The organism is Mesorhizobium sp. M0862, assembly GCF_040319795.1.
Lineage (GTDB): Bacteria > Pseudomonadota > Alphaproteobacteria > Rhizobiales > Rhizobiaceae > Mesorhizobium.
This window is the reverse complement of sequence record NZ_JAMYOJ010000032.1, coordinates 1-57206: the sequence shown is the minus strand read 5'-3', so window position 1 is coordinate 57206 and position 57206 is coordinate 1. Positions and strand designations below refer to the sequence as shown.

49 protein-coding genes are annotated in these 57206 nt (G+C 63.5%); 23 read left to right on the top strand and 26 right to left on the bottom strand.

Annotated features, from left to right (window positions below):
* The first annotated feature begins 160 nt into the window (after positions 1 to 160).
* From NKI15_RS29705 to NKI15_RS29695, 3 genes are all read left to right on the top strand, one after another.
* Positions 161 to 442: a hypothetical protein gene (locus NKI15_RS29705; RefSeq protein ID WP_023671327.1), complete on the top strand. Its 282-nt coding sequence runs from the start codon at positions 161 to 163 to the stop codon at positions 440 to 442.
* Positions 443 to 639: 197 nt separating this feature from the next.
* A complete protein-coding gene (locus NKI15_RS29700) occupies positions 640 to 1092 on the top strand; it encodes a DoxX family protein (RefSeq protein WP_023742606.1) in 453 nt (150 codons plus the stop codon).
* Positions 1093 to 1196: 104 nt separating this feature from the next.
* Positions 1197 to 2177: a complex I NDUFA9 subunit family protein gene (locus tag NKI15_RS29695; RefSeq protein WP_023742605.1), complete on the top strand. Its 981-nt coding sequence runs from the start codon at positions 1197 to 1199 to the stop codon at positions 2175 to 2177.
* A gap of 15 nt (positions 2178 to 2192) precedes the next feature.
* Here the strand turns inward: NKI15_RS29695 and NKI15_RS29690 are convergent, their stop codons facing one another.
* Positions 2193 to 3563 (bottom strand): cytochrome P450, encoded by a 1371-nt coding sequence (locus NKI15_RS29690; protein ID WP_023742604.1) that lies wholly within the window; start codon positions 3561 to 3563, stop codon positions 2193 to 2195.
* 210 nt (positions 3564 to 3773) lie between these two features.
* Between NKI15_RS29690 and NKI15_RS29685 the strand changes: the two genes are divergently transcribed.
* The 3 genes from NKI15_RS29685 to gyrB all read left to right on the top strand — a co-directional run bounded on the left by NKI15_RS29685 (position 3774) and on the right by gyrB (position 9667).
* Complete coding sequence (locus NKI15_RS29685; protein WP_023742603.1) at positions 3774 to 4343, top strand: NADPH-dependent FMN reductase; 570 nt, start codon at positions 3774 to 3776, stop codon at positions 4341 to 4343.
* A gap of 76 nt (positions 4344 to 4419) precedes the next feature.
* Positions 4420 to 7050: a caspase family protein gene (locus tag NKI15_RS29680; RefSeq protein WP_023742602.1), complete on the top strand. Its 2631-nt coding sequence runs from the start codon at positions 4420 to 4422 to the stop codon at positions 7048 to 7050.
* Between the two features lie 145 nt (positions 7051 to 7195).
* Positions 7196 to 9667: a DNA topoisomerase (ATP-hydrolyzing) subunit B gene (gene gyrB / locus NKI15_RS29675; RefSeq protein ID WP_023732636.1), complete on the top strand. Its 2472-nt coding sequence runs from the start codon at positions 7196 to 7198 to the stop codon at positions 9665 to 9667.
* 36 nt (positions 9668 to 9703) lie between these two features.
* Here gyrB and NKI15_RS29670 read toward each other — a convergent pair whose 3' ends face one another.
* On the bottom strand, positions 9704 to 11152 hold the full coding sequence (locus NKI15_RS29670) for a hypothetical protein (protein ID WP_352514625.1): 1449 nt from the start codon (positions 11150 to 11152) through the stop codon (positions 9704 to 9706).
* A 331-nt stretch (positions 11153 to 11483) separates the two neighbouring features.
* Between NKI15_RS29670 and NKI15_RS29665 the strand changes: the two genes are divergently transcribed.
* The gene (locus NKI15_RS29665) at positions 11484 to 12401 is read left to right on the top strand and encodes a hypothetical protein (RefSeq protein WP_352673564.1); all 918 of its coding nucleotides are present in this window, start codon (positions 11484 to 11486) and stop codon (positions 12399 to 12401) included.
* Positions 12402 to 12491: 90 nt separating this feature from the next.
* Here NKI15_RS29665 and NKI15_RS29660 read toward each other — a convergent pair whose 3' ends face one another.
* From NKI15_RS29660 to NKI15_RS29615, 10 genes are all read right to left on the bottom strand, one after another.
* A complete protein-coding gene (locus NKI15_RS29660) occupies positions 12492 to 13889 on the bottom strand; it encodes an NAD(P)(+) transhydrogenase (Re/Si-specific) subunit beta (protein ID WP_352514623.1) in 1398 nt (465 codons plus the stop codon).
* Between the two features lie 6 nt (positions 13890 to 13895).
* The gene (locus tag NKI15_RS29655) at positions 13896 to 14321 is read right to left on the bottom strand and encodes an NAD(P) transhydrogenase subunit alpha part 2 (RefSeq protein WP_032891560.1); all 426 of its coding nucleotides are present in this window, start codon (positions 14319 to 14321) and stop codon (positions 13896 to 13898) included.
* Positions 14321 to 15598 (bottom strand): Re/Si-specific NAD(P)(+) transhydrogenase subunit alpha, encoded by a 1278-nt coding sequence (locus NKI15_RS29650; RefSeq protein WP_023746548.1) that lies wholly within the window; start codon positions 15596 to 15598, stop codon positions 14321 to 14323. Before NKI15_RS29650 ends, NKI15_RS29655 begins: the two co-directional genes overlap by 1 nt.
* A 101-nt stretch (positions 15599 to 15699) precedes the next feature.
* The gene (locus NKI15_RS29645) at positions 15700 to 15924 is read right to left on the bottom strand and encodes an aa3-type cytochrome c oxidase subunit IV (protein ID WP_023671340.1); all 225 of its coding nucleotides are present in this window, start codon (positions 15922 to 15924) and stop codon (positions 15700 to 15702) included.
* A gap of 164 nt (positions 15925 to 16088) precedes the next feature.
* A complete protein-coding gene (locus tag NKI15_RS29640; RefSeq protein ID WP_023671341.1) occupies positions 16089 to 16238 on the bottom strand; it encodes a DUF3096 domain-containing protein in 150 nt (49 codons plus the stop codon).
* A gap of 99 nt (positions 16239 to 16337) precedes the next feature.
* Positions 16338 to 17108 (bottom strand): N-acyl amino acid synthase FeeM domain-containing protein, encoded by a 771-nt coding sequence (locus NKI15_RS29635; RefSeq protein ID WP_023683521.1) that lies wholly within the window; start codon positions 17106 to 17108, stop codon positions 16338 to 16340.
* A 167-nt stretch (positions 17109 to 17275) separates the two neighbouring features.
* On the bottom strand, positions 17276 to 19591 hold the full coding sequence (locus NKI15_RS29630) for a putative bifunctional diguanylate cyclase/phosphodiesterase (protein ID WP_023714564.1): 2316 nt from the start codon (positions 19589 to 19591) through the stop codon (positions 17276 to 17278).
* Between the two features lie 91 nt (positions 19592 to 19682).
* Positions 19683 to 23153, bottom strand: coding sequence for an indolepyruvate ferredoxin oxidoreductase family protein (locus NKI15_RS29625; protein WP_023746549.1), 3471 nt, complete (start codon positions 23151 to 23153; stop codon positions 19683 to 19685).
* 221 nt (positions 23154 to 23374) lie between these two features.
* Entirely contained in the window at positions 23375 to 23905 is a 531-nt protein-coding gene (locus tag NKI15_RS29620; RefSeq protein WP_023746550.1) for a hypothetical protein, read from the bottom strand.
* Positions 23898 to 24506: a CGNR zinc finger domain-containing protein gene (locus tag NKI15_RS29615; RefSeq protein ID WP_023750421.1), complete on the bottom strand. Its 609-nt coding sequence runs from the start codon at positions 24504 to 24506 to the stop codon at positions 23898 to 23900. Before NKI15_RS29615 ends, NKI15_RS29620 begins: the two co-directional genes overlap by 8 nt.
* 148 nt (positions 24507 to 24654) lie before the next feature.
* On the opposite strand from NKI15_RS29615, the gene NKI15_RS29610 reads away from it, so the two are divergent.
* From NKI15_RS29610 to NKI15_RS29595, 4 genes are all read left to right on the top strand, one after another.
* Positions 24655 to 25560, top strand: a complete 906-nt coding sequence (locus NKI15_RS29610; RefSeq protein WP_023746552.1) for a branched-chain amino acid ABC transporter permease — start codon at positions 24655 to 24657, stop codon at positions 25558 to 25560.
* A 197-nt stretch (positions 25561 to 25757) separates the two neighbouring features.
* The gene (locus NKI15_RS29605; RefSeq protein ID WP_023683517.1) at positions 25758 to 26363 is read left to right on the top strand and encodes a TRAP transporter small permease subunit; all 606 of its coding nucleotides are present in this window, start codon (positions 25758 to 25760) and stop codon (positions 26361 to 26363) included.
* A complete protein-coding gene (locus NKI15_RS29600; protein WP_023683516.1) occupies positions 26360 to 28138 on the top strand; it encodes a TRAP transporter large permease in 1779 nt (592 codons plus the stop codon). The genes NKI15_RS29605 and NKI15_RS29600 overlap by 4 nt, the downstream gene beginning before the upstream one ends.
* A gap of 33 nt (positions 28139 to 28171) precedes the next feature.
* The gene (locus NKI15_RS29595; RefSeq protein WP_023683515.1) at positions 28172 to 29200 is read left to right on the top strand and encodes a zinc-dependent alcohol dehydrogenase family protein; all 1029 of its coding nucleotides are present in this window, start codon (positions 28172 to 28174) and stop codon (positions 29198 to 29200) included.
* A gap of 251 nt (positions 29201 to 29451) precedes the next feature.
* On the opposite strand, the gene NKI15_RS29590 is transcribed toward NKI15_RS29595, so the two are convergent.
* Positions 29452 to 30561: a TRAP transporter substrate-binding protein gene (locus tag NKI15_RS29590; RefSeq protein WP_023671351.1), complete on the bottom strand. Its 1110-nt coding sequence runs from the start codon at positions 30559 to 30561 to the stop codon at positions 29452 to 29454.
* A 294-nt stretch (positions 30562 to 30855) separates the two neighbouring features.
* On the opposite strand from NKI15_RS29590, the gene NKI15_RS29585 reads away from it, so the two are divergent.
* Positions 30856 to 31629, top strand: coding sequence for a gamma-glutamyl-gamma-aminobutyrate hydrolase family protein (locus NKI15_RS29585; RefSeq protein WP_023671352.1), 774 nt, complete (start codon positions 30856 to 30858; stop codon positions 31627 to 31629).
* Between the two features lie 10 nt (positions 31630 to 31639).
* On the opposite strand, the gene NKI15_RS29580 is transcribed toward NKI15_RS29585, so the two are convergent.
* The 5 genes from NKI15_RS29580 to NKI15_RS29560 form a co-directional block, all read right to left on the bottom strand.
* The gene (locus NKI15_RS29580; RefSeq protein WP_023683514.1) at positions 31640 to 32050 is read right to left on the bottom strand and encodes a hypothetical protein; all 411 of its coding nucleotides are present in this window, start codon (positions 32048 to 32050) and stop codon (positions 31640 to 31642) included.
* A gap of 82 nt (positions 32051 to 32132) precedes the next feature.
* Positions 32133 to 33116, bottom strand: a complete 984-nt coding sequence (locus NKI15_RS29575; protein ID WP_023671354.1) for a 2-hydroxyacid dehydrogenase — start codon at positions 33114 to 33116, stop codon at positions 32133 to 32135.
* Positions 33113 to 34135: a LacI family DNA-binding transcriptional regulator gene (locus NKI15_RS29570; protein WP_023671355.1), complete on the bottom strand. Its 1023-nt coding sequence runs from the start codon at positions 34133 to 34135 to the stop codon at positions 33113 to 33115. The genes NKI15_RS29575 and NKI15_RS29570 overlap by 4 nt, the downstream gene beginning before the upstream one ends.
* 67 nt (positions 34136 to 34202) lie before the next feature.
* Positions 34203 to 35087, bottom strand: a complete 885-nt coding sequence (locus NKI15_RS29565; protein WP_032886143.1) for a DMT family transporter — start codon at positions 35085 to 35087, stop codon at positions 34203 to 34205.
* A gap of 157 nt (positions 35088 to 35244) precedes the next feature.
* Positions 35245 to 36210, bottom strand: coding sequence for a LysR family transcriptional regulator (locus NKI15_RS29560; protein WP_023689239.1), 966 nt, complete (start codon positions 36208 to 36210; stop codon positions 35245 to 35247).
* 128 nt (positions 36211 to 36338) lie between these two features.
* Here NKI15_RS29560 and NKI15_RS29555 point away from each other — a divergent pair, with 128 nt between their 5' ends.
* A complete protein-coding gene (locus NKI15_RS29555; RefSeq protein ID WP_023725930.1) occupies positions 36339 to 37127 on the top strand; it encodes an alpha/beta fold hydrolase in 789 nt (262 codons plus the stop codon).
* On the opposite strand, the gene NKI15_RS29550 is transcribed toward NKI15_RS29555, so the two are convergent.
* Positions 37124 to 37531, bottom strand: a complete 408-nt coding sequence (locus NKI15_RS29550) for a DUF2000 family protein (protein ID WP_023694715.1) — start codon at positions 37529 to 37531, stop codon at positions 37124 to 37126. The genes NKI15_RS29555 and NKI15_RS29550 overlap by 4 nt on opposite strands.
* Before the next feature lie 47 nt (positions 37532 to 37578).
* Here NKI15_RS29550 and NKI15_RS29545 point away from each other — a divergent pair, with 47 nt between their 5' ends.
* On the top strand, positions 37579 to 38442 hold the full coding sequence (locus tag NKI15_RS29545; RefSeq protein ID WP_023694716.1) for an AraC family transcriptional regulator: 864 nt from the start codon (positions 37579 to 37581) through the stop codon (positions 38440 to 38442).
* Positions 38443 to 38468: 26 nt separating this feature from the next.
* Here NKI15_RS29545 and NKI15_RS29540 read toward each other — a convergent pair whose 3' ends face one another.
* Positions 38469 to 38939 carry a MarR family winged helix-turn-helix transcriptional regulator gene (locus NKI15_RS29540; protein ID WP_023694717.1) on the bottom strand — a complete coding sequence of 157 codons (471 nt, stop codon included), beginning with the start codon at positions 38937 to 38939 and terminating at the stop codon, positions 38469 to 38471.
* A 419-nt stretch (positions 38940 to 39358) separates the two neighbouring features.
* Here NKI15_RS29540 and NKI15_RS29535 point away from each other — a divergent pair, with 419 nt between their 5' ends.
* Positions 39359 to 40414, top strand: coding sequence for a CobW family GTP-binding protein (locus NKI15_RS29535; RefSeq protein ID WP_023694718.1), 1056 nt, complete (start codon positions 39359 to 39361; stop codon positions 40412 to 40414).
* 249 nt (positions 40415 to 40663) lie between these two features.
* Entirely contained in the window at positions 40664 to 41638 is a 975-nt protein-coding gene (locus NKI15_RS29530; RefSeq protein WP_023742591.1) for a WD40 repeat domain-containing protein, read from the top strand.
* A 1-nt stretch (position 41639) separates the two neighbouring features.
* Here NKI15_RS29530 and NKI15_RS29525 read toward each other — a convergent pair whose 3' ends face one another.
* Positions 41640 to 42092 carry a hypothetical protein gene (locus NKI15_RS29525; protein ID WP_023742590.1) on the bottom strand — a complete coding sequence of 151 codons (453 nt, stop codon included), beginning with the start codon at positions 42090 to 42092 and terminating at the stop codon, positions 41640 to 41642.
* Between the two features lie 155 nt (positions 42093 to 42247).
* On the opposite strand from NKI15_RS29525, the gene NKI15_RS29520 reads away from it, so the two are divergent.
* The 4 genes from NKI15_RS29520 (at position 42248) to NKI15_RS29505 (ending at position 47911) form a co-directional block, all read left to right on the top strand.
* Complete coding sequence (locus NKI15_RS29520) at positions 42248 to 43633, top strand: aspartate aminotransferase family protein (protein WP_352514622.1); 1386 nt, start codon at positions 42248 to 42250, stop codon at positions 43631 to 43633.
* A gap of 65 nt (positions 43634 to 43698) precedes the next feature.
* Positions 43699 to 45084, top strand: coding sequence for a glutamine synthetase family protein (locus NKI15_RS29515; RefSeq protein ID WP_352514621.1), 1386 nt, complete (start codon positions 43699 to 43701; stop codon positions 45082 to 45084).
* Between the two features lie 119 nt (positions 45085 to 45203).
* Positions 45204 to 46439 (top strand): putative DNA modification/repair radical SAM protein, encoded by a 1236-nt coding sequence (locus NKI15_RS29510; RefSeq protein WP_023831270.1) that lies wholly within the window; start codon positions 45204 to 45206, stop codon positions 46437 to 46439.
* A gap of 2 nt (positions 46440 to 46441) precedes the next feature.
* A complete protein-coding gene (locus NKI15_RS29505) occupies positions 46442 to 47911 on the top strand; it encodes a UdgX family uracil-DNA binding protein (protein ID WP_352887815.1) in 1470 nt (489 codons plus the stop codon).
* A 276-nt stretch (positions 47912 to 48187) separates the two neighbouring features.
* Here the strand turns inward: NKI15_RS29505 and NKI15_RS29500 are convergent, their stop codons facing one another.
* The 4 genes from NKI15_RS29500 to NKI15_RS29485 form a co-directional block, all read right to left on the bottom strand.
* A complete protein-coding gene (locus tag NKI15_RS29500; RefSeq protein ID WP_023822081.1) occupies positions 48188 to 49468 on the bottom strand; it encodes a glycerate kinase type-2 family protein in 1281 nt (426 codons plus the stop codon).
* A 167-nt stretch (positions 49469 to 49635) separates the two neighbouring features.
* A complete protein-coding gene (locus tag NKI15_RS29495; RefSeq protein ID WP_023711326.1) occupies positions 49636 to 50142 on the bottom strand; it encodes a heme-degrading domain-containing protein in 507 nt (168 codons plus the stop codon).
* Between the two features lie 311 nt (positions 50143 to 50453).
* Positions 50454 to 51770, bottom strand: coding sequence for a guanine deaminase (guaD, locus tag NKI15_RS29490; protein WP_023831269.1), 1317 nt, complete (start codon positions 51768 to 51770; stop codon positions 50454 to 50456).
* A gap of 2 nt (positions 51771 to 51772) precedes the next feature.
* The gene (locus tag NKI15_RS29485) at positions 51773 to 52990 is read right to left on the bottom strand and encodes a urate hydroxylase PuuD (protein WP_023671372.1); all 1218 of its coding nucleotides are present in this window, start codon (positions 52988 to 52990) and stop codon (positions 51773 to 51775) included.
* Between the two features lie 135 nt (positions 52991 to 53125).
* Between NKI15_RS29485 and NKI15_RS29480 the strand changes: the two genes are divergently transcribed.
* From NKI15_RS29480 to NKI15_RS29470, 3 genes are all read left to right on the top strand, one after another.
* A complete protein-coding gene (locus NKI15_RS29480) occupies positions 53126 to 54046 on the top strand; it encodes a LysR family transcriptional regulator (protein ID WP_023671373.1) in 921 nt (306 codons plus the stop codon).
* A gap of 107 nt (positions 54047 to 54153) precedes the next feature.
* The gene (locus NKI15_RS29475; RefSeq protein WP_023822084.1) at positions 54154 to 55095 is read left to right on the top strand and encodes an LLM class flavin-dependent oxidoreductase; all 942 of its coding nucleotides are present in this window, start codon (positions 54154 to 54156) and stop codon (positions 55093 to 55095) included.
* Entirely contained in the window at positions 55092 to 56351 is a 1260-nt protein-coding gene (locus NKI15_RS29470; RefSeq protein WP_023823874.1) for an LLM class flavin-dependent oxidoreductase, read from the top strand. Before NKI15_RS29475 ends, NKI15_RS29470 begins: the two co-directional genes overlap by 4 nt.
* Here the strand turns inward: NKI15_RS29470 and xdhC are convergent.
* The gene (gene xdhC, locus NKI15_RS29465; RefSeq protein WP_352460336.1) at positions 56348 to 56983 is read right to left on the bottom strand and encodes a xanthine dehydrogenase accessory protein XdhC; all 636 of its coding nucleotides are present in this window, start codon (positions 56981 to 56983) and stop codon (positions 56348 to 56350) included. The genes NKI15_RS29470 and xdhC overlap by 4 nt on opposite strands.
* Between the last annotated feature and the right edge of the window lie 223 nt (positions 56984 to 57206).

Sequence of the window (57206 nt, the reverse complement as noted above, 5' to 3'; positions counted from 1 at the left end):
GGACGACCTGCGCGAGCACAAGAAGCTCGCTCTGCGCCAAGCCGCATGACCAGCATCATGGCCGCCCCATTTTGCAGAACTTGACGCACACAACCTGCTTCACGCGAAGGGTGTGCCCTTTGCGCTCCGGAAACATCAACCGCAATCAAAGGAAATCATCATGACCAACACCAAGACCACCTTGCTGATAGCAGTCCTTCTGCTCGGTTCTTTCATGGGCGCCACCCAGGCGGCCTCCCTGAAGGCCGCGCCGGTCAAGCCATCTTCGGCCGGCGTCATCACGGCTCCGAGCGGCGGTGCAACCGAGGACCATTACTGCAAGAACGGCCACGCCAAATTTGCCAATTGCAGCGCCGACTTCATCGCGGCCTGCAAGCAGGTCGGCGGCACCATGTCGGATGTCCAGGGCTGGGGTGGGCGTACTTGCTTCACGCCCTCCTGATACCGTCTCAGGTCAGGCCGCTCCGTCGGCCCCTGGCTTCGTCATGATGCTGCCCGGAAAACCCCGCTTCGGCGGGGTTTTCTGCGTTTCATCCCTCCGTGAGCAATAAACATGACGGTGAAAGTTAACTTTTGTTAACTTGACTTGATGGGACCATCGGGCGTTTGCGAGAGGTCATCACAACAACAGGAGCTACGATGTCCGCAACCACCGACGCCTCCCGCGGCAGACTGATCATTCCGGTGTTTGGCCGCCTGTACTCGTCGCTGCATGACGGCGCCGAAACCCTTCTGCGCGTCGTCGCCGGCGGGTTTCTCACCATTCACGGCTCGCAGAAGATCACCAACCCTTTCGGCGCCGCCGAGATGGTCGAAGGCCTCGGCTTCTATCCCGGCGCGTTCTGGTCGTTGCTTTTGTCCTGCACCGAATTCTTCGGCGGCATTCTGATCGCCATCGGCCTGTTGACTCGGCCCGCCGCCTTTGCCGGCATGATCGTGCTGCTGGTCACCGTCTGGTTCCACTGGATCACTGTCGGCCAGGGCTTTTCCGGCGCTGAAAAGTCGCTTCTATGGGCGGCGATCCTGCTGTTCTTCGTTATCCGCGGCGGCAACCACCAGTCGGTCGACGCGCGCATCGGCAAGGCGTTCTGAAGGGTCTATAAGAGGGTGGCAGCGACGACGCGTCACCCTTTGCCTTTGGCCCAAAACGGACTATGAAACGGCTTCAGCCAAGCTTTCGAGCGCCGGAGCCAGCCATGACCGAAATCCTGCAGATCCCCAAGCTCGTGGTCGTCTTCGGCGGCTCCGGCTTCGTCGGCCGCCACATCGTGCGGGCGCTGGCCAAGCGCGGCTACCGCATCAGGGTGGCGGTGCGCCGGCCCGATCTGGCGGGACATCTGCAGCCGCTCGGCAATGTCGGCCAGATCCAGCCGGTGCAGGCCAATGTGCGCGTGCGCTGGTCGGTCGACCGCGCCGTGCAGGGCGCCGACCATGTCGTCAATCTGGTCGCCATCCCGCATGAAAGCGGCCGGCAGAAATTCAACACCGTGCACGAATTCGGCGCCCGCGCCGTCGCCGAAGCCGCACGCTCGGTCGGCGCAGGGCTCACCCACATCTCGGCGCTGGGCGCCGACCTCAACGCCGAATCCGACTATGCCCGCACCAAGGCGCTCGGCGAAAAGGCCGTCCTGGAGACGATCCCGGACGCCGTCATCTTCCGTCCGTCGATCAATTTCGGACCGGAGGACAGTTTCTTCAATCGCTTCGCCGACATGGCGCGCTATTCGCCGGTGCTGCCGCTGATCGGCGGCGGCCAGACCAAGTTCCAGCCGGTCTATGTCGGCGATGTCGCCGAAGCCGTGGCGCGTTCGGTCGAGGGCAAGGTCAAGGGCGGCCAGATCTATGAACTCGGCGGGCCGCAAGTGCTCACCTTCAAGCAGTGCATGGAAGAACTGCTCACTGTCATCGAGCGCAAGCGGCTCCTGGTACCGGTGCCGTGGTGGATGGCCAATCTGCAGGCCTCGATCCTCGGCCTGCTGCCCAACCCGTTGCTGACCAAGGACCAGGTGCTGCTGCTGCGCCAGCCCAACATCGTGTCGGAGGAAGCCAACAAGGCCAACCGGAACCTTGCCGGCCTCGACATCCAGCCGCAGTCTATCGGCACCATCCTGCCCAGCTATCTCTGGCGCTTCCGCGCCGCAGGCCAGTTCCAGCGCAAGCCCGCCGGTATCGCGTAACAAGGCGTTGCGCCGTTAAACGCGCCGCGTCACCTGCATCGGCAGGCCGCCTTGCGGCTGTGTCGTCAGTTTCTGCACCGGCCACGGCTTGGTCTCGGCGGTCACATCGAAGCGGAAGCGCGACAGCATGATGGCCAGCGCAATGATCGCCTCCTGCATGGCGAAGCTGGCGCCGATGCAGATGCGCGGACCGGCGCCGAACGGCAGATACTGGAAGCGGTCGATCTTCTCGCGGTTTCCCGGATGGAAGCGTTCGGGCATGAAGGCGTCGGGCATGTCCCACAGTTTTCTGTGGCGGTGGACGACCCAAGGCATCACCAGTACGGCCGCGCGCTTGGGGAGCACCAGATCGTTCCAGGTCTCCGTCTCGATCGGCTCGCGGTTGATCGACGGCGCCGGCGGATAAAGCCGCAGCGCCTCCTCGAAGGCGGCGCGGGTGAACGGCATTGCGTCGAGCCATTTCGTTGGGTCGGGTTCGCGCGCCAGCACGGCCTCGATCTCGCGCTCGACCTTTTCACGCTCCCACGGCGCTTCGGCGAGGCAGTAGATCGTCCAGCCCAGTGCCCGCGCGGTGGTCTCGTGGCCGGCGCCGATGAAGGTGATGATGTTGTCCTCGACTTCCGCCCGCGTCAGCCCGTCGGGGCCTTCGGCGCGCAGCAGAAGCGTCAGGAAATCCTGCGGCGCGGTGTCGGGGTCGCGCTTCAGCCGCTCCTCGCGCATCTTGACCGTATCGGTGACGATCTTGCGGAAATAGGCCATGGTCTTGCGGCCGCGGATGCGGGTCAGCCGCGGCAGCCATTCGGGCGCGCGCAACAGGTCGAGCGGATCGACACGGCCCATCGTTTCGAACAGGCGGTCGATCTCCTGCGCGAAACTGCCGGGCTCGCCCGCAATCTCGCCCGAAAACAGCGTCTCGGCCAGGATATCGTAGGTGAGCAGCGTCATGTCATGGGCGACATCGGTCATGCCGCCTTCGTCATAGCGGGCGACGAACTGCATCGTGCGGCGCAGCATCGGCTCGGCGAAGCCGAAGATATGCCGCGGCGTGAACACCGGCGCCATCGCCTTGCGCGAGCGCTTCCACACCTCGCCTTCGGCGGTCAACAGCCCGTCGCGCAAGATCGGTCGCAGGATCATCTGGCGCACCGTCGCCATCTTGTAGTTCTTGGCGTTGTCGATCAGCACGTGGCGGATAAGGCCGGGATCGTTGGCGACGATCAGATGCCCGCCGACGCCATTCGCCGAAATCCAGGGCTCGTTGTAGGTGTGCTCGCCCCACAGTTCGAGCGGATTGCGGTAGACGATCCGCATCATCTCCAGCGTCGAAGGCGGCGTCGTGCGCGGCCTGGGCGCCGGCGGCACGAAGGGGACGGGCTGCGTGTCCATGAGGTGCTCCGCTGATAGCTCAGATGTAGTGGCTGGCAATCCGGGCGTCCATGTGACCGAACGGCAAACTGAAACGCTGTAGCGAGAATGCCTCGACAGACAATCTGTTCATCGGATCGTGACCGCCTGTGAAACGCTCGCGCCTTGTCCAATAGGGCACTCTGCCGTAGGTGATAGTCACTAACAGATACTGCCACCAGGAGAGCCCGCTTGAAGCACCAGCTGAACATCATCATCGGCAGCACGCGGCCGGGCCGCGCCGGGCCGGTCTTCGCCCATTGGCTGGAGGATTTTGCCCGCGAGCACGGCAAATTCGAACCGGTGCTGACCGACATTGCCGCATTCCAGCTGCCGGTTCTGGACGAACCGCACCATCCGAAACTCGGCAAATACGAGAAGGACCATACGAAGGCCTGGTCGAAGGCAATCGACGCCGCCGACGCCTTTGTCTTCGTGGCGCCGGAATACAATTATTTCGTCGCTCCGGCGATCGTCAACGCGATCGATTATCTATCGCGCGAGTGGAAATACAAACCTGCCGCCATCTTCAGCTATGGCGGGGTTTCCGGAGGCCTGCGCGCCGCGCAGGCGCTGAAGCCGCTGCTGACCGCGGTGGGCGTCATGCCCATCTCGGAAGGCGTCGCGCTGCCGATGTATCAGAAACTGCTGGAGAGCGACGGCTCCTTCCAGGCTAGTGAGCAGGTAGAGGGTGGGACCAAGACCATGCTGGACGAGCTCTCGCGCTGGAGCGGGGCGCTGAAGCCGATGCGGGCTGCGTAACGCAGCCGGCCCCGGCTTGCTCATGCCATAAAGAGGTGGAATGGTCGGCAGGTGACTGAGCCGGGGGCGGTTCGATTTGCGCCTGTTGTTTGCCTTGCTGTTGATGCTTGCGACCACCGCCACGGCGGTGGCGGAGCGGCGCGTGGCGCTGGTCATTGCCGATAACGACTACCGGCTGGTGCGGAAGCTCGCCAATCCGGTCAATGACGGCGAGGCGATGGAAGCGGCGCTGAAGACGCTTGGATTCGAGGTCGTTCTCGAAACCAACCGTGATCTCAGGCGCATGCGCCGTGCGCTCGATGATTTTCGCGAGGATGCCAAGGGCGCCGACGTGGCGCTGGTGTATTTCTCCGGCCATGGCGTCGAAATCTCCGGCGACAACCGGCTGCTGCCGGTCGATGCCGATGCCTCCTCGCTCGATCGGCTGGAAAAGACCAGCCTGCCGTTGGAAGAGGTGCGCGACGCGGTGGCCGCCACGGCCAAGGTCGGGCTGATCGTGCTCGACGCCTGCCGCAGCGATCCGTTCACGGGCGGCAGCGGCGACGGACGCGGCGCGACATCGCTGATCAAGGGCCTTGTGGACAAGATCAAGCCGGGCCTCGGACGCGTCGGCAAGGCGGAAAACATCCTGTTCGCCTTTTCGGCGGCGCCCGGCGAGACGGCTGCCGACGGTACCGGTGCGAATTCGCCCTTTACAGCGGCGCTGACCAAATATCTCGGCACCGACGGGCTCGAAATCCGCTCGGTGCTGACGCTGGTGCAGCAGGAGGTCTACGACCTTTCGCGCGGGAAACAGCTGCCCTACGTCGAGAGCGGGCTGCCGAAGCTGTTCTTCGCCTCGGCGGCCAAGGAACAATTGCCGGAGCGCGAGCGGCTGCTGCTTGCCATGGCCGATGTGACGCCGGAAATGCGCGGCGCGGTCGAGCGTGTCGCCAGCGATGCCGACATGCCGCTGGCGCCGCTCTATGGCGCGCTGATCAGTTCCGACACCAGCCATCTCTCCGGCGAAAGCCTGGACGCCAAGCTGCGCGAGGCCGCCGACGCCTTCGTCAAGGTGCGCGGCGAGATGAAGACGCTGGCCGCCGACGACCCGCAGGTGACCGAACTGCGCCGCCAGGCCGAGGAACAGTTGGCGCTCGGCGCTTTCGATGGTGCACGCGTGATCCTCGCCAAGGCCGCCGACGTCGACAATGTCTCGCGCCAGGCGTTGAAGGCCAATTTCGTCAGCCGCACCCTGTCCGAAGCCGCGACGCTATTTCTCTCGGGCGCCGCGGCGCGCGCCACCCTCGACTATGCCACCGCCATCAAGGACTATGAAACGGTGCTGGCGCTCTATGGCGAAGCCGGACAGACCTCTCTCAGCCTGGAACAGGCCGACCGCCAAAGCCGCACGCTGGAAGAGCTCGGCATCCTCTACACAACGATTGGCAAAACCGACGCCGCCGGCCGCGCCTTTGCGGCGCTGGTCGCCAATCTTGAGCAGCGAGCGCGTCAAGAAACCGATCCGAGCGTCAAGCGGGACCTCGCCATCGGCCATATCAAGTTCGCCAACATCAAGATGGCGCAAGGCGATCTGCCGGCCTCCCTGCAAAACTATGAGGCGGCCAGGGACATGCTGCAGGATCTGACTGCAAGGGTCCCTGACAAAAAAGACTGGCTCGGCGATCTGGCCATGGCCAATGACAAGATCGGCAACGTACTGGCGACGCAAGGCGATGCGGGTGCGGCAGCCCAAGCCTATCGGCAAAGCCTGTCCATCAAGCAGCAATTGGCCGACGCCGAGCCGAACAGCGTCTATCTGCTGCGCGGCCTGACCATTACCTACGACGAAATCGGCGGTCTTGCCCGCACCGCCGGCCAGCTGGATGGCGCCCAGACTGCATTCGAAGAGAGCCTGAGAATTCGGCTGGCGCTGGCGCAGAACAACCCCGACGACCCCAGGCATCAGCGCGCCGTCTCCGTCAGCTACACAAGGATCGGCGACGTCCTGCGCGAGCGTGGCGACGCTGCGGGCGCGCTCGACGCCTACCACAAGAGCCAAATAATCGCCGAAGCGCTGGTGCGCCGCGACTCAAACGACACCGATTTGAAGCGCGACCTGTCGGTCGGTTACGCCAAGATCGGCAATGCTTACGGCGACCAGAAGGACTGGCCACTCGCGTTGGAGGCCTACCAGCAAGCGCTGGCCACGGCGCGAGACCTTGCCGCAAGCGACCCAGGCAACACCGACTGGCAGCGCGACCTATCGGTCTGTTTGGAAAAAATTGCCGGCGTGTTTGATGCCCAGGGCAATATCGCCGGTGCTTTGCAGAACTATCAGGACAGTCTCGTTATTGCCAACCGGTTGGCAAATCTCGACCCGGGCAATTCCGACTGGCAGCGCGACCTGTCGATCACGTTCGAGGAAATAGGCCTGCTGGAGACCAAGCAGCGCCACTATGATGGCTCGAAGAAGGCCTTCGAAGCCAGCCTGGCCATCCGCCAGCGGTTGGCCCTGTCCGATCCGGACAATGCGATCTGGCAATTCGATCTGGTACAGGCCTACATCAACTATGCCTATGTGGCGAAGAATCCGAAGGCTGTGTTGTCGCAGGCGCTAGACCTGACGCTGGAGCTTGACCGCACAGGCAAACTGGCGCCGAGGGACAAACCCACGATCAGATATCTGCGCCGACTTCTGGCCAAATTGAAAGCCGCGAAAAAATAGCCGGCTGCCAGCTCGGGATTCAGCCCTGAAATCCCCGCAAACCTTGGAAAAATCGCCTTTTGCGCCTATATCTAGGACATCAAAGCGGCGTGATTCGAAGCCATTTTTTCGCGCTGAGCATGCGGCATCAATCAGACAGGTTTTCATGAGCGATCAAAGCGACAACGCCAACGGCGCTGAGGCCGAATACGGCGCCGATTCCATCAAGGTTTTGAAGGGGTTGGACGCTGTCCGCAAGCGGCCGGGCATGTATATCGGCGACACCGATGACGGCTCGGGCCTGCATCACATGGTCTATGAGGTGGTCGACAACGCCATCGACGAGGCGCTGGCCGGCCATGCCGATCTGGTCACGGTGACGCTCAATCCCGACGGTTCGGTCACCGTTATCGACAATGGCCGCGGGATTCCGACCGATATTCACACTGGCGAAGGCATTTCGGCGGCCGAAGTGATCATGACGCAGCTGCATGCCGGCGGCAAATTCGACCAGAATTCCTACAAGGTGTCTGGCGGCCTGCACGGCGTCGGCGTCTCGGTGGTCAACGCGTTGTCGGCCTGGCTGAAGCTGAAAATCCGCCGCAACGGCCAGATTTTCGAGATGAGCTTCACGCATGGCAATGCCGATGCGCCGCTCAAGGCGACCGGCAGCTATGAGCAGAACAAGCAGCCCGGCACCTATGAGGGCCGCAGCGGTTCCGAGATCACCTTCTTTCCGTCGTCCGAAACCTTCACCATGGTCGAGTTCGACTTCGGCACGCTGGAGCACCGGCTGCGCGAGCTCGCCTTCCTGAATTCCGGCGTGCGCATCATTTTGACCGATGCCCGCCATGCCGATCTCGTGCGCCACGAGTTGCACTATGATGGCGGCCTGGAAGAGTTCGTCAAATATCTCGACCGGGTCAAGAAACCGCTGATCGACAAGCCGATCGCCATCAAGGCCGAGCGCGACGGCATCACCGTCGAAGTGGCGATGTGGTGGAACGACAGCTACCACGAGAACGTGCTGGCCTTCACCAACAACATCCCGCAGCGCGATGGCGGCACCCATCTGGCCGGCTTCCGTGGCGCGCTGACGCGCCAGATCACCGGCTATGGCGAATCGTCGGGCCTGACCAAGAAGGAAAAGGTGGCGCTGATCGGCGACGACTGCCGCGAAGGCCTGACGGCGGTGCTGTCGGTCAAGGTTCCCGATCCGAAATTCTCCTCGCAGACCAAGGACAAGCTGGTCTCGTCAGAGGTGCGGCCCGTGGTCGAAGGCCTGGTCAACGAGGCGCTTGGCACCTGGCTGGAAGAACACCCGACCGAGGGCAAGGTGGTCATCGACAAGGTGATCCAGGCGGCTGCGGCGCGCGAAGCCGCGCGCAAGGCCCGCGACATCACCCGCAAAAGCTCGCTCGGCGTCACCTCTCTGCCCGGCAAGCTTGCCGACTGCCAGGAACGCGACCCGGCGAAATCCGAAATCTTCATCGTCGAGGGTGACTCGGCCGGCGGCTCCGCCAAGGGCGGCCGTTCGCGCCAGAACCAGGCGATCCTGCCGCTGCGCGGCAAGATCCTCAATGTCGAGCGCGCCCGCTTCGACCGCATGCTCGGCTCCGAGATGATCGGCACGCTGATCACCGCGCTCGGCACCTCGATCGGCAAGGACGAGTTCAACGCCGACAAATTGCGCTACCACAAGATCATCCTGATGACCGACGCCGACGTCGACGGCGCCCATATCAGGACCTTGCTGCTCACCTTCTTCTTCCGCCAGATGCCGGAGCTGATCGAGCGCGGCCATCTCTACATCGCCCAGCCGCCGCTCTACAAAGTGACGCGCGGAAAAAGCTCGCAATACATCAAGGACGAGAGCGCCTTCGAGGAATTCCTGATCGGCTCCGGGCTGGAAGAGGCGTCGCTGACGCTTGCCTCCGGCGAGGCGCGGGCCGGACAGGATCTGCGCGGCTCGATCGACGATGCACTGGCAGTACGCCAGCTCATCAACGGGCTGCATACGCGCTACAACAGGGGTGTGGTCGAACAGGCGGCGATCGCCGGCGCGCTCAATGCCGACGTGTTGAACGATCTCGGCCGCGCCAACGCCATGGCCGAGCGCGTCGCCCAGCGCCTCGACATCATTGCCGAAGACACCGAGCGCGGCTGGACCGGCCGGCTGTCGACCTCCAATGAGGGCGTCGGCGGCTACGTGTTCGAACGCACGGTGCGCAGCGTCAAGGAATTCGCGCAGCTCGATGCCGGGCTGATAAATTCGGCCGACGCACGCCAGCTCGACCGCTATGCCCCGCGCCTCATGGAAGTCTATGGCGAGCCGCCGGTGCTGCGCCGCAAGGATGTCTCCGAAGTCATTTCGGGGCCGCTGGCGCTGCTCAACGCGGTGTTTGCGACCGGCCGCAAGGGCCTGACCATGCAGCGCTACAAGGGCCTCGGCGAGATGAATGCCGAGCAGCTGTGGGAAACCACGCTCGACCCGAATGTGCGCTCGCTGCTGCAGGTCAAGGTCAATGACGCTACCGATGCGGATTCGCTGTTTTCGCGGCTGATGGGCGACGAGGTCGAACCGCGGCGCGAATTCATCCAGGACAACGCGCTGTCAGTTGCCAATCTGGACATTTGAGGGCTGGGGGCCTTGCCGCCGGAGCTCCACTCCGGGTCAGGCCTTTGGCTCCAGCTTCCGACCAAGGTCCACCGCGTCGCGCAGCACTTGCAGATGCGAGCGCGGCGCGGTGCCCGCCGGCAGGGCGATTTCGACGCCGTTTGCCGTCGATGACCAATAAAGCGTGTGGGTGAAGATACGGCCAAGTGAGCTGCGAAGCTCGACCTGGATGTTCTCCACACCGGGGCCGAAATTTTCCGTCATCGGACCGGAAATCGGATCGCCTGTCGCCCAGCCATTGCCGCGGTCGTAGACGTTCGTCCAGCGCGTTGCCGCAAACACCGCGCCATGATGCACCGCGCGCTGCGCCTTGCCTGCTTGGCTGTGTCCTTCCTGGTAAAGCACGGTGCCGCCGGCGCGCCCGTCATCGGCAATCGGCGGGCAGGCCGAGAACAGGCGCTCGGCAAGGCCACGCCTGAATTCCGCGAGATTGTAGGTCACCAGGAATTCGCTGTGGGAGAGCGGACTGCCAAGCGTGACGAAATCGCTGATCTTCCAGGGCAGCGGGTGGTCGGCGTCCTTGGTCCGAAGCTGCTGGTAGAGCGCCCATTGGCCGCGCCGGAACCCGGCGAGGTCTTCAAGATTGTTTGGCCACGCTGACCCATCAGAGCCGAGCGTTGCCTTGTCGATGGCCTCGACCGCCGCCAGTTTGGCCTTGTCGCGGACCGCTTCCAGCCTTCGCGGCCGGAACTCGGCCCACAGGATCTGCAGCAAATCATAGGCGATGATCGACCCAAGGCTGTGCGAGACCAGCACGATGCGGTCGTAAGCATCGTCCTTCATCAGCGTCTTGAGCAACGTCAGGCCTCTGTCGCGGATCAGCGCACGCTTCTCGATCGTCGCCGCCTCGGCGCGCACATAAGCGGCGACGTCACCGAAATAGGGCAGGGCGAACTGATCCACCGCCCAGATGACAAAAGAAGCGAGGGTGGTGATCATCAGGCCGGTCGTCAAGGTAACGGCCTGTTGCCAGACCGATGTTGCCAGCACGAGTGCTGCGCCCAGAATGACGATAACGATCAGAAGTGTGGCGACGTAAAGCTTGCGGGCGTCGAGCGGAATGTCGGCGGGCTTGCGCCACAACAGGTTCGTCACCCAGGCGGCCAGCCGGCCGCGCGTCGTGCCTTGCGTGATGTCGGCCCAATAAAGCTCGTAGAAATCGGTACGGCGGCCATCGACGTCGTAGGGCGTGGTGATGCGGCGCAGCTCGTGTGACTTGGTCCGGCTGTCGGGCGTGATCCAGCTCCGGTTGATCGTGGCGCCGGAAACGGCCGGATCGGGAATCTGGGCGTAGGGTGGAGCACGGGTGGGATCGCTGCTCCAGACCGCCTGGACGAATCCCCTCAGCGTACCCATCGGCCGCTGCTCGCCCATGCCATGCACGATCACCACCGCCTGGCCGGGCTGCGCCTTTTTGTAAGCCAGCGATGCGACAGTCTTGGGCATCAGCGTCTCCGTTGACGACATCCGACGGCGGGATCGCTCATGCTACCCCCGGCTCACCGAGCCAACAATACACGGCAGCCCATGTGGAACTCCGTGAACCAATCCACAGTTTCGCAGTCGTGCCTCGGGCCGCGCGGAAAATAGTTCCGTTCCCGGCAAGCAAATCATTTCATTGCCCTTCGGAACGGAAATCGCTCAGGAACATTGTGACGACATCGATCAATTTCTCGCAGGGAGGCTCTTTATGGGACGCGGTATTTTGCTCTGGTTGCTCGGTATTCCGATCCCGATCATCATTCTCATTATGCTGTTCGTACGGTAGGAGGCGTCGATGCAGTCCACCGTATCGGCTGTCGACGTATCCGCCTCAACAGAATCCTCCGCCCCGGCCGTCAGCTGGGGTCCGATCGTCGCCGGCGCCTTCGCGGCCTCGACGCTGACCTTCATCCTCATGCTGCTCGGTTCGGGGCTGGGGCTGACCATGGTCTCGCCGTGGTCCGGCGCCAGTGCCTCGCTGACCACCTTCGCGGTGTCCGGCGCCATCTGGCTCATCATCGTGCAATGGCTGTCCTCCGGGGTCGGTGGCTATCTTGCCGGACGCCTGCGCACCAAATGGGTCGGCATCCACACCGACGAGGTCTATTTCCGTGACACCGCGCACGGCCTCCTCGCCTGGGCGCTGGCGACATTGCTGGTCGTCGGCATTCTCGGGTCGGCGCTGTCGGCAGTGCTTGGTTCAGGCGTACAGGCGGCTTCTACTGTTGCCTCGGGCGCCGCCATGGGTGCTTCGGCCGGCGCGTCCGCCAATGCCGGCAGCGCACCGACCGACAATGCGACATCCTATCTCGTGGATACGCTGTTCCGTCCGGCTGATGCCGCCAGGCTCGCGGCGGCCAATCCGGACAGCGATGCCGCGGCGGTCGGACAGGCCTCGCGCATCCTCATCGCCAGTGCGGCGGCAGGCGAAATTTCGGCTGACGACAAGACCTATCTGTCGCAGCTGGTTGCCGCCCGCACCGGTGTCTCCGAGGCCGACGCCAAGGCACGTGTAGACGCCCTGGTGGCCAGGGTCGAGGACGCCAAGGTCAAGGCCAAGCAGGCCGCCGACGCCGCCCGGAAAGGCAGCGCCACCTTCGCCCTGCTTGGCGCCCTGTCGCTGGTTATCGGCGCCTTCATCGCCAGCGCTGCGGCAGCACTGGGCGGCAGGCAGCGCGACGACGAGGAAGCGGTTTTCCTGACCAGCCGCTAACCGGTCTTCAACATCGAAAAGCCCGGTCGAACCGGGCTTTTTGTTTCCGATGATGGACCGACAACCTTCCAGTGGAAGGTTGCGGCGGGGTCAGTGATCCATGGCCTTGACGATTTCCTCGGTCATCTTCTTGGCGTCGCCGAGCAGCATCATGGTGCCGTCCTTGTAGAACAGCGTGTTGTCGATGCCGGCGTAGCCCGAGCCGAGCGAGCGCTTGACGAACAGGCAGGTGCGGGCCTTGTCGACGTCGAGGATCGGCATACCGTAGATCGGCGACGACTTGTCGTCGCGGGCGGACGGATTGGTGACGTCATTAGCGCCGATGACATAGGCGACATCGGCCTGCGCGAACTCGGAGTTGATGTCTTCCAGTTCGAACACTTCGTCATAGGGAACATTGGCTTCGGCGAGCAGCACGTTCATGTGGCCGGGCATGCGGCCGGCCACGGGGTGGATGGCGTATTTGATATCCACGCCATTGGCCTTGAGCTTGTCGGCCATTTCGCGCAGCGCGTGCTGGGCCTGGGCGACCGCCATGCCGTAGCCCGGCACGATGATGACCTTCTGTGCGTTCATCATCAGATAGGCAGCGTCGTCGGCCGAGCCCTGCTTGACCGTGCGTTCGATGCCGTCATCGGCAACCGCCACGGTCTCGCCGCCGAAGCCGCCGAGGATGACCGAGATGAACGACCGGTTCATGCCCTTGCACATGATGTAGGACAGGATGGCGCCGGACGAGCCGACCAGCGCGCCGGTGATGATCAACGCCAGATTGCCAAGCGTGAAGCCGAGTGCCGCGGCGGCCCAGCCGGAATAAGAATTCAGCATCGAGACGACGACCGGCATGTCGGCGCCGCCGATCGGGATGATCAAGAGGACGCCGAGCGCCAGCGACGCCGCGACGATCAGCCAGAATACCAGCTTGGCCTCGGTGGTGACCAGAAGCACGATCAGCACGATCAGCGCGATGCCGAGGACCGCGTTGATGATGTGACGGCCGCCGATCATGATCGGCTTGCCCGACATGCGGCCATCGAGCTTGAGGAAGGCGATGACGGAGCCGGTGAAGGTGATGGCGCCGATGGCAACGCCAAGGCTCATCTCGATCAGCGCCTGGGCGTGGATGTCGCCATTCGTGCCGATGCCGAAACTTTCCGGCGCGTAGATGGCGGCTGCCGCGACCATGACGGCGGCAAGGCCGACCAGCGAGTGGAAGGCGGCGACCAGCTGCGGCATCGACGTCATGGCGATGCGGCGCGCTGTAACGGCGCCGACGCCGCCGCCGATGGCTAGACCAAGCACGATCAGGCCGAAGCGCCCGGCGGACGGAGTCGCCAGCGCCAGCGTGGTGGCGATGGCAATGCCCATGCCGATCATGCCGTAGAGATTGCCTTGGCGGCTGGTGGTCGGATGAGATAGGCCGCGAAGCGCCATGATGAACAGGACGCCAGAGACCAGGTAGAGGAAGGACGCGAAGTTGGCGTTCATGGCGCTCTACCGGTCCTTCTTCTTGTACATGGCCAGCATGCGCTGGGTGACCAGGAAGCCGCCAAAGATGTTGACCGAGACCAGCATCAGCGCGACGAAGCCGAAGCCGGTGGCAATGCCGGAGGCCGAGATGCCGACGGCCAGCAGCGCGCCGACGACGATGACCGAGGAGATGGCGTTGGTGACCGCCATCAGCGGCGTGTGCAGCGCCGGCGTCACCGACCAAACGACGTAGTATCCGACGAAGATCGCAAGTACGAAGATGGCGAAGCGGAAGACGAAGGGATCGATGGCGCCGCCGGACAGTGCGTGCGCGGCATCGCCCGCCGCATCGACGCCACCGGGCGCGTTGGCCAGGTTCTGCACAGCCAGCCGGACGGCGGCACTTGCCTGGTCGAGCTGATCGAGGGCTTTCTGCAAGGTCTGATCCATCACGCGATCCCCTTCGGCTTGGCGGCGGACTTGCCGGCAGTGGCTTTGTCGGACGCCTTTTTCGGTGCAGCCTTCTTCGGCGTGGCATCAGCCACCATGGTCTCGGCCGGCATGGCCGCCGGTTCGATATGGGGCTGTTCCGCCGCCTTGGCGAAGGCCGGATGCACCACGCGGCCAGCGTCGGTCAGCATCGTCGCCTTAACCAGATCGTCTTCGCGGTTGATGGCGAGCGTCTTGCTGGTCTTGTCGACCAGCGTCTCGAGGAAGGCGAACAGGTTCCTGGCGTAGAGCAGCGAGGCCGATGCGGCGACGCGGCCGGGCACGTTGAGGTGGCCGACGATCTTAACGTTGTTGGCCGTCGTCACCACCTGACCCGCAACCGCGCCTTCGACATTGCCGCCGCGCTCGACGGCGAGGTCGACGATCACCGAACCCGGCTTCATCGAGGCGACCATCGCCGCCGACACCAGCTTCGGCGCCGGCCGGCCGGGGATCAGCGCCGTGGTGATGACGATGTCCTGCTTGGCGATGTGCTCAGCGGTGAGCGCTGCCTGCTTGGCCTGGTACTCCTTCGACATTTCCTTGGCGTAGCCGCCGGCGGTCTCGGCCGCCTTGAACTCCTCGTCCTCGACGGCGAGGAACTTTGCGCCAAGCGACGCCACCTGTTCCTTGGCGGCGGGACGAACGTCGGTGGCGGTGACGACAGCGCCGAGACGGCGCGCCGTGGCGATCGCCTGCAGGCCGGCAACGCCGACGCCCATGATGAAGATCTTCGCCGCCGGCACGGTGCCGGCCGCAGTCATCATCATCGGCAGCGCGCGGTCATACTCCGATGCGCCGTCAATCACGGCCTGGTAGCCGGCGAGATTGGCCTGCGACGACAGCACATCCATCGACTGGGCGCGGGTGATGCGCGGCATGAATTCCATCGAGAAGGCGGTGATCCCAGCCTCGGCAAGCGCCGCGACCGCGGCATCATTGCCGTAGGGATCCATGATGGCAATGACCGCCGCACCCGATTTGTAGCCCTTCAACTCGGCATCGGTCGGCCGGCGCACCTTCAGCACTACATTCGCCCGGCTCGCATCCGAAGCCTTGCCGATCGCGGCGCCCGCCTTGGCGAACTCCTCATCGGGAATGCGCGACCTGGTGCCGGCGCCCGTCTCGACGGTGACGTCGAAGCCCAGCGCCGCCAGCCGCTTCACGGTATCGGGCGAGGCCGCGACACGAGGCTCGCTGGCATCGAGCTCGCGAGGGATGAAAACCGTCTGTCCCACCGCATGATCCTTTCGGCTGGAACCTGTTTGCGCAAGAGTGCGGCTTTGCGAAAGAGTGCGGCCGGATGTCCGGCTACGCCCTTGGCAAGGGTCTGAAGAGACTATCGGAGAATGAAGGCGCCGAGGGCTAGGATCAGCACGAACAGGATGGTCGCGGAGAAGAAACCGCCTGCGAAGAAGCCGAAAGCCATGGCCAGGAGCAGGGCGCCGCAGAACAGCGAGCCGTATTTGGCCAGCGCCAGAAAGCCATGATAGGTGCGGTCATGTTCGGCATAGTCCATCTTCGCGCCCAGTTCGACAGGACCGGTCGGCGTGTGATCAGCCATAGGAATACCCCTTCGAAGACATCTTTGAGGCACATAGCGAAAAGCCGGGCCAAGAGCAATGGCGCTATTGCCGCACGACCAGTGACAACAGCCTCAAAGGAATGTTGAAAGCCGGCGATAGGGCTTGTCGCCGGCCTAACGTCGAACGTTGAGGGTTTTGCGTTTCAACCGGCCAGATGCGGAAACAGCCCGAGCAGCCCAATGACGATCAGATAGAGCGCGACGATGTAGTTGAGCAGCCGCGGCATCACCAGGATCAGCACGCCGGCAATCAGCGAGATCAGCGGGGTCAGTGCTAGCTCGGGAATATGCATGTCGGTTCCTTTCTATGGCCGCGTCGGCGTCATCCAGAACGCGGAAGCGGCGGGAAAGCTCCAGAGTTCGCGTGCCAAATTACGCAGGCTTCAGTGGTGTCAGGCGGCTTCGCGGAAAAACTTGGCGGTGGGCAGGATGGTTAGCGGTGCGAGTTCGCCGCTCTTGGGGCGTTGGAAGAGCATGCGCTGCTCGAACGCCGTGGAGTTGAAGAACGGGAAGCGATCCAGCGTCGCCTGCATGTTTTCGGAGCACTTCGACTGGAACAGATGCACGGGAACGGTGAGACCGGGATAGATGCGCGGGGGCACCGCCTGCTCGGAACGGAAGATGCGATGATAGAAGCCGGCATGCTCTTCCTTGACCGCCGTCAGGCAATATGTCGGTTTGAAGTGGCTGCAAGCTACGACCGCAAGCCTGAGCGTCACGTAGGGCAGCACGCGCAGGCTGGTCGACCACTCGATATCGGCAGCGAAACGGCTTGGATCGACGAACGTCTCGCCAACTGCCAGCCGCCGCGCCAGCGTGTCGCCGAACACGGCGGTGCTGGGGGAAACAGGGTATTTCGCGCAGGCGTAGTGGATTCTGATGGTGCTGACCAGAACACCATCGAAGAACACGCCAAATCGGTAGGAATTGCGCAGATCGTCGAAGTCGTCCTTTACCATACGCGAGGCATCGGGCTTCACCATGCCAGCATGAAGGTAGGATTTGTAGCGAAGTCGATAGATGGCTTCCAAATCCTCGGCACCGTCGCAAAGGCGATACTCGACGTGCTCCAGGACGTCCATGATATGACGAGAAAACACCGAAGGAGACTGAGCGGTGGCCCTAGAAGCCACCAGAGGCATACCTGCTAGCTGAGTTTCCATTGTTACCCTCGTGCCGTCGCAACTAAACCATACCGGACGACCGAATGAACAAGAAGATGAAACTCTAATCGTCTGTGTTTACCGAATATTAACGTTAACAATAGGTTAACGTTTTGGCAATTCACAGCTTTTGTGACGGCTTTCAAGCGCGATTTAAAGGTTGGGCTTCATGTGGTCGCGAGTTTGGCGACGGGCCGCAATTCCGCGGCGAAGGGCCAGGTCACATTGGACATCGTTTCGATGCCGGACGCGCTGAGAGCTGCGCCGAAGAGGAAGCCCTGGACGAGGTCGGGTTTCACCGAATGCACCAGGATCTTCAGCTGTTCGAACGTTTCCACACCTTCGATGGTGACGGTCAGCCCGAGCACGCGGGTCAGGTCGACGATGCCCTTCAACAAGTCGAGCGAACGCTTGTTCTGGGTCACGTCCATCAGGAACGAACGGTCGATCTTGATCTTGTCGAGCGGCAGCTTGTGGAGGTAGCTCAGGCTTGAATAGCCGGTGCCGAAATCGTCGAGCGCGATGCGCACGCCAAGCTGCTTCAGTTCCTCGATATACTGGCGCGTCAGCGATTTGTCGTCGAGCAGCGCGGTTTCGGTGACTTCGATCTCGAGGCGGCCGGCGGCGAGCCCCGAAGTGGCAAGCGCGTCGCGAACCTTCTGGACGACGTCGCGGCTGCGGAAATCCTTGGCCGAAAGGTTGACCGAGACGCTGGTCTGTGCGGGCCATTTGGCGCATTCGGCGCAGGCCGCCGCGAGCACGAAGGTGCTGATCTCGGAAATGATGCCCATTTCTTCGGCCAGCGGAATGAAGACGCTGGGCGAAACCGGCCCAAGGTCGGGATGATCCCAGCGGCACAGCGCCTCGCAGCTGGCGATGCGCATGGTGTTCATCGCCACGATGGGCTGATAGACCACCCGCAAGGCCTTGCCTTCGACCGCCGTGCGCAGGTCGGCCTTCATCATCTGGCGGTTGCGGAACGCCGCATCCATCGCCGCCTCGAACAGTCGCCAGTTGTTCTTGCCGAGTTCCTTGGCCTTGTAGAGCGCCAGATCCGCCTTGACGATCATGGCGTCGACATCGGTGTCCTCGACCCTGGACAGCACGGCGCCCGCGCTTGCCTGGATGCGCAGGCTGTGACCAGCGACATCGACTTCGCCCTGCAGATCGGCAAAGATCTGGTCGAGCAGGCCGGTCAGATGGCTTTCATCCTCGACGCGGTCGAAGAAGATCATGAACTCGTCGCCGCCGAAGCGGCTGACATTGACGCCTTGCCCGGCGACGGCCGCCAGTCGCTCGGCAACGGCATAGATCAGCCCATCGCCAACCGGATGGCCAAGTGTGTCGTTGACGCTCTTGAAATCGTCGAGATCGAGCACCGCCAGGGCGCACAGCCGGTCGCGGCTGCCCGACGCCATGGCCTCGCCGACGAGCTCATGGAAATAGGCGCGGTTCGGCAGGCCGGTGAGGCTGTCATAGCGCGCCATGAAGCGGATCTTTTCTTCGGACTCGACGCGGGCGGTGACGTCCTCGAAGGTGATGACGCCGAGGTCCTGATTGCCCTCGCGGGCCGAGAACTCGTAGTGCTGGCCATTGGAGAAGGAGACCAGCACCTTGCGGTCACGGCCTTCGCGCAACGCGCGCGTCAGCTGCGCTTCGACATAGCGGCAGTCTTTCGGCGCCAGCATGCCGCCCGCAACGCCGCGCAGGAGCAGCGAATGGATCGACCGCCCGAGCAGCTGGTCGGGAGAGCGCAGCGACATCAGATGCGCGGCTTCGGCATTGCCGACCACGACCTTGCCGTCGGGTCCGAGCATGACCAGGCCATGCGACATGGTGTTGAGTGCGCGGTTGAAGCGCTGCGCGATTTGCCTCGCCTGCTTATGCCCGACCACGGCCGAGAACAGCACGTTGCGCACATGGTCGGCACTGCCCTTGATGATGAACATGAACGGGATGATGAGCAGCCCAAGCACGACACTGGGGATGTCAAACCTGAGGATAAGGGCTGCTGCGATCGGCCCGACGAAGGTTACCGCGAAGATCGTGACCATGCGGGGCGAGCCGTAGTTTCGGCCTACGACCGTGACCAGAGAGCCAAGCGTTATGGCGAGCGCTGCGATCTCGGCATACGCATCCGAGTAGACATAGATCGAAATGAAGCAGAACAGGCCCAGCATCAGCCCCTGGATGCTGCCGTTCAGGATATATTCGCGCTCCCATCGTGTCGCATCCAAGGCATCGTGGATGGAACCACCCAGGCGATGGAACCGCCGCAAGCTGAAATACCGCCAAACGCCGATGCCAAGCAGTGCTCCGGCAAGAACCAGGAAGACAGGCTGGCCGTTGCGCCAATAGACCATAAGGCTGGCGGTTGCGTGGCAAAGCGCGCCAATGACCAGCATATGCGCGTTGTCAAACAACGAGCGCACAAACTGGATATAAACATCCACAGGGATGTTATCGGTCTTTGTTCTGCCCATTACTGGCGCCCAACTGAACCACAGCCTTGGCATAGTCCCATTAAAAAACCTTTAGCTCGCGCTGAAGGGCCTGTTTTTCCGGCCCTTTTGGCTACTCAGCGGCTTGTAATGCGCTTGGCTGCACCGGCAACTTGAATCGTTCAAGAAGGCGATTTCGTTCATCCGCCGCCTTTTCGGCGCTGGCCTGCCTGACATGGCCGTAGCCGCGAATGAGCGCCGGCACCGAGGCAAGGGCGATGGCGGCCTCGATCCTGCCTGGCGCAAGTGCTTTGGCGACAAGCTCCAGATCGGCCTCATAGCCGGCCAGAAGCTGCCGCTCCATGCGCCGCTCAGTGCTGTAGCCGAACACGTCGAAGGCCGTGCCGCGCAGGCCTTTCAGCGCCGCCAGCAGGCGAAATCCCTTCATCATCCACGGGCCGAAGCTCGATTTCCTCGGCTTGCCGTCATTGCCGCGCCTGCCCATGATCGGCGGCGCCAGATGAAATTCGAGCTTTTCGTAGCTCTGGAACTGTTTTGAGAGCTCCATAGCGAAGGAGCCGTCGGTGTAGAGCCGCGCCACCTCATATTCGTCCTTGATCGCCATCAGCTTGAACAGGTTTCTGGCGGCGGCCTCGGTCACCGCGGTCGAGCCAGGCACGGCCTTGGCCTCGGCAGCACGCAAAACCGCCAGCTTCTCGGCGTAGCGCCTGCCATAGGCGGCATTCTGATAGGCAGAGAGGAAAGCGACGCGGCGGGCGATGATATCGTCCAGCGTCTTGGCGATCTCAGTGGCCTTGCCCGGCTGGGCGACCAGGCCGCGCACAAACTCCGGCTGATGCGCGGCGCGCCGGCCCCAGCGGAAGGCGGCGATGTTCATCGCCACCGCCTCGCCGTTCAATTCGATTGCATTTTCAACGGCTTGCGCCGACAGCGGCAGCCCGCCATGCTGGAAGGCGAAGCCGAGCATGAACATGTTGGCGCCGAGCGAATTGCCGAACAATTGGGTGGCGGTGCCCGTCGCGTCGAAGAAATGCGTCTTGTCGTCGCCAGCGGCAGCGCGGATCGCCTTCTTCAGGCGCTCGATGGGCAGCGAGAAATCGGCCGAGCGGGCGAACTCGCCAGGCATGATCTCGGCGGTGTTGGCAAGGAAGATGGTATGGCCTTCGCGCACCGCGCCAAGCACCTTCTTGGCGCCGGACACGACAAGGTCGCAGCCGAGTACCAGGTCGGCCTTGCCGGCCGAAACGCGGATCGCGTGGATGTCGTCCGGCGTGCGGGCGATGCGGACATGAGTGAACACCGAACCGCCCTTCTGGGCGAGGCCGGCCATGTCGATCATGCCGCAGCCCTTGTCCTCGAGATGGGCGGCCATACCGAGCACAGCACCTATGGTGACGACGCCGGTGCCGCCGACGCCGTCGATGATCGCCGCCCAACCCTCGCTACCGAGCGGGAATTCGGCTGGCACCGGCACGCCGTCAAGCGGGTCGGAGCGCCCGGCAATGCCTTCGGCCTTCCTGATCTTGGCGCCGTGCACGGTGACGAAGGACGGGCAGAAGCCGTTGACGCAGGAGAAGTCCTTGTTGCAGCTCGACTGGTCTATTCTGCGCTTGCGGCCGAACTCGGTTTCGACCGGCTGGATCGAGACGCAGTTCGATTGCACCCCGCAATCGCCGCAGCCCTCGCAGACCAGTTCGTTGATGAAGACCCGCTTGTCGGGATCCGGGAAGGTGCCGCGCTTGCGGCGGCGGCGCTTTTCGGCGGCGCAGGTCTGGTCGTAGAGCAGCACCGAGACGCCCTTGACGTCGCGCAGCTCGCGCTGAACGAGGTCGAGGTCGTCGCGGTGGTGGATGGTGGCGCCGAAGGGGAATTCGGCCTTCCCCGCATATTTGTCCGGCTCGTCGGTGACGATGGCGATGCGCTCGACGCCTTCGGCGCGCACCTGCCTGGCGATCATGTCGACAGTCAGGCCGCCCTCATGCGGCTGGCCGCCGGTCATGGCGACGGCGTCGTTGTAGAGGATCTTGTAGGTGATGTTGGCATCGGTCGACAGCGCGAAGCGGATCGCCAGCGTGCCGGAGTGATTGTAGGTCCCGTCGCCGAGATTCTGGAAAATGTGGCCGCGCTTGGAGAATGGCGCCTGGCCGACCCATTGTGCGCCCTCGCCGCCCATGGCGGTGAAGCCGACCGTGTTGCGGTCCATCCACAGCGCCATGAAATGGCAGCCGATACCGGCGGCGGCGATCGAGCCGTCCGGCACCTTGGTCGAGGAATTGTGCGGGCAGCCGGAGCAGAAGAACGGCGTGCGCGAACCGATATCGCTGGTGTCGGCAAGCATCGCCTGGAACTGGCGCAGCTTTGCCACCTTTGCAGTGATCTCTTCCGAAGGGCCGATTGTGCGCAGGATGCGCTCGCCCAGCGCAATGGCGATCTCGTTGGGGTCGAGCGCGCCCTTGGCCGGGAACAGCCAGTCGCCGCGCTCGTCCTTCTTGCCGACGATCATCGGCTGGGTGGCGGTGCCGTAGAGGTTTTCGCGCAGTTGCACCTCGATCAGCGAGCGCTTCTCCTCGACGACGACGATGGTGTCGAGGCCGCGGGCGAATTCGGCGATATGCTGCAGGTCGAGCGGCCAGGGGCAGCCGACCTTGAACAGGCGGATGCCGATGCGGTTGGCGGCGGCCTCGTCGATGCCGATGTCTTCCAGCGCCTGGCGGACATCGAGATAGCTCTTGCCCAGCGTGATGATACCGAGCTTCGGCGCGCGGCCGCCCGAATAGACGATGCGGTTCAGGCCGTTGGCATGGATGAAGGCGGATGCAGCGGCGCGCTTGTATTCATGCAGCCGCTCCTCCTGGCCGAGCATGTCGATCTCATCGCGGATGTTGAGGCCGCCGGGCGGCATATCGAACTCCGGCACGACGATGTTCAGGCGCTCGAGCGCGGCATCGACGGAGGCCGTGGATTCGATGTTGTCCTTGACGCATTTGATAGCCGCCCAGGTGCCGGCGAAGCGCGACATGGCAAAGCCGTAGAGGCCGTAGTCGATGATCTCCTGAACGCCGGCCGGGTTGAGGATCGGCACCATGGTGTCGACGAACAGGAATTCGGTGGCGTGCGCATTGGTCGATGATTCGGCCATATGATCGTCGCCCATCAGCGCAAGCACGCCGCCATACTTCGACGTTCCCGCGAGGTTGGCGTGGCGGAAAACGTCGCCGGAGCGGTCGACGCCCGGTCCCTTGCCGTACCAGACCGAAAACACCCCGTCATGCTTGCCTTCGCCCATTAATTCCGTCTGCTGAGAGCCCCAGCAGGCGGTGGCGGCAAGCTCCTCGTTGAGGCCGGGCTGGAAGACGATGTCGGCCTGCGCCAGCTGCTTTTTCGCCCGCCACAGCTGCATATCGAGGCCGCCGAGCGGCGAGCCGCGATAACCGGACACGAAGCCGGCCGTGTTGAGGCCGGCCCGGCGGTCGCGCTCGCGTTGCATCAAAAGCATGCGGATGACCGCCTGTGCGCCGGACAGGAAGATGCGCTCCTTACCAAGATCGAACTTGTCGTCGAGCGCGACGTCGTGCAGCGTCATCAGGCATTTCCTCTGCGGAGACAGCACCGGGGGCGCGCAGCCAACGTAGGAGTGAGATGGCGCAGTCTTTCTCCGCTTGCAAGGCAGGTCAAACGAAATCGAAAGTGCCAGGCAAAGCGCAACGAACGATCCGCTGCCGTCGCGTATTCGGCACGAAATCGGTCCGCGGCGGTTGTCCGGCGACCAGAAATTTCCACGCAGTCGCGCCGGGCAAAGACGCGTCAGCCTTTCGAGCAATCCGGCTTCGGCTCACCCGGCAGCTTGCCGTCGGGATGGCCGGCAAGATCGGGATTGGCCGTATAGAGCTGGTCGACCACCAGCGGCCGGTCGGGAAGGATCGACTGGTCCTCGCTCGACATCAGCGTCGTGTCGATCTTCTGCAGGAACGTGCCGTCAGGACCCCTGATGCTGATCGAAATCGCATAGGGCTTGTCCTTGACGATACAGGTCAGCGCCGGGCTTTCCAGGCTGACCTTGTCGAGCTTCGGCCAGACCTTCTGCTCGATCACCAGGGGAGGACCGCCAGCCGGATTCTGGAAGCTGGCGACCGCAACCTGGCCTTCGCCCATCGGCTGCAGGGGCCGCAGCGTCACGACATAGGTCGCCCGGGCGAGGCGGTAATTGAAGACGACGACCTTGCCGGAAACCTCGAACAGCTTGCCGTCGCCGCCGGTGTCGCGGCAGGCGCCAAGCGCAACGGCTGCAATGAGCGCAGCACCGACAAGGATCGAACGAAAAACAACCCTAAGCATTGTTGACCTCATGTGCCGCCGTGCGGCGGCGATAGTGACGGCTTGCTTTCTGGCGGTTGCCGCACACAGCCATATCGCACCAAAGGCGGCTGGAATTGCGGCTCCTGTCGACGAACAGCCAGCTGCAATTGGGACAGATCCTGAGCCTGGCGACCGTGTCGTCGCGCAGCAGCGACAAGGCCGAAACCGCCAGCGCCGCCTCGAACGCGATCGGCGTCGATGGATCGCCGAACGGTCTACCCGGTGCGCCGATTTCGGCAGGGCTCCGATCGAGGCCGTTGGCGCAGGCCTTGAGAAAAGCGGCGAGGTCGCCGGCGGCAAGCGCACCTTTCGACACCGCGCCGCGAAACAGGCGGTCGGTCGTCTCGCGGATCGCCAGCACCACCGGAGCGATGCTGTCCGGCGAGGTCGCCTCCAGCGGTCTGCCGCCAAGCTCGGCACCGCGAAAGCCGGTTGCGGCGTTGGCGAAGCGCGCGATCTCGGCCGGATCGGCAAAACGGTCGAAAGTCTTTTCCGGATCGTTGCGCAACACCACGGTGTTGGCCGTATCGAGCGCAAGAATGCCGCCGGTGAAGCGATGTGGGGTCCAAGATACTGTCATATCAGAAATCTAACCGATAAATCGCGTTTGACAAGTTAGATTTTACGATGCAAACCTTGGCGCGGGCTCCGGCGCAGGATTTTGTTGAGGCAAGTCGTTGCCCCAAAACCGCTTTGCACTTTTGGGCGACATGCCCTGAAAGCTGTCCATGCTCTATTTCTTCCAGCAGGTGCTGAACGGGCTGCATTCCGGCGCGCTCTATGCGCTGCTTGCCTTCGGCTACGTGCTGACCAACGGCATCCTGCACCGGACCAATCTCGCCTATGGCGCGCTGTTCGCCTTTTGCGGCCAGACGATGATCCTGACCGTGGCCTTCGGCTATCAGGTATTGTGGCTGACCTTGCTGGCGGCAGTGGTGCTCGGCGTCGTCACGGCTTTCTTTTATGCCGCGCTGATCGGCCACGTGCTGTCGCGCAGCGTCTTCGAACCGCTGGCCGACCGCACGCCCAATGCCATTGTGGTGACGACGCTCGGCATCCTGCTGGTGCTGTCGGAAGCAAGCCGTATCGCCGCCGACACGCATGATTGGTGGCTGCCGCCGATGCTGGCGCAGCCCATCGTTTTTGCTCAGGATGCCGGCTTCCAGGCGACGCTGACGCTGATCCAGCTCATCGATTGCGCGGTGGTTCTGGCGGCAATCATGCTCGCTGCATGGGCGTTTGCCCGCTCGGGCTTCGGCCGCCGCTGGCGCGCCGTCTCCGACGATCCCAAAGCGGCTGCCATGTGCGGCGTGGACGTGCGTGCAGTGTTCCGGCATGCGGTGCTGTTCGGCGGTTTCTGCGCCGCGCTGGCCGGAATCATGGCCGCCCTTTACTACGGCAATGTCAGCTTCGGCTCCGGCCTTGTCTACGGGCTGAAAATCCTGTTCGTGACGGCGGTGGGCGGCTATCTCTCTCCGCCTCGGGCCGCGCTCGGTGCGGCCGCCTTCGGCATGGCGGAGTCGCTATGGGCCGGCTATTTCCCGGTCGAATGGCGCGATGGCTGGATGTATCTGTTCCTGGTCGCGGCACTTGTGCTGATCGGTCCTGGCCGCGACCAGCAGAAGATCGCCTGATCGCCGCATCCGCTGTCAGACTTTGGTTGCATGACGCAGCAGCCGGTCGGCACTTTATCCCCTGCCTCCCGTCACGACGGCGTTGATCGCGCCATGCCATGTTGACCCGCCGAACCACGCACGGCATACCGTTGGGCCACAGCGGCGCGACGGAAAATAGGGGAGCCGGCGCGCCTTCGACCTGAGGGAGGAAATGCATGGCAGGGCTGCTCGCTCTATCGAGAACGATTGACCGTATGAACGAGTTCATCGGCAGGTGGATATCGTGGCTGATCCTGCTGGCAATCCTGGTCAGCGCCGCCAATGCCATCATCCGCAAGGTCTTCGACGTCTCGTCGAATGCCTGGCTGGAACTGCAGTGGTACCTGTTCGGCGCCGCCTTCATGCTGGCCGCCGCCTATACGCTGAAGCAGAATGACCATATCCGCATCGACATCGTCTACGGCATGTGGTCGCGCCGCGTGCAGCACTGGATCGACCTGCTCGGTCATGTCTTCTTCCTGATGCCGTTCGTGACGCTGATGGTGATCTATTTTGTCCCCTACGTGTCGCTGTCGTTCCGCAGCGGCGAAATGTCGAACAATTCCGGCGGCCTGATCATCTGGCCGGCCAAGGCAATCCTGCTCGTCGGCTTCTTCCTGCTGGCGCTGCAAGGCATCTCCGAGATCATCAAGAAGATCGCCATCATGCGCGGCGACATGGACGATCCCAATCCGTTCATCTCGGTGCACGAACAGGCCGAGCTCGAGGCTAAAGCCCTTGCTGAAGAGGCCAAGGCGCTCGCCCAGGAGGCGCGCCCATGATCGAGTTCATCGCCCAGAACATGGCGCCGATCATGTTCGCTTCGCTGATCATCTTCCTGCTGATCGGCTATCCCGTCGCTTTTTCACTCGCCGCAAACGGCCTGATGTTCTTCTTCATCGGTGTCGTGCTGTCGCCCTATTCGGGCGGCTCGATCAACCTGGCGTGGCCGCTGCTGCATGCGCTGCCCGACAATTTCTACGGCAGCCGGGTGATGTCGAACGACACGCTCTTGGCAATCCCGTTCTTCACCTTCATGGGCATCGTGCTGGAACGATCGGGCATGGCCGAGGACCTGCTCGACACGATCGGCCAGCTGTTCGGCCCGGTTCGCGGCGGCCTTGCCTATGCGGTGATTTTCGTCGGCGCGCTGCTTGCCGCGACCACGGGCGTGGTCGCGGCTTCGGTCATCGCCATGGGCCTGATCTCGCTGCCGATCATGCTGCGCTACGGCTATGACCGACGACTGGCGTCGGGCGTCATCGCGGCATCCGGCACACTCGCCCAGATCATCCCGCCGTCGCTGGTGCTGATCGTTCTGGCCGACCAGCTCGGCCGTTCGGTCGGCGACATGTATGCCGGCGCGCTGATCCCCGGCCTGGTGCTGACCGGCCTTTACACGCTCTACATCCTGATCATGTCGATCGTCCGGCCGAACTCGATGCCGGCGTTGCCGCTGGCGGCCCGCACGCTTGGCCACGGCGTGCTGTCGCTGCTCGCGGCACTGCTGGTGGCAGTCGCGGCTTCCTATGCGGCCTATCGCTACCTTGCGCCGGCGCATGGCGACAATGCCGATATCCTTGGCGCCAGCATCGGGGTGATCCTGATCTATATCGTGGCGATCGCCGACAAGGGCCTGAACATCAACATGATGTCCAGGTTGGCGCAGCAGGTGATCATCGTTTTGATCCCGCCTCTGGCGCTGATCTTCCTGGTGCTGGGCACCATCTTCCTCGGCATCGCCACCCCGACGGAGGGCGGCGCCATGGGCGCGGTTGGCGCCCTGGCGATGGCGGCAATGAAGGGGCGGTTGTCGCTGGATGTCATCAAACAGGCGCTCGCGTCGACCACCAGGCTTTCCTCCTTCGTGCTGTTCATCCTGATCGGCGCGCGGGTGTTCTCGCTGACCTTCTACGGCGTCAACGGCCACGTCTGGGTCGAGCATTTGTTGACGTCGCTGCCGGGCGGCGAAGTCGGCTTCCTGATCGGCGTCAACATCCTGGTCTTCGTGCTCGCCTTCTTCCTCGACTTCTTCGAGCTCGCCTTCATCATCGTACCGCTCTTGGCGCCGGCTGCCGATAAGCTCGGCATCGACCTGATCTGGTTCGGCGTGCTGCTCGGCGTCAACATGCAGACAAGCTTCATGCACCCGCCTTTCGGCTTTGCGCTGTTCTACCTGCGCTCTGTCGCCGCGCGCGTGCCCTATCTCGATCGCCTCACCGGCAAGCAGATCGCGCCGGTGACCACCGGCCAGATCTATTGGGGCGCCGTGCCCTTCGTCTGCATCCAGGTGATCATGATCGGGCTGACCATCGCCTTCCCGCAAATGGTCATGCGCTACAAGGGTGCGGCCGTCGATCCGGGAACGATCGAGATCAACTTGCCTGATATGCCAGGCCTTGCGCCTCTCGGCACACCACCACCAGCCAACGGTGGCCCATCACCCGCGGCGCCACCGTCGAACGATCTCTCGCAGCCGCCGAATTTCGGCGAGACGCCGCCCGCCAAGCCGGCGGCGCCGGCGACCGACCTGTCGCAGCCGCCGAACTTCAACTGATGTGTGAACACTGAGAACCTGAGTGAGGATGTCATGAGAGCCGTGCGCCTGGAAGCCGTGGGCAGCATTGCGCTACGGGAGGTCGACAAGCCTGTTGCGGGACCGCAGGACGTTCTGGTGCGCGTCGAAGCCTGCGGCGTTTGCGGCACCGACCGTCACCTCCTCCACGGCGAATTCCCTTCGAGCCCGCCGGTGACGCTTGGTCACGAATTCTGCGGCATCGTGGAGGCTGTCGGCGATGCGGTTTCCGGCATCGCCATCGGTGACCGTGTTACCGGCGATCCCAACATCTTCTGCGGACGCTGCAGTCATTGCCGAGCCGGCCGCGTCAATCTGTGCAGCAATCTCAGGGCCATCGGCATCCATCGCGACGGCGGCTTCGCCGACTACGTCGTGATGCCGCAGAGCCAGGCCTTTCTTCTGCCTGCGAACCTCAAGCCAACGCATGGCGCCTTCTGCGAGCCGCTGGCCTGCTGCCTGCACGCTGTCGACCTCGCCGGAATCAGACCCGGCGCTGCCGTGGTGGTGCTTGGTGGCGGCGTCATCGGCCTGCTTACCGTGCAATTGGCGAGGCTCGCAGGAGCGGCGACCATCATCCTGTCGACGCGGCAGGCCTCCCGCCGTGCGCTCGCCGAAGAGCTCGGTGCAACGGCGACGGTCGACCCAAACGCGGTCGACCCGATCGAGGCGATCGCCGGCCCAACCGGCCTTGTGCCCGGCGGGGCCGACGTGGTGCTCGAATGCGCCGGTGTCCCCGATACCGTCGAACAATCGATGCGGCTGGCGAAGTCCGGCGGCTCGGTGGTGATCGTCGGCGTGATGCCGCAAGGCGTGAAAGTGCCCTTCGAACCGTTCGACATCCTGTTTCGCGAACTGAAGGTTCTCGGCTCGTTCATCAACCCCTTCACCCACAGGCGGGCGGCGGACCTTGTCGCGTCCGGCGCAATCGAGATCGACAAGCTCATCTCAAGGCAGGTCGGCCTGGAGGAAGCCGCCTCGGTGATCGCCAATCCGGCAGCGCCCGGCGAGGTCAAGGTGTTGGTGGTGCCGGGCATGGAATGAAGGGCAGCCTCAATCCTGCGGCGTTGGCGATTGGCGAAACGGCGATGACCGCGCCCCTCTCCCCGTCACTATACGGGGACAGGATGCCGGCAGGCAGGTGAGGGGTAGCGTCAACGCTCGGAAAAATAAGCTATAATTTCGGGGCGGCTACCAAGCCCAAGGCGATCGATCGCCGAAGTTTGCGCCGCCCCTCATCCACCTGCCGGGACCTTCTCCCCGTATAGTGACGGGGAGAAGGGACAGATCCCAGCCTACAGTTTGCCGTTGCGCTGCTGGACCATCATGAAGGTGTCGTAATTGTACTCGGCCACCTGCGCCCACAGATAGTGCTCCTTGCGGAAGCCCTTGATCGAGTCCCAGATCTTCTTGAACGGTGCGTTGGTGGCTTCCATTTCGGTGTAGACCTCATTGGCCTTCTCGAAACAGGCGGCCATGATGTCCTGGCTGAACGGGCGCAATTTCGCGCCGCCGGCCACCAGCCGCTTCACCGCCGCAGGATTGAGAAAATCGTATTTCTGCAGCATGTTGGCGTCCGCCGCCTGCGCGGCGGTGTGCACAAGCGACTTGTAGGCGGGCGACAGCTCCTCGTACTTGGCCTTGTTGAACAAGAGATGGACGGTCGGGCCGCCTTCCCACCAGCCGGGATAATAGTAGTAGGGCGCGACCTTGTAGAAGCCGAGCTTCTCGTCGTCATAGGGGCCGACCCATTCGGCGGCGTCGATCGTGCCTTTTTCCAGCGCCGGATAGATGTCGCCACCGGCGATCTGCTGCGGCACGACGCCGAGCTTCTGCACCACTTTGCCGGCAAAGCCGCCGATGCGCATCTTGAGGCCGGACAGGTCGGCGACGGTGTTGATCTCCTTGCGGAACCAGCCGCCCATCTGCACGCCGGTGTTGCCGCCGGGCAGGCCGAAAAGACCCTGCGTGGCAAGAAACTCGTTGAACAGGTCGATGCCGCCGCCATGATAGTGCCAGGCGTTCATGCCGCGCGCGTTGAGCGAGAACGGCACCGCCGCACCGAGCGCCCATGTCGGGTCCTTGCCCCAATAATAGTATGACACCGTGTGGCAGGCCTCGACGGTGCCGGCAGTGGTGGCGTCGGCGGCCTGCAGGCCGGGCACGAGTTCGCCGGAGGCGAAGACCTGGACCTGGAAATTGCCGTCCGTCGCCTCAGACAGCATCTTGGAGAAGACTTCGGCGCCGCCATAGATCGTATCGAGTGACTTGGGAAAGGATGACGCCAACCGCCACGTCACTTTCGGATTGGACTGGGCGATTGCCGGTGCGGCTAGCGTAGCGGCAGCCGCCGCTGCGCCCACGCCGGTGACCCCGGCCTTGCGGATGAATGAACGACGATCCATGCAGTTCCTCCCTATTGGACCAACAACCGATATCAGGGACATCTCCTCACGTCCGGTATCGATTTGCCCGAAACAATACACGGGCAAAAGGTCGAGTCCAGCATGGTGGCGGGATTTGACGGCGGCGCTGGCGACAAATCCGCGGGCCGGCCGGCCAGCCTGCAACTATAGTCTAACGTTCGCCGCGTGGCCCATGCGAGATGGCGAAACTTGCCATGGAAAAGCGCCTTCGGATCGCCTATTTTGCAGGCACAATAGCTATTCGCTTCGCGCCAAATGGAATCCGGACCCAAAATGCACCAGCCGCTCGTCGCCATATCAACCGACGTCCGTCAGTTCGACAACTACACCTGGCATGCCGTCCCGCAGCAATATATCGAGGCAGCACTTTCCGGCGCCGGCGTGTTCCCGCTTTTGGTGCCGTCATTCGGTGACCGGCTCGACTTCGACGAGCTGTTGTCTTCGGTCGACGGTGTCATGGTCACTGGCTCGAAGTCCAACGTGCATCCATCGCTCTATGGCGGCGACGCCAGCGAAGCCAACGGCCCCTACGACCCGGCGCGCGATTCCACCACGCTGCCGCTAATCCGCAAGGCGATCGAGCGCGGCGTGCCGCTGCTTGCCATCTGCCGCGGCATCCAGGAGTTGAACGTTGCGCTGGGCGGCACGCTTGGCACCGAGATCCAGGAGCGCGAAGGCTCGCTCGACCATCGCGCGCCGGTGAGCGACAACCAGGACGAACGCTTCGCCATTCACCAGACCATTTCGATCAAGCCGGGCAGCTGCCTGGCCGGCGTGTTTGGCGCCGGCGACATCAAGGTCAACTCGCTGCACCGCCAAGGCATCGACCGGCTCGGCTCGAAGCTGCAGGTCGAGGCGGTTGCCGGCGACGGCACGGTGGAGGCAGTTTCGGTGAAGGACGCCCGCGCCTTCGCCGTCGGCGTGCAATGGCACCCCGAATACTGGGTCAAGTCGGACAACAACTCGGCCAAGATCTTCCGCGCCTTCGGCGATGCGGTGCGGCTGCATGCGGCGGCGAAGGCCGGCGCGCGGGCGGCGGCGGAATAAATCCCGACGATCAATTGCCGGCGGATTGATCCCGTTCGCCGGTTGTCGCCAGCGAAAGCAGCGGCGTGGCCGGAGCGTAGGATTCGTAGCCGTCGCCATCCGCAACCGAGAAGGTGACGATCGGGTCGGTGCCGTCGGCGCTGAACGCGATCGTGCCGTCCTCGCCCTCTCGCCAGAATTTTGCCCGCTCGATCCCCGGCAGCAACCCGCGGCAGTTCGGCGCCACGGTCAACAGCGACAGGCCATCGTCAATCGCGGCGCCGCGGCTAACCGCGCAGTCGCCTTCGTCGCCATTGGCGACCAGCCTGAAGGTGGTTGCCGGCCTTGCTTCATTGGCCGAACTTTCACTGCTGCCGCCGTGAAACAGCTGAAAGCCGGCGAAAAGTGCCGCTGCCGCAATCAATGCGGGAAGTTTCGTCATCTTGCACTCCGCGCCCCCCGGCGCAGATGCAGAATGATTCCAAAGCGTTAAGCCGACGTTAACGAGTGTGGCAGACAGCCGCTCAGCTTCGTGGCTTGACTTGCGCCGTCTCCGGCACCGGGGTCAGTGGCCGGCGCTCGCTGAACCAGGATACCAGATTGTCGACGCACAGATCCGCCATGGCGCGGCGCGTGTGGTGCGAGGCCGAACCGACATGGGGCAAAAGCGAGGTGTTGGGCGCCTCCAGCAAAGCCTTGGGCACATTCGGTTCATCGGCGAAAACATCGAGCCCGGCCGCGGCGATGGTGCCGTTGGCAAGCGCTGCGGCGAGGTCTGCCTCGTCGACCGTGCTGCCACGGCCGATGTTGACGAAAACGCCGTTGGCGCCAAGCGCCGCCAGGATTTCGGCATTGACCGCCTTCTCCGTGGAAGCGCCGCCCGGCACTACGGAAATCAGCGTATCGACCGCTTCGGCAAGGCCCTTCAGCGTCGGGTGGTATTCATAAGCCAGACCTTCGACCTTGCGCCTGTTGTGGTAGGCCACCGGCAGCCCGAACGCTTCCAGCCGGCGCGCAATGGCAAGGCCGATGCGGCCCATGCCGAAAATGCCGACATGCCGACCGCGCAAGGTCAGCCGGCTCAGGGGATAGTTGCCCTTCTTCACCCAACTGCCGTCGCGCAGCCATTTCTCGGCGTTGTAAAGTTCACGCACGGTGTTGAGCAAAAGGCCGATCGTGGTGTCGGCGACCTCCTCGGTCAAAACATCGGGGGTGTTGGTGACCATGATGTTTTTCTTGGCCGCATGGCCGGCATCGACCGAATCATAGCCGACGCCGAAGGAGGCGATGAGTTCGAGGTTGGGCAATGCATCCATCAATGCCGCATTGACGCCGGCAAAGGACGCAATGGCGCGCACGTCATGGCGCATCTCCTCGGTGACCAGGGCGGGATCGGCGCGCTCTATCTTGACCCGCTTGAAGGTGCGGTCGATGCGCTCGACCGCATGGTCGTTGAAATGTCCCGGCACCAGAACGGCGACGGTCTGCAACGCATCAGTCTTGGTCATGCACGCTCCACCGGCTTGCCGGTCGACTGGCGCACATGCAGTTCCGGCTTGATCAGTTCCTGTGACGGCCGTACCGCCTGTCCGTTCAGCTTGTCGAGCAGCGCGCTGGCGGCACGGCGGCCGACCTCTCGCTGGCCATTCCAGACTGTGGTGAGCGCCGGTGTCGCGATTGCCGCCTCCTCGAGATCGTCATAGCCGGTCACCGAGATGTCGGCGCCCGGCACCAGGCCGGCGCGGGCAATGCCGTTCATCAGGCCGATGGCGACCAGATCATTCCAGCAGCAAGCGGCGGTTGGCTTGTCTTTAAGCGCCAGAAACTGTCCAGCCGCCTCGAATCCGCCCTGCTTGGTGCGCGGCCCGGCGATGCGCCAGGACGGCCTGACCTCAAGCCCGGCGGCCTCCATGGCGTTGAGATAGCCCTGGTAGCGGTCGCGCCCGGTCGAGGTCTGGTCGGTGCCGCCGATCATGGCGATGCGCTTGTGCCCGAGCGAGATCAGATGATTGGTGGCAAGTGCCGTGCCATAGGCATCGTCGCCGCGAAACACCGGCACGTCGGCGCCTTCCACGCTGCGTGCGATCAGCACCGCCGGCAGGCCGTTTTCCTCGGCCATGACGATGTCGGAGGCCGGCGTGCCGATGGCCGGGGACATGATGACGCCGTCGGCGCCGAGCTGCAGCAGCGTGTCGATGAAGGTGCGTTGCTTTTCCAGCTGGTCGTAGTGATTGGACAGGATGAAGGTCTGCCGGCTGCGATCGAGTTCGCTCTCGATCGAGCGCAGGATCTCGGCGAAGAACGGGTTCATGATGTCATGCACGACGACGCCGACAATGCCCGAGCGCGAGGTGCGCAGTGAGGCGGCGCGGCGGTTGTAGATATAACCGATGGCCCGCGCATGTTCCTTGATGCGGTCACGCGTGGCGCCGGCGACCAGCGGGCTGTCGCGCAAGGCGAGGGAGACCGTGGCCGTGGACACGCCAAGCGCATCCGCGATCGTCGAAAGCTTGATCTTTTGTGCCAGCCCTTCGCTCCCCGAGTTTTTTTAAAATTTTTTAAATGCGGCGTTATGCCATCGGATTCGGAGCAAATCAAAGTTTTTTCGCCAGCGCCTCCGCCTCGGCATCGACGGTCGTGCGATTGCGCAGCCGCAAACGGTGCTCGCGATGGATGATGTAAAGGCCGCTGGCGACGATGATGGCAGCACCCACCAGCGTCCAGCGGTCGGGGAACTGGTGGAAGATGATCCAGCCGGACAGGATCATCCAGACCATCTGCGAATAGGGGTACGGCGCCAGCGCCGTGGTAGTCGCCAGGCGGTAGGCCTGCACCAGCAGCCAGTGGCCGCCGGCGCCGAACACGCCCAGCATCACCAGTATGAACCAGTGCCAGCCATCCTGCGGCAGCCCATGCGAGAACGGCAGCATCGGCAGAAGCAGCACGGCCGGCGCCAGCGCCGAAAACAGGATCAGGCTTTCCGAGGTTTCGCTGGCTGACATCCGCCGCGTCATGATGACGTAAAAACTGTTCGACAGCATCGAGCCGAGCGCGAAAAGATGGCCGATGCCGAACACGCCGATGCCCGGCCTTGTAATGACGAGCACGCCGACAAAGCCCGACAGGATTGCCAGCCAGCGCCGCCAGCCGGCCCATTCACCAAGCAGCGGTCCGGCAAGGGCGGTGATCACCATCGGCCCGAAGAAGTAGATCGAGGTGGTCTCGGCCAGTTGAAGCGTTTTGAGCGCCATGACGTTGCACATGGTCGAGCCGAACAGCAGACCGCCGCGCAGGATGTGGGCCGGCAAATTGTTGGCGCGGAAGCGCGACGGCTCGCGCCAGCCGCGCAGGAAGACGCCGACAAGCAGGACATGGACGGTGAAGCGGGCCCAGGCGACGATCAGCGCCGAGACGCCGGCCAGCACCAGATATTTGCTCGAGGTGTCGAGAAAGGTGAAAAAGACATAGGTCGAAAGCATGAACAGCATCGCCGCGGGCGGCGTTGCGCTTTCGTCTGATTTTGCGGGAACGTTCAAATGTCAGGCCGGGCAGGGAGGATCAACGCTTAACCTTTGCGGCAATCGCCTGCGCCCGGCAAGCCAAAAGCGACTGGCACAACAGGCGTCTGAGACAGGTTCAGCGCAGGCCGATCCGATGCCAGCTAAGGCGCTTTGCGTTCCGCTGCGACGTTCTGACATCCGGTGCTTTGCCGTCGGATGCCACTTGCGCCTGGAGATGAAGCCACAACGCCTCGGCGACGGGTCCATGCGGTCGGTCGCGCCGGCGCACCGCCGCCAGGATCTCCGTCCGGCCGGGCAGATGTGCACCAGCGATCGAGATCAGCCTCCTATCCCGCAGTTCGTCCTCGATCAGCCATGCCGGCAGATGGCCCCAGGCCAGTCCGTGAAGGATCAGTTCCTTCTTCATCAGATGATCCGGCGCCGAGCACTGATGCGCACCGTCGATGAGGAAATAGCTCTCCGGCGCTGGCCGCCGCGCCGTGTCGCGGATCACGCACTGGGTGAAGGGCCGCATCTGCTCCGGCGCAATCTCGCGGCCAGGCGCGAACGGAAGGAACCCAGGCGCCACCACCGGCACGAGGGGCACCGCGCAGAGATCGATCCGCTCGAGATGCGGATCGGAAGGATCCGCGCGATGGAAGATGAGGTCAGCCGAGCCTTCCATCAACCGTTCGAGCGGACCGCCGACCGCCTCGTACTCCAGGTGCAGGCGTGTCCCGGTGCGTTCGGCAAAGAAGCCGCTGAGCATACGCAGGATTTGCGGTCGCGGGCAGAGATCACCCATGACGACACGCAGGACCGTCTCCTCGCCACTCGCCAACTGGCCCGCATAGGTTCGCAGATGGTCGAGCTCGCGCAATGTCAGCTGCGCTCGCGCGTGAAACTCGCGGCCCGCCTCCGTCAGCCCCACCCGATATCCGCTGCGGTCGAGAAGTGTGAGCCCGAGCAACTGCTCGAGGCGTGCGACAGCGGCGAAGACGGATGGATGCGATCGGTTCAAGGCAAGGGCGGCCGCCTGGAAGCTGCCCTCGCTTGCCACGGCGTCAAAGCACCGTAGGTCGTGGAGTTTCAGACCATTCATTATCGCCAAAACCTACTGAGATTGTCCAATCATAGTAATTTTCCTGGATAATTACGAGGCCTAGGGTGGCTCATTCAAAGGGCGGCGGGAGCATCGAACTCCTTTCGCCAGGGTGAGATGAGGACCAGATGACTGACACGCTTTATTTTACGACGGGCGACGGCTGCCGGATCGCCTATCAGCTGGCGGGGGCCGGCCCTGTGCTTGTGCTCTCGAATTCCATTGCGACGAACCTGCATATGTGGGACCGGCAGCTTGCGGAATTTGCCGGATCTTTCCGGGTGCTGCGCTATGATCTGCGCGGCCACGGCAGTTCCGATGCTCCGGCCGGAGCCTATTCGCTCGATCGGCTGGGCCGCGACGTCCTTGAGTTGCTGGATGCGCTTCAGATCGCCCGCGTGCATTTCTGCGGGCTGTCGCTGGGCGGCTTCGTAGGGCAGTGGCTGGGTATCCATGCCCCGGACCGCATCGAGCGTCTCATCCTTTCCAACACCTCGCCACATCTCGGGCCGGCTTCTTACTTTGACGGGCAGATCCGTACTGTCCTTGCTGCGAGCAACATGTCGGCCGCCGCGGACATGTTCATGCACAACTGGTTTCCCGCCTCGATGCTTGCCGGCCCAAACGAAACCGTCGACGCGTTCCGCGCGATGGTCCTGGCGACGCCGCCCCAAGGTCTCGCGGGATGCTTCGCCGCCGTACGCGATTGCGATCTGCGCCGGACTGTCTCCCTCATTACCGCCCCCACTCTGGTGATCGGTGGAGAAGACGACAAGGTAACGCTGGCAAGCCACAGCGAGGCGATCGCAGCCAGCATCCCCGGCGCCACGCTTACACTGCTTCCGGGCGTCCATATGCTGAACGTCGAGCGGCCGACTGAATTCATGAGCGCCGTTACACGCTTCCTGCTGAATTAGGCGTGCATGCGGGCGCCCTTGGTGATCTTGTCGACGAGTTTCTTGTCGGCACGCAGCGCGATGCCGACGATCTTGGCGTCCTCAGGGCCGAACTCGGCGAAGACGGCGCGGTTGGCCGCATCGAAGCCGGTGGCAAACATCTCCTCGACATAGGCTGACGCCGTCACGCCCCGCTCCAGCGCCTTCCGGTGGATGGAGTTGAGCGTCGGCCCATCGGCCGAAAGCACGATGACCGGCTGGATCGACAGAGGATTGTAAAGGTTGCCGGCGCGGTCGCGGTAGGGTTCGCCGATAATGTCGGGGAATTGCGCGACGACGCCGCTGGTCAGGAAGGCCGTGACGTTGAGCTTTTGCCAGACGGCGAGATCGTCCCGCAGCACGATTGCAAATTTCGTATCGAACACCAAAATGAGGACTCCGGAGCACGCCCATGAAGGGGCAGGGATAGGTGATGACGCACGATCTAGACGGTGAGGCGACGCAGGGTCTTGAACGTTCGTGCGCGGATGAGGACCGGATCGTGTCGGCGCCTGTTACCGCTGGCATCGAGCGCATCGAGGCGCATTTCCATGGCAACGCCTTCGACCTGCACCGTCATGATACACTTGCCGTCGGCGTGACGCTTTCCGGTGTGCAGCGCTTCCACTACAGGGGCACTGTCAACCACAGCCTGCCCGGCCAGGTTATCGTGCTGCATCCCGACGAAGTGCACGATGGCGGCGCCGGGACCGAGGATGGTCTGCGCTACCGGATCCTCTATCTGGAACCGTCTCTGCTGCTCGACTGCCTCGACGGCGCGCCGCTGCCTTTCGTCAGGGATGCTGTGGTCAGCGATCCCGCCTTGCGTGGCACGCTGCTTTCGGCCCTGTCGCCGCTCGATGAGGAACTGAACGAGCTGTTCGTCGCCGATTTCGTTGCGGAGCTGGCGCGGCATCTGGGGCGTCATGCGGGACAGAAGGCAAAGCCGATGGGGAAGTCGGCCTCGCGTGCGGCAGCGCTGGCGCGCGGCTATCTCGAGGAGAATGCCGAGCGGTCCGTTCGTTCCGATGAGCTGGAAGCCGTCACCGGGCTCGACCGCTATGCGCTGTCACGCCATTTTCGCGCGACCTATTCCACCAGCCCGCATCGTTTCCTGCTGATGCGCCGGCTGCAAAAGGCAAGACGGATGATCGAGATCGGCGAACCGCTGGCCGAGATTGCCGTCGGCGCCGGCTTCAGCGACCAGAGCCATTTCAACAGACATTTCAAGAAAGCATTCGGCCTGACGCCCGGCCGCTGGTCGGCGCTGGTGCGCGGCCCTTCGGTGGCGGCCTAGCTCAAGACACGCGGCCGCCGTGCCGGTCAGTCGTCGATGTCGGCGTCGTCGTCGACGAGCACCAGCTCCTCGTTCGACAAATTGGCCTCGATGCGGGCGAGCAGCTTGAACAGCGTCTTCTGTTCTTTCTTGTCGAGGCCCTTCAACGCCTGCTTCTCGGTCTTCTTAACCGACTTCTCGATGGCGTGGATGATCTCGCGGCCGGTGTCGGTGAGAAAGATATGCGCCTGGCGTGCATCCGCGGAAGAGGCGCGCTTTTCCAAAAAGCCCTGGGCCTGCAGCCGGTTTATGGTCTTGGTGATGGTCGGCGGGCGCACGCCGAGGCGGCCGGCGAGATTGCCGGGCGTCTGGCCGTCCTCGCGGTCGAGCGTCAGCATGATCTGGTCCTGGCCGGCATAGAAGCCATGCGCCAGAAGCCGCGCCGCCAGCGCGGTCCTTGCCAGCCTTGCCGCCGAATGCAGCCGGCTCATCGTTGCAGTCTTGTCCGCCTTGGCCATGGTGATCCCTCTTCGGCCGTACCGGTGCGTGCAGCATAGACGCAGCCGGCCGGTTGGCAATCGACGATCCAAAAGATTCCGGCTTTCGAAACAGCTTTGCCGGCAAGCATTTGTGGTGCTCGAAATGGTGATGCCAGATGTTTATTTCAGTTAGATGACAAACGAGTTTCCGCCAAGGCGATTGCAACGGTTTGACGCGGCGCGGCTCAGCACAGGTCAACGAAGAGGCGTTTCCGGCGACACGTTGATGGTCGGCATCCCTCGCACTCGGCCTCTCGGTCTACCCACCCGCTTCGTCAACCTGGGTCAAACACCCAGGCGGTTTGCCTCGTGCAAAAGGCCGGCACACATCCTATATCAGGCCAACAATCCCTTCTTGCGGCCCGCAATTCCGTGGCCCAGCCATTTCGAGGCAAGATATGAGCGAAGCACAGACGCAAATCCCCGTGACCGTTCTCACCGGCTATCTCGGCGCCGGCAAGACGACGCTGCTCAACCGCATCCTGTCGGAAAACCATGGCAAGCGTTATGCCGTCATCGTCAATGAATTCGGCGAGATCGGCATCGACAATGATTTGATCGTGGAATCCGACGAGGAAATCTACGAAATGAACAATGGCTGCGTCTGTTGCACGGTGCGCGGCGACCTGATCCGCGTCGTCGAAGGCCTGATGCGCCGCCCGGGCCGCTTCGACGCCATCGTCGTCGAGACCACCGGCCTTGCCGATCCGGTGCCGGTGGCGCAGACCTTCTTCATGGACGACGACGTGCGCTCCAAGACCAGGCTCGACGCTGTCGTGGCCCTGGTCGACGCCAAGCACCTGCCGCTCCGGTTGAAGGATTCCAAGGAAGCCGAGGACCAGATCGCCTTCGCCGATGTCGTCGTGCTCAACAAGACCGACCTGGTGACGCCCGAAGAGCTGGCCAAGGTCGAGGCCACCATCCGCGCCATCAACCCGGCGGCCAGGATCCACCGCACCACGCGCGCCGGCGTGGCGCTGTCCGAAGTGCTCGACCGCGGCGCCTTCGACCTGTCGCGCGCATTGGAGAACGACCCACATTTCCTCGAGGCGCACGATCATGATCACGACCACCATGACCATGACGGGCACGATCACCACGACCATGATCACGACCATCATCATCACGATCACGCGCATCCCTCCGACATCCATGACGTGACCGTGCAGTCGGTGTCGCTGCGCGGCGGCGAGATGGACCCGAAGAAATTCTTCCCGTGGATCGAGAAGATCACTCAGATGGAAGGTCCCAACATCCTGCGGCTGAAAGGCATCATCGCGCTCAAGGGCGACGACGAGCGCTATGTCATCCAGGGCGTGCACATGATCATCGAAGGCGACCACCAGCGCGCCTGGAAAGACGGCGAAAAGCATGAGAGCCGGCTGGTGTTCATCGGCCGCGAGCTTGACGCCGAGCGGCTGAAGAAGAGCTTTGACGCCTGCCAGGCGGCTTGATTTCCGGACTCTATGGCGCTAGCGCTGCCCGCTCTTCCTTCTCCCCTTGTGGGAGTAGGTGGCCTCGCGAAGCGAGGTCGGATGAGGGGTGCTCCAGCTCGGCACCGACGGCGATCCGTCCAACACCCCTCATCCGTCTCGGCGCTGCGCGCCGATCCACCTTCTCCCAAAAGGGGAGAAGGTTGACGCCAGGCCTGGCCGCCTCAGTGGCTTCCCGGGAGTGGTGACAGCTTCATTGGAATGGTCCTGATGCCCACAGTTGCTCCCCTCGACCTGGAAGGTCACTGCCTTGCCGCCGTCTTCCTCGACAACGTGCCGCATTTTGCGCTGGCCGATGGGACAGTTCATAGGCTCGACAACGGCCACAAGACAATTCAGGCCAATGACGGCCTGCTCTCCACGTTCCATGACGCCGCCAACGACCGCCTGATCACCGGCGGCGAGGACGGCAAGATTTTTGCCGTTGCCGCCGGCGGCAATGTCAGCGAACTCGCCAGCGTGGGCAAGAAGTGGATCACCAGCGTTGCCGCCGGGCCGCAAGGCGCTATCGCCTATGCCACAGGCAAGACTGCCTTCGTGCGCTTTGCCGACGGCAAGACCAAAGAGTTTGCCCATCCACGTTCGGTCGAGGGGCTGGCCTTCTCCCCCAAGGGCATGCGCTTCGGCGTCGCCCGCTACAATGGCGCGACGCTGCATTTCCCGGCCGCCGAGGGCAGACCGGTGGAGCTGGAATGGGCCGGCGCCCATACCGGCGTGACCTTCTCGCCGGATGGCGCCTTCCTCGTCACCACCATGCAGGAAAACGCGCTGCATGGCTGGAAGCTCGCCGACGGCAAGCACATGCGCATGACCGGCTATCCCGGCAAGGTCAAAAGCCTGTCGTGGAGCGTGAAGGGCAAGTGGCTGGCGAGTTCCGGCGCGCCGGCGGCGATCGTCTGGCCGTTTTCGGGCAAGGACGGCCCGATGGGCAAGGCGCCGCTGGAGCTCGGCACGCGCGGCAACGCCATGGTGACATCGGTTGCCTGCCATCCGAGCCAGGATGTCGTCGCCGTCGGCTATGATGACGGCATGGTCATGGCGGTGCGCTTTACCGATGCCAAAGAGGTGCTGTTGCGCCGCCCAGGCATGGGCGCCATCACCGCGATGGTGTGGGACAAGGAAGAGCGCCGGGTCGCCTTCGGCAGTGCCGCCGGCGACTGCGGCGTCATCGACATCTCGGCGTGACCTATTCGGCTCCGCACGACACCTTGCCGGTCAATTCTTTCGGCTTGCCGTCCTGTTCCGTGTCGGCGGCGTTGTCGTAGACGGCAAGCGTGTACCGGCCGCCATAGACGCCCTCGTCACTGGTCTTGGTCAGGATCGTCAGTTCGACAGAGTTGAATTTATCTCCGAGCTGATGCTCGTGGTAGATGTTCAGCCGCAACTCCTTGACGTCCAGCCAGTACTGGGTGAGGTCGGAATCCTCGAAGACGGTCTTGCGCAGACTGTCGCCTTCCGGCCGGCCAAGTATCTCGAGATCGCCGCGAAAATTGAAGGTCGGGCCGCCCATACCTCTGGTGACCCCGGCGCCGACCTCGAATTGCACCGCTTTGTCATCGACGGAACACCAGACGCCGCCCGATGCGGAAGCCGCAGCGGCCGACAAGAGTAGCGCAATAGCGCAGATGATCGTCCGCATTTTTCTCCCCAAACCACAGACCCGATCGCATTGGCGCCCGACTGCGCCGGAAGGTCAAGTCTGCCGAACTTGCTGCTGACCCAATGCAGCGCACCAACACGGCCAATTGCGGTTGCCGTCGCCAATTGGGTAGTGTGCCGGCCGAGAGGGATTTCATGCACAGCACGAACAGTTATTCAAAGGCGTCCATCGGCGGTATCAGCCGTGACCGCATCGCTGCATTGCGGACAAGCGAGGCGAACACCTTCCGCAAGGCGCGGCCGAAATCGCAGGCCAAGGTCGGTAACGGCCTGCCAGGCTTCTTCGGCGGTGTGCCGATGCACTGGATGAACGACTGGCCGACGCCATTCCCGATCCTGGTCGAAAGCGCCAAGGGCGCCGCCATCACGGATATCGACGGCAACAGGCTGGACGATTTCTGCCTCGGTGACACCGGCTCGATGTTCGGCCATTCGCCGCCGCCGGTGGCGCGCGCCATCCGCCGCCAGGCCGGGCGCGGCCTGACCTATATGCTGCCTTCGGAAGATGCGCTTGCCATCGGGCCGCTGCTCACACAGCGTTTCGGTCTGCCGTTCTGGCAGATCGCCACCACCGCCACCGACGCCAACCGCTTCTCGCTGCGCGTCGCCCGCGCCGTCACCGGCCGCGAAAAGATACTGGTCTTCAACGGCTGCTATCACGGCTCGGTCGACGAGACGATGGTCCGGATGGTCGACGGCAAAGCTGTCAACCGGCCCGGCCTGGCGGGCGAATTCCGCGACCTGACCAGGACGGCGAAGGTCATCGAATTCAACGATGTTGCTGCACTGGAAGCGGCGCTCGCCGACCGCGATGTCGCCTGCGTCATCGCCGAGCCGGTGCTGACAAATTCCTGCATGGTGCTGCCCGATCCGGGTTTTCACGACGCGTTGCGCAAACTGACGCGCGCGGCCGGAACGCTGCTGCTGATCGACGAGACCCACACCATCTCGACCGGCCCAGGGGGCTACACCAGAAAATTCGGGCTCCAGCCCGACCTTTTCGTGCTGGGCAAGCCGATCGCCGGTGGCGTGCCGGCAAGCGTGTGGGGCATGAGCGACGAGGTCGCCTCGCGCTATGCCGACTACAATCGAACCAAGGAGCCGGGCTATTCCGGCATGGGCACGACGCTGTCGGCGAACCCGCTGCAGTTCGCAGCCATGCGCGCAACGCTCGAAGAGGTGATGACGCAGGAGAATTATGCCCGGGCGGATCGCCTGGCCCTGCGGCTCGATGCAGGGCTGACCGGCGTCATCGACCGCTACAATCTGCCATGGCATGTCGCCCGTGTCGGCGCCCGCGTCGAGTTCATCTGCGCCCCCGGCCCGCTCAGGAACGGCGCCGAAGCCGAGACTGCGCATGCGCCGGAGCTTGAGGCGGCTATCCATGTCGCGCTGGTCAACCAAGGCGTGCTGATCGCGCCTTTCCACAACATGATGCTGATCTCGCCAGCTACCACCGCCACCCAGGTCAACCGGCTGATCACCGCCTTCGCCACGGTTGCGGCAAGGCTGACGGCATGAGACAAGCAGCCAACAAGCAGGCGATCAACAAACAGGCGCCAAAGCAAACCTTGAGTACAGTAATCATGACTTCACCTTCGGGCTCGACGCCCGCCGAGGCGCAAGCCTTTCTCGCTGCTCATCCGGAAATCGAAGCCTTCGATATCGTCTTGACCGACGCCAACGGCGTCGGCCGCGGCAAGATCGTGCGCCGGCATGAGCTGAAAAGCATCTTCGAGGGCGGCCGCCACATGCCGATCTCGATCCTCGGCCTCGACATCACCGGCGAGGATGTGCACGAAACCGGGCTGATCTGGACGACAGGCGATGGCGACCTCAGGGCCTGGCCGATCCCCGGCACGCTGGTGCCGCTTTACGGTACCAACCCGCCGCGCGGCCAGTTGCTGATGGCGATGTACCATCTCGAGGGACAGCCAATGTCGTCGGACCCACGGCTGGCGCTGGCCAGGCAGGTCGACATATTGGCCGCCAAGGGCCTCTATCCCGCCGGCGCCTTCGAGCTCGAATTTTTCCTGCTCGCCAATGAGCGCGATGCCGACGGCAAGGTGAAGCCGGCGGACGCGGTGCTCGACGGCCGCCGCTCGGCCAAGACGGAAGTCTATTCCGTCGACCATCTGCACGGCATGGAGCCGCTGTTTTCCGACATCTATGCCGCGGCTAAGGCGCAAGGCATTCCGGCCGAAACGGTGATTTCCGAATACGCGCCCGGCCAGTACGAGCTGACGCTGAATTACCGCAAGGATGTCATGCGGGCGGCCGACGACCTCGTCATGTTGAAGCGGCTGGTGCGGGCGCAGGCGCGCCGCCATGGTGTTACCGCCTGCTTCATGGCCAAGCCGATCGAAAAATATGCCGGCTCCGGCATGCATTTCCATGTTTCGCTGCAGGACAAGAACGGCCGCAACGTTTTTGCCGAAGCAGGCGGCGAAAGCTGGTCGCTGCCGCTGCTGCAGGGGCTCGGCGGGCTGATCCAGACCATGGCCGAATCGATGCTGGTGTTTGCGCCGCACGCCAATTCCTGGCGGCGCTTCGTCTCGCAGTCCTATGCGCCGGTGGCGCCGACCTGGGGCGTCAACAACCGTTCGGTGGCGCTGCGCATCCCGGCGGGCGACGCCAAAAACCGGCGCATCGAGCACCGGCCGTCGGGTGTCGACGCCAATCCCTACCTGATCGCGGCAACGGTGCTGGCCGGCATCATCAAGGGTCTGGACGAAGGCCTCGACCCCGGCCCCGAAACCACTGGGAATGGCTATGAAGCCGCCGTCACGCGCACGACCATGCCGGTCGACTGGCGCGCCGCGATCGAGGCGGCGCGGGCCTCGAGCTTCCTGAAAGAGGCGCTTGGCGAGGATCTGCATCGCACCTTCGTGGCGATCAAGCAGTCGGAGTATCTGCGCGTCGCCCGCACCGTCAGCGAGCTGGATTACCACCTCTACCTCCATGAGGTCTGAGAGACCGCCTGGAACTCGGGCAGTCGTCCTGCTAGCCCGACGATCAGGCGGCGATTACTTTTTCGCCGCCTGCATCAAATGAGGTGGCGCTGCAGCCTTCAAGAACATATCATGAACGGATGAGCGCACCCACCGTCCGTGAAAAGCTGGCAATCCTGTCTGACGCCGCCAAATACGATGCTTCTTGCGCCTCGTCCGGCTCGGCGAAGAAGGATTCGCTCCAATCCGGCGGTATCGGCTCCACAGAAGGCATGGGCATCTGCCATTCCTACGCGCCGGATGGCCGCTGCATTTCGCTCCTGAAAATCCTGCTCACCAATTTCTGCATTTACGATTGCAGCTACTGCATCAACCGCTCGTCATCGAATGTGCGCCGCGCCCGCTTTAGCATCGACGAGGTGGTGAAGCTGACCATGGACTTTTATCGGCGCAACTACATCGAAGGCCTGTTCCTGTCCTCCGGCGTCATCCGTTCGCCCGACGAGACCATGGCCGAGATGGTGGAGGTGGCGCGGCGGCTGCGGCTGGACGAAAAATTCTCCGGCTATATTCATCTGAAGACCATTCCGGAAAGCTCGGCCGAACTGGTCGAGCAGGCCGGGCTCTACGCCGATCGGCTGTCTATCAACGTCGAACTGCCGACCGATGAGGGCGTCAAGAAACTGGCGCCGGAGAAGAAGCCGGAAACGATCCGGCTTTCCATGGCGAACCTGCGCCGGAAGATGGAGGAAAAGGCCGAGCCGACGCTGAGGACCAAGAAGCGCGAACGCTTTGCGCCCGGAGGTCAGTCGACGCAAATTATTGTCGGCGCCGACAAAACATCCGACGACGGCATTTTGCACACCAGCGCGCGGCTCTATGGCAGCTATCACCTGCGGCGCGTCTATTATTCCGCCTTCAGCCCAATCCCGGATTCGTCATCGTCGCTGCCGCTGCAAAAACCGCCGCTGATGCGCGAGCACCGGCTCTATCAGGCCGACTGGCTGATGCGCTTCTACGGCTTTTCGCAGCCGGAAATCCTCGCCGGCAGCAGCGACGGCATGCTCGATCTCGCCATTGACCCCAAGCTCGCCTGGGCTTTGCGCAATCGGGCGAGGTTTCCCGTCGACATCAACCGCGCCGACCGCGAAGCGCTGCTGCGGGTTCCGGGTCTGGGCACCAAGGTGGTGGCGAAGATCCTTGAAACCCGCCGCCACCGACGCATGCGGCTGGAAGATGTCGGACGGATCTGCCATTCGATCGCCAAGCTGAGGCCCTTCATCATCGCCGAAGGCTGGTCGCCGGGCGGACTCACCGACAAGACAGGCCTGCGCGACACGATCGTAAAGTCCTGCGAACAACTGTCGCTGTTTTGACCATGCAGCCGGCTCAGCTCGACCTTGCCCGATACACTGTCCGGCTAGCGAGCCAGACCGATTTCGCCGGTTGGCGCGATGCGGCACGGCGTCTGGCGCTGAATGAGGTCCGACCTGAGGATATTAGTTGGGGTGTCGGGTCCGACGCCAATGATCCTCAAGATGCCTTGCCGGCGGTGCCAGAGGGCGCGCAGCTTACCGTCCCGCGCGAGTTCATCGCCCATGCCGAAACCGCCTTCTGCCACTCCGACCCCGGCCGGTTTGCCTTTCTCTACTGGATGCTTTGGCGCCTGCGCACCGAGCCGAAACTGCTGGCGATCGCATCCGATCCCGACACCAGGCGGCTCGAAGCCATGGAAAAGGCGGTGCGGCGCGACGGCCATAAGATGCATGCCTTCGTACGCTTCCGGAAGATCGGCGACGGCGAGAACGAGCGCTACGTCGCCTGGTTCGAGCCGGAGCATTTCATTGTCGAGCGCAACGCGGATTTCTTCGTCCGGCGGTTCACCGGCATGCGCTGGACCATCCTGACGCCCTATGCCTCCGCCGACTGGAACGGCGAAAGGCTGGCGATCGGGCCGGGTGCGGCCAAGGGCGATGCACCTGATCAGGACGACACCGAGGCGTTGTGGCTGACCTATTTCGAAAACATCTTCAACCCGGCGCGGCTCAAGGTGAAGGCGATGCAGAAGGAGATGCCGAAGAAATATTGGCGGAACCTTCCCGAGGCCTCGCTCATTCCAGATATGATCGCAGGAGCGGACGAGGCCGCCAGGGATATGATTGCCAGACTGCCGACAACGCCGGCGCCGCACCACGCCAAGCTGCAGGCAAGACATTGGCCGAAGCCCGAGCCGGCCGAGGCGCCGGATGAAGACGATGCCAAGACGATTTCCGATTTGCGCGAGGCTGCAAAGGGTTGTCGTCGCTGCCCGCTCTGGCGCGACGCGACACAGACCGTGTTCGGCGAGGGGCCGGATGACGCCAAAGTGGTCTTCGTCGGCGAACAACCTGGCGATCAGGAAGATCTCGCCGGCAAACCTTTTGTCGGGCCAGCGGGCAAAGTGTTCGATGCGATTCTCGATGACGCAGGCGTCGACCGGCAAAAAGTCTACGTCACCAACGCCGTCAAGCACTTCAAGTTCGAGCCGCGCGGCAAGCGCCGCATCCACTCGAAGCCAAATACCGGCGAAGTCCAGGCCTGCCGCTGGTGGATCGGCCGGGAGCTTGAGCTGATCAAGCCGGACCTCGCCGTGGCGCTTGGGGCAACGGCGGCGTTGTCGCTGCTGGGCAAGGCCATTGCCGTGACGAAAATGCGCGGCCAGTTGATCGAACGCGATGATGGCTTGCGCGTGTTCATCACCATCCACCCCTCCTTTATTCTGCGTATTCATGAGCCCGCGGACAAGGAGGCAGAGCGCGAGCGGTTTCTCAGGGATATGAGAGAGGTGAAGCGGCTGATGGGGTCGTGAGATGAGCGAAAGCCTCAGCGACATCGTCATCCGCGGGCGGAGCAAGGAGTGAAGCGACGCAGCGCAGACCCGAGGATTCATGCCGCGACGTTTGGACGCTGCTACGGTGCAGAATTCTGCTCCGCTGCGCTCGACGGCTAACATCACGGAATGGACCCGGGGCTTCGCGACGGAGCTTCGCTCCTGCTTCGCCCAGGGATGACGAAGCTGAGTGGCTTCAGCCAATCACCTACGGTCGTGAATCCAACGTTGGAAACTTCGGCCGCCACGGCCGAATTAACTGATTAGGATTGCCCTCAGATCATTCACATTCGTACCCGTCGGCCCCGGCACGAACAGATCGCCGATCGCGTTGAACGCCGTCCAGGCATTGTTGCCGGCCAGCATCGCCTTGGCGTCGATGCCGGCGGCACGCATGCGCGAGACAGTTGAGCCATCGGCAAAGGCGCCGGCATTGTCTTCAGAGCCATCGATGCCGTCGGTATCGGCGGCCAATGCATGAATACCTTCCGCGCCGCTGATACCGATGGCAAAGGCGAGCAGGAATTCGGAGTTGCGGCCGCCCTTGCCCCTTTTTCCGTCAACAGGGGCCCACAAGGTCACGGTCGTCTCGCCGCCGGACAGGATCAGCACCGGCTTTTTGAACGGCCGGTTGCGCGTCGCCACTTCGCGCGCAATGGCTGCATGCACGCCACCGACCTCGCGCGCCTCGCCCTCGATGGAATCGGAGAGGATGACGGCTTCGATGCCCTGCCGTTTTGCCTCAGCGGCTGCCGCTTCCAGCGACACGCCAGCCGAGGCGATCAGGTGCACTTCATTGCGTGAAAAGCGCTGGTCATCCGGATCTGGCGCATCGGCCTCTGGCGAGTTGATGTGCGCCATGACGGCGTCGGGCAGTTTCATGCCGTAGGCCGCTATCGAGGCCAGCGCATCGGCGCGGTTGCCGGAGTCGGGCACGGTCGGGCCGGAGGCCACCAGGGCCGGGTTGTCGCCGGGAATGTCAGAGACAACCAGTGATACCAGTTTGGCCGGCCAGGCGGCAGCTGCCAGCCGGCCGCCCTTGATGGTCGAGAGATGCTTGCGGATTGTGTTCATCGCCGCGATCGGCGCGCCGGAGGCAAGCAGCGCCTCGTTGACGGCGATTTCGTCGGCGAGCGTCAGGCCGGCGGCAGGCGACGGCAGCAGCGCCGATCCTCCGCCCGATATCAGCGCCACTACCAGGTCGTCCGCAGTCAGCCCTTGCACCTTTTCGAGCAGGCGCCGCGACGCCTTAAGACCGGCAGCGTCCGGTACCGGATGTGCCGCCTCGATGATTTCGATGCGCTCGCATCTGGCGCCATAGCCGTAGCGGGTGACGACCAGCCCTTCGATTGGGCCATCCCACACCTTCTCGAACGCGGCCGCCATCTGCGCCGAGCCCTTGCCGGCGCCAATGACAATGGTACGGCCCTTGGGCCTGGCCGGCAGATGATCCCTGATGGTCCGTTCAGGATCGGCAGCGGCAACAGCGGCATTGAAGATCGAGATGAGAAAGGATTTGGGATCGAGCACGGTTATCCTTGGCCGTAACTGGCGGTTTTTAAAATGAGCAAACGTTGGCGCTGCCCCTCACCCTCACCCCGTGAAAGACGGGGAGAGGGGATCGCCAGCGCTCGAGCTTGTCCTTTCTCCCGTCACTATACGGGGAGAAGGTGCCGGCAGGCGGATGAGGGGCAGCGCCAACGTCACGATTTACCTTCCGGCGGCAGCGCCAATTGTGTCCGATCGACGCCGAGATGATCGCACAGTGCATCGACGACGACGCCATGATCCTGGCGTTCCGGCAGGCCGGAGACGGCGATGACGCCGATGACGCCGGCACCCTTTACAGTCACCGGAAACCCGCCGCCGGCCAGTACGTAATCAGCAATATCCAGCCCCTCGCCGACCTTGAAGGTGCGGTCCGGTCGCTGCTGTTCCAGCACCAGACGATAGGTGCTCCTGAGGTAGCGCTTGACCACATTGATCTTGCGTCGTGCCCAGTCGGGGTTGGAGGCGTTTGAACCGGGCATCGCGGCATAAAACAGCGGCCGATCCCACAGCCTGATATCGACAATGATGGGCAGCTTTTCGGCCAGCGCCCGCTCGCGGATCGCCGCGCCGACCTTGAAGGCGACGGCCTCGTCGAAGGCCGGGAAGACCAGCGTCTCTTCCTGTTTCTGGATCAGAGCGATGTCGTCGGCAGCGGCCATTTTGTTCTCCGAAGTCAGTCACAAATCGTGTGTACGACAAGCTCCGCCCGGTCAAGGTCTCGTCGCGGTGGTGGTCTTGCCCCGCCAGGGTCGACCCCCACTCCGTCGAGCTTCTCTCGACACCTCTCCCCCGATCGACAGGGTAGAGGAAGGGCGCCAAGCTGTCCGAACCGGCGCCCGTCCTCCGAAGCAAAGGCTCCCTTCCTCTCCCTCCGGAGGGGGGAGAGGTGGCGCCGCGAAGCGGCGACGGAGTGGGGGACCACTTGGCAACCAGGCGCAATCATCATCTTGTCCCGCGCGGATGATGGGTCCTACCCCACGATCATATCGATCTTGGCCGGCCGCCCCGCAACATAGACCTCGCGCACCGCGCGGTCGTCGCCCAATGTCTGCAGCAGGAACAGCTCCTCCGCCAGCGTCTCCACAGTCTCCATCCTCAGCCGCATCGCCGGCGTGGCGCGGGCGTCGAGCACGGTGATGTCCGCGTCGGTGCCTTCATCCAGCGTGCCGACCTTGTCCGCCACAGACAGCGCCTCGGCATTGCCACGCGTTATCTGCCAGAAGGACTGGAACGGGTTCAGCTTTTCGCCATTCAGCGCAATCACCTTGTAGCCCTCGTCCATGGTGCGCAGCATCGAATAGTTGGTGCCGCCGCCGACATCGGTGGCGGCAGCGATCCTGAGCGGCTTGTCGCGGCGACGAAAGCGCTGGTAGTCGAACAGGCCGGAGCCGAGGAACAGGTTCGAGGTCGGGCAGAACACCGCCACCGAGCCTGAGTCCGACAGCGCATCGGCCTCTCGTTCCGAGAGATGGATGCAGTGGCCGAACAGGCTCTTTGGCCCCAGCAGGCCATACTGCTCGTAGACATCGGTGTAGTCGCGCGCCTGCGGATAGAGTTTTTGCGTGAAGGCGATTTCGGCGTGGTTTTCCGACAGATGCGTCTGCATGTGCAGGTCGGGGTTTTCGCGGCAGAGCGTGCCGGCCATCTCCAGCTGCTCGGGCGAGGAGGTGATGGCGAAGCGCGGCGTGATCGCATAAAGCTGGCGGCCCTTGCCGTGCCATTCCGCAATCAGCGCCTTCGTATCGTCATAGCCGGATTGCGGCGTGTCGAGCACGCCTGCCGGCGCATTGCGGTCCATCATCACCTTGCCGGCAATGTTGAGCATGCCGCGCGCATGCGATTCGGCAAAGAACGCTTCGGCAGACGCCTTGTGCACCGAGCAGTAGGCGGCGACCGTCGTCGTGCCGTGGCGCACCATCTCGTCCAGGAACAGCCGGGCGATGCGGCGGCCATGCTGGGCGTTGGCGAATTTGGTCTCTTCGGGAAAGGTGTAGGTGTTCAGCCAGTCGAGCAGTTCGGCGCCGTAGGAGGCAATGACCTGCATCTGCGGGAAATGCGCATGCGCATCGATGAAGCCGGGCAGCAGCAGATGCGGCCGATGATCGATCTTTTTCGCACCGTCGCCCGCTTGCTTTTCGACTTCCGTGTAGCTGCCCACGGCAACGATCCGGCCGTCGCGGATCAGCAGGCCGCCATCCTCCTCATAGCGCCAGGCGGCATGGTCGTCGATGGCTTCGGGCCAGCGCAAAAAACTTAGGGTGCGGCCGCGCAGAAGTGTGGAGGTCATCCCTATTTCCCTGCGCCTTCGAACCAGGCGACCAGCAGCGCACGTTCCTTGTCGCTGATCTGGGTGACGTTGGCGGGCGGCATGGCGTGGCTGCGCCCGGCCTGCAAATAGATTTCACGCGCATGCTCGGCAATGCCGGCGTCGGTGTCGAGCATCACGCCCTTCGGCGCATGGTAGATGCCTTCATAGACCGGCTCGGCCGTATGGCACATCGAGCAGCGGCCAAGCACGGTGTCGCGCACCGCCGGGAAATGCGACGAGGCGATATAGACTTCGGCCGCGGCGGATGCCTTGGGCTCGCCGGTCAGTATTTTCGGCGCTGTCGACAGCCACATGATGATGACGAATAGCACCGCAGCCGCCATCCAGGTCCAGTGGGGGTTGCCGGCACGCTTATGCACGGTGTTGAAATAGTGCCGGATCAAGACGCCGATGATGAACACCAGCGAGGCGATGACCCAGTTGAACTCCGTCGCAAACGCCAGCGGATAGTGGTTCGACAGCATCAGGAACAGCACGGGCAGCGTCAGGTAGTTGTTGTGCAGCGAGCGCTGCTTGGCGATCTTGCCGTATTTCGGGTCGGGCTTTCGGCCGGCAATCAGGTCGGCGACGACGATCTTCTGGTTTGGAATAATCACCATGAAGACATTGGCCGACATGATAGTGGCGGTGATGGCGCCGAGATGCAGGAAAGCGGCGCGGCCGGTGAACAGATGCGTCAGACCCCAGGCGATGAACACCAGAACGCCATAGAGCACCAGCATCAGTCCGGTGTCACTTTTGCCGAGCGGCGACCGGCAGAGCAGATCGTAGACAACCCAGCCGACGCCGATCGTCGCCATCGACAGCAGGATGCCCACGGGAACCGACATGGACAGAACATTGGGGTCGATCAGGAACAGGTCGGCGCCGGCATAGTAGACCACGCACAGCATGGCGAAGCCGGACAGCCAGGTGGCGTAGGATTCCCACTTGAACCAGGTCAGGTGTTCCGGCATTTCGGCCGGCGCCACCAGATATTTCTGGACGTGGTAGAAGCCGCCGCCATGCACCTGCCATTCCTCGCCGAATGCGCCGACCGGCATGCCGGGGCGCTGGCGCAGGCCAAGGTCGAGCGCGACGAAATAGAAGGACGAGCCGATCCAGGCGATGCCGGTGACGACGTGCAGCCAGCGCACGGCGAAACTCAGCCAGTCCCAGAAAATCGCGAAATCCATCATGTGAAATCGTCCCTGCCGATCGGCTGACTTTACGGTGTGGGGCGCAAACGAAAAGAGGCGAGGTGTACGATGACTTTCAAAAAAAAATGGAAAATACTAGGCTGACCACGTACGCCGCCACATAAAGAGCCACGAATGGCCTATCTCGACAACATCGCCGTCTTCGTCCGCGTCGTCGAGCTTGGTAATCTCTCGGCGGCAGGCCGCGACATGCGCATTTCGCCGGCGGTCGCCTCCAACCGCATCAAGGAGCTGGAAAAACACCTCGGCGTGCGGCTGTTCAACCGCACGACACGGCAATTGATGCCGACGGAGCATGGCACGGTGTTCTACTCCGGCGCCAAGCAGGTGCTGGAGGCTATCACCGAGGCGGAAGCCGCGGTTTCGGCGCTTTCCGGCCAACCGCGCGGCACCATCAAGGTGACCGCACCGCTCGGCCTCGGACGGCGGCTGGTGGCGTCGGGCATTCCGGATTTCCACGACAAATACCCCGATATCGAGGTGCGGCTGAGGCTCTCCGACCACAATATCGACATCATGAAGGAAGGCATCGACGTCGCCTTCAAGCTCGGCATCATCGAGGATTCCAGCCTGCGGATGCGCGGCATCATGGAATGTGAACGCGTGCTGGTGGCGGCACCGAAATATCTCGAAGCGCGCGGCGAGCCGGTGGAGCCACAGGAGCTGATCGGCAAGAAGCACGACTGCCTGATGCTGCGCTATTCCGGGGCGCGCGAATATGTCTGGACGCTGCAGACGCCGTCCGGCCCGCAGAAATTCGAGGTGCACGGCCCCTACGACACCGACGATGGCGATGTGCTGACCGGCTGGGCGCTGTCGGGCCGCGGCATCATCAACAAGCCGCGCTTCGAGGTCGAACCCTTCATCCGCGACCGGCGGCTGCAGGTCATCCTGGCCAGCACGCCGCCAACGCCGGTGCAGTTCGCCGCCGTCTATCCGCACAAGAAGCTGCAGGATCCAAAGGTGCGGCTGTTGCTCGACTTCATGGCCGAGCGTTGCCAGCGGCTGATCAAGGATTTGCTGGCCGGCAAGTGAGGGGCTGTTGGCCCAGTCGCCAGGGTTGTCTTACAAGCAGGTGACCTTAGGTTCGCATACGCCGCCCTATGATCGATGGTCCCATGCCGACTGACCAGCAAGCCACAATGCATCTTGCCGTTTCGCTCAACATTACTTCCGGGCAGCCGCTCGGGTTTAGCGACCTGGCCGGCTTTGCCAAGCAAGCGGAAGCGGCGGGGCTGGACATGATTGTCCTCGATGATTCCGCGCCGAACAGCGCCGGGTCGAGTTCTTTCGAAGCGACGACCTTGCTGGCGGCGCTGGCGACGGTGACAAGTCGGATCGGCCTTGTCGCTGCAGCCTCGACGGTGGCTCACCAGCCGTACAATCTGGCGCGCCGTTTTGCTTCGCTCGACATCATCAGCCATGGCCGCGCCGGCTGGCACGCGACCATGGCGCAGGCGCCACGGGAAGCCGCCAATTTCAGCCGGCCGGATGGATTTTCCGACGATGTGTTCCGCCGCCGCACGCAGGAATACATCGGCATCGTTCAGCGCCTGTGGCAGGGCTGGGATGCCGACGCGCTGCTGTTCGACAAGATCGGCGGCCGCTTCCACGATCCCGAAAAAATGCACCTGCTCGACCACAAGGGCGAATTTTTCTCCGTGCGCGGGCCGCTGAACGTCGCGCGCTCGCCGCAGGATACGCCGGTGCTGGTGCTGTCCGGCCTGTCCGAGGCCGACCTGGATATCGCCGCCCGCACCGCCGATGTCGTCCTGCTGGACAGACCCACAGAGGACGCCAAGGCGCGCCATGACGATCTCAAGCGCCGCGTTGTGGCCTGCGGACGCGATCCGGGTGCGGTCAAGCTGCTGCTGAACGTTGGCGCAGATGTCGCTGCCAACGCGCTCGAAACATTGTTCAGCTCGCAAAGCTGCGACGGGTTCAACATCGCAATACCGCCTGCCGCGATTGACGGTTTCATCGGCCGCGTGCTGCCGGAATTGCAGCGCCGCAGCCTCGTCCGACCGGATTATCCCGGCACCACCTTGCGTTCGCATCTCAGACTTGCCGGAGGAGCGCAATGACCCGCCAGATGAAGCTTGGCGCCTTCCTGTGGGCGACGGGCCACCACATCGCCGCCTGGCGTCACCCCAAGGCGCATGTCACGGCAGGCATCGACATCGATCATTACATCCGGCTGGCGCGCACGGCGGAAGCGGCGAAGTTCGACATGGTGTTCTGCGAGGACGCCGCCGGCCTGCGCGAAGCCAATGTCGGCATCGCCAGCCAGACCTCACGCTCGATCGGCTTCGAGCCGATCAGCCTGCTGTCCGCGCTCGCCGTCCAGACCAGCCGCATCGGCCTCGTTTCGACGGCCTCGACCAGCTACAACGAGCCCTATGGGCTGGCGCGCACCTTTCTCTCGATCGATCATCTGAGTGGTGGCCGGGCTGGCTGGAACCTGGTGACGTCGGCCAGTCCCATCGAAGCCGCCAATTTCGGCGCGACGGGCCTGAAACCGCATGCCGACCGCTACGAGCGGGCGCGCGAATTCGCCGAGGTGGTATCAGGACTTTGGCAAGGCAGCGGCTTTCACGGTCACAACGGCCAGAGCTTTTCGGTGCGCGACTCGCTCGACCTGCCGCGCTCGCCGCAGGGCGCGCCGGTGATGGTGCAGGCCGGCGCCTCGGATGTCGGCCGCGACCTTGCCGCCCGCACCGCCGACGTCGTGTTCACGGCGGCGCAGACCCTCGAGGAAGCCAAGGCCTTTTACGACGACCTCAAGGGCCGTATGGCGGGCTATGGGCGGGAACCCGACGACATCAAGATCATGCCCGGCGTCTCCCCGGTGGTGGCAGACACCGAGGCCGAAGCGCGGGAGAAACAGGAGGAATTGCAGGCGCTGATCCCCGACGATGTCGGCGTGGCGCTACTGTCCAGCTATCTCAGCATCTCCGATCTCGGGAGCTATCCGATCGACGGACCGATGCCCGAACTGCCGGAGACCGAGGGCATGAAAAGCCGCCAGGCGCTGGTCATCCAACAATCGCGCCGCGACGGCCTGTCGATCCGCCAGCTTGCGCGCCATTTCGCCGGCGCACGTGGCCATTGGCGTATCGTCGGCACGCCGGCGCGGATCGCTGACGAATTGCAGGCGCGGTTCGAGGGCGGCGGCGCGGACGGCTTCAACGTCATGCCGTCATACTTCCCCGGCGAGCTCGATGCCTTTGCCACGCTGGTGGTGCCGGAACTGCAGCGACGCGGACTGTTCCGTCGGGAATACGAAGGCAGCACCTTGCGAGATCATCTTGGCCTGAAGCGGTCGGATAAAAAAGATTAGCCGGCTACCTCTTGGCCTTGCCGCGCCTGCTGGCTTACCGCCGGTGCCGCGCCGTGCGCGACCAGCGCCGTCATGATCTCGGCCGCGGCCAGCGCAGCTATGACCGGTGGGCGCTTGTCCTTGACCGCATCGCCGCCGATCGGCGAGACGAGGCGGGCGAACTCAGCCTCCGTGCCCTCAGCCGATTTCAGGAACCAGTTCCTGAACGTCGCTCTCTTGGTTTTCGAGCCGATCATGCCGACATAGGCCGCGTCGTCGCGCTTCAGCGCTTCGGCGACGATGAGGAAATCCAGCGCATGGTCGTGGGTGAGGATGGCGAAGGCGGTGCCGGCGGGGGCGTTTCGCACCTCGGCCTCGGGCATCGGCGTCAGCCGCGTCTCGACGGTTTCCGGCATGCCTTCCAGCGCTTCGGCCCGCGTCTCGATGACGACACCACGCACGGGAAGAAGTGCAACAGTCGAGGCCAGCGCCCGGCCGACATGGCCGCCGCCGAAGATATAGACATGCGGCAGGTGGGCTTCCTCGGCTTCTGCGGCCGCGATCAGCTCGGCAGTAAGCGCGGCATCGACGACACGGATCAAGACTTCGACGCGCCCGCCGCAGCACTGGCCGATCTCGGGGCCTAGCGGCACGTCAAGCGTGGCGCAGACTTCGTCGAAGCCGATGCGGGCTTCTTTACCCTCCCCCTTGTGGGGAGGGTCGGTGAGCGGACGCCGTGTGGCGGCGTCAGCGAAACGGGGTGGCTTGGCACGATCGTCCGCCCCCCCCCCCCCCCGGGCGGGGGGGGGGGCCCGCGGCCCCGCCCCCCGGGAACCCACCAGGCGCGCACCCAAACAAACGAACCGCAAAAGAAGA

Excerpts from the sequence above, each read along its gene's own strand:
- NKI15_RS29705 (WP_023671327.1), top strand. The coding sequence starts at position 161 with ATGACCAACACCAAGACCACCTTGCTGATAGCAGTCCTTCTGCTCGGT.
- NKI15_RS29700 (WP_023742606.1), top strand. The coding sequence starts at position 640 with ATGTCCGCAACCACCGACGCCTCCCGCGGCAGACTGATCATTCCGGTG.
- NKI15_RS29695 (WP_023742605.1), top strand. The coding sequence starts at position 1,197 with ATGACCGAAATCCTGCAGATCCCCAAGCTCGTGGTCGTCTTCGGCGGC.
- NKI15_RS29690 (WP_023742604.1), bottom strand. The coding sequence starts at position 3,563 with ATGGACACGCAGCCCGTCCCCTTCGTGCCGCCGGCGCCCAGGCCGCGC.
- gyrB (WP_023732636.1), top strand. The coding sequence starts at position 7,196 with ATGAGCGATCAAAGCGACAACGCCAACGGCGCTGAGGCCGAATACGGC.
- NKI15_RS29670 (WP_352514625.1), bottom strand. The coding sequence starts at position 11,152 with ATGCCCAAGACTGTCGCATCGCTGGCTTACAAAAAGGCGCAGCCCGGC.
- NKI15_RS29665 (WP_352673564.1), top strand. The coding sequence starts at position 11,484 with ATGCAGTCCACCGTATCGGCTGTCGACGTATCCGCCTCAACAGAATCC.
- NKI15_RS29660 (WP_352514623.1), bottom strand. The coding sequence starts at position 13,889 with ATGAACGCCAACTTCGCGTCCTTCCTCTACCTGGTCTCTGGCGTCCTG.
- NKI15_RS29655 (WP_032891560.1), bottom strand. The coding sequence starts at position 14,321 with ATGGATCAGACCTTGCAGAAAGCCCTCGATCAGCTCGACCAGGCAAGT.
- NKI15_RS29645 (WP_023671340.1), bottom strand. The coding sequence starts at position 15,924 with ATGGCTGATCACACGCCGACCGGTCCTGTCGAACTGGGCGCGAAGATG.
- NKI15_RS29640 (WP_023671341.1), bottom strand. The coding sequence starts at position 16,238 with ATGCATATTCCCGAGCTAGCACTGACCCCGCTGATCTCGCTGATTGCC.
- NKI15_RS29635 (WP_023683521.1), bottom strand. The coding sequence starts at position 17,108 with ATGGAAACTCAGCTAGCAGGTATGCCTCTGGTGGCTTCTAGGGCCACC.
- NKI15_RS29630 (WP_023714564.1), bottom strand. The coding sequence starts at position 19,591 with ATGGGCAGAACAAAGACCGATAACATCCCTGTGGATGTTTATATCCAG.
- NKI15_RS29625 (WP_023746549.1), bottom strand. The coding sequence starts at position 23,153 with ATGACGCTGCACGACGTCGCGCTCGACGACAAGTTCGATCTTGGTAAG.
- NKI15_RS29620 (WP_023746550.1), bottom strand. The coding sequence starts at position 23,905 with ATGCTTAGGGTTGTTTTTCGTTCGATCCTTGTCGGTGCTGCGCTCATT.
- NKI15_RS29615 (WP_023750421.1), bottom strand. The coding sequence starts at position 24,506 with ATGACAGTATCTTGGACCCCACATCGCTTCACCGGCGGCATTCTTGCG.
- NKI15_RS29610 (WP_023746552.1), top strand. The coding sequence starts at position 24,655 with ATGCTCTATTTCTTCCAGCAGGTGCTGAACGGGCTGCATTCCGGCGCG.
- NKI15_RS29605 (WP_023683517.1), top strand. The coding sequence starts at position 25,758 with ATGGCAGGGCTGCTCGCTCTATCGAGAACGATTGACCGTATGAACGAG.
- NKI15_RS29600 (WP_023683516.1), top strand. The coding sequence starts at position 26,360 with ATGATCGAGTTCATCGCCCAGAACATGGCGCCGATCATGTTCGCTTCG.
- NKI15_RS29595 (WP_023683515.1), top strand. The coding sequence starts at position 28,172 with ATGAGAGCCGTGCGCCTGGAAGCCGTGGGCAGCATTGCGCTACGGGAG.
- NKI15_RS29590 (WP_023671351.1), bottom strand. The coding sequence starts at position 30,561 with ATGGATCGTCGTTCATTCATCCGCAAGGCCGGGGTCACCGGCGTGGGC.
- NKI15_RS29585 (WP_023671352.1), top strand. The coding sequence starts at position 30,856 with ATGCACCAGCCGCTCGTCGCCATATCAACCGACGTCCGTCAGTTCGAC.
- NKI15_RS29580 (WP_023683514.1), bottom strand. The coding sequence starts at position 32,050 with ATGACGAAACTTCCCGCATTGATTGCGGCAGCGGCACTTTTCGCCGGC.
- NKI15_RS29575 (WP_023671354.1), bottom strand. The coding sequence starts at position 33,116 with ATGACCAAGACTGATGCGTTGCAGACCGTCGCCGTTCTGGTGCCGGGA.
- NKI15_RS29565 (WP_032886143.1), bottom strand. The coding sequence starts at position 35,087 with ATGCTTTCGACCTATGTCTTTTTCACCTTTCTCGACACCTCGAGCAAA.
- NKI15_RS29560 (WP_023689239.1), bottom strand. The coding sequence starts at position 36,210 with ATGAATGGTCTGAAACTCCACGACCTACGGTGCTTTGACGCCGTGGCA.
- NKI15_RS29555 (WP_023725930.1), top strand. The coding sequence starts at position 36,339 with ATGACTGACACGCTTTATTTTACGACGGGCGACGGCTGCCGGATCGCC.
- NKI15_RS29545 (WP_023694716.1), top strand. The coding sequence starts at position 37,579 with ATGACGCACGATCTAGACGGTGAGGCGACGCAGGGTCTTGAACGTTCG.
- NKI15_RS29540 (WP_023694717.1), bottom strand. The coding sequence starts at position 38,939 with ATGGCCAAGGCGGACAAGACTGCAACGATGAGCCGGCTGCATTCGGCG.
- NKI15_RS29535 (WP_023694718.1), top strand. The coding sequence starts at position 39,359 with ATGAGCGAAGCACAGACGCAAATCCCCGTGACCGTTCTCACCGGCTAT.
- NKI15_RS29530 (WP_023742591.1), top strand. The coding sequence starts at position 40,664 with ATGCCCACAGTTGCTCCCCTCGACCTGGAAGGTCACTGCCTTGCCGCC.
- NKI15_RS29525 (WP_023742590.1), bottom strand. The coding sequence starts at position 42,092 with ATGCGGACGATCATCTGCGCTATTGCGCTACTCTTGTCGGCCGCTGCG.
- NKI15_RS29520 (WP_352514622.1), top strand. The coding sequence starts at position 42,248 with ATGCACAGCACGAACAGTTATTCAAAGGCGTCCATCGGCGGTATCAGC.
- NKI15_RS29515 (WP_352514621.1), top strand. The coding sequence starts at position 43,699 with ATGACTTCACCTTCGGGCTCGACGCCCGCCGAGGCGCAAGCCTTTCTC.
- NKI15_RS29510 (WP_023831270.1), top strand. The coding sequence starts at position 45,204 with ATGAGCGCACCCACCGTCCGTGAAAAGCTGGCAATCCTGTCTGACGCC.
- NKI15_RS29505 (WP_352887815.1), top strand. The coding sequence starts at position 46,442 with ATGCAGCCGGCTCAGCTCGACCTTGCCCGATACACTGTCCGGCTAGCG.
- NKI15_RS29495 (WP_023711326.1), bottom strand. The coding sequence starts at position 50,142 with ATGGCCGCTGCCGACGACATCGCTCTGATCCAGAAACAGGAAGAGACG.
- guaD (WP_023831269.1), bottom strand. The coding sequence starts at position 51,770 with ATGACCTCCACACTTCTGCGCGGCCGCACCCTAAGTTTTTTGCGCTGG.
- NKI15_RS29485 (WP_023671372.1), bottom strand. The coding sequence starts at position 52,990 with ATGATGGATTTCGCGATTTTCTGGGACTGGCTGAGTTTCGCCGTGCGC.
- NKI15_RS29480 (WP_023671373.1), top strand. The coding sequence starts at position 53,126 with ATGGCCTATCTCGACAACATCGCCGTCTTCGTCCGCGTCGTCGAGCTT.
- NKI15_RS29475 (WP_023822084.1), top strand. The coding sequence starts at position 54,154 with ATGCATCTTGCCGTTTCGCTCAACATTACTTCCGGGCAGCCGCTCGGG.
- NKI15_RS29470 (WP_023823874.1), top strand. The coding sequence starts at position 55,092 with ATGACCCGCCAGATGAAGCTTGGCGCCTTCCTGTGGGCGACGGGCCAC.